The following is a 54699-nucleotide window of genomic DNA, read 5'->3' as shown; positions in this document are numbered from 1 at the left end:
CCCTTGAACGCCAGGTCGATCTCGCCGTCGCGCGTGACCATGCGCATGCGCGTCATCGCGTTGACGATGAGCCGCAGCCTGTCCATGCCTTTCAGGTCCTCGCTCCAGCGCACCGGCTTGTTGCCGTAGAGGCGCGACAGGAAGGCGCGGTGGTGCGGGCCGGACAGCTCGGCCTCGACCTCGGCCGCCAGCCGCATCGCCTTGCCTATGCTCCAGTCGGGCAACAGCCCGGCGTGCACCATCGCCGCGCCCTCGGTGGCGATCATCAGCGGCTGGCAGCGCAGCCAGTCGAGCAGAAGCTTGCCGTCGGCGGCGTTGAGGATGTCGAGCAAGGTGTCGTCGGCGTGGACCTTGCCGAAGCCCTCGGCGACCGCCAACAGGTGCAGGTCGTGGTTGCCGAGCACCATCTCGACGCAGTCCTGGTGGCGGAACACCCAGCGCAGCACCTCGAGCGAGGCGGGGCCGCGGTTGACGAGGTCGCCGGTCAGCCACAGCGTGTCGCGCCCCGGCTGGAAGTCGATTTCGCGCAGCAGTTGCTGGAAGGGGCCGAAGCAGCCCTGGATGTCGCCGATCGCGTAAGTGGCCATAGTGCAGTGATCCTTGATGGGGCAAAGCGCGGGGCGTCGCCTTTGCGTGCGCCATGATACCCGAGCCGCATGCCGTCCCGCTCGCGCGCGTCCGGCGGACGCGCCGGCGGGTGTAAAATGGCCGCCCGCCTTGACGCATCACCGAAACGAGACCCGCCATGTCCCTGCCGCAACTGAATCCCCCGCAGCGCGCCGCCATCCAGCACCTCGACGGCCCCCTGCTGGTGCTGGCCGGCGCCGGCAGCGGCAAGACGCGCGTGATCACGCAGAAGATCGCCTACCTGATCCGCGAGGGCGGCATGAACGCGCGCAACATCGCCGCGATCACCTTCACCAACAAGGCCGCGCGCGAGATGATGGAGCGCGTCGGCAAGCTGTTGCCCGGCTCGGAACTGAAGGGCCTGACGGTGTCGACCTTCCACTCGCTGGGCATGCAGATCCTGCGCCAGGAGGCGCCGCACCTGGGCTACAAGATGCAGTTCTCGATCCTCGATGCCTACGACGCCGGCAAGATCGTCGCCGACCTGTTGAACACCACCAGCAAGGACGAGATCCGCAAGGTGCAGAACCAGATCTCGCTGTGGAAGAACGACCTCAGGGCGCCCGAGTCCTGCCTGACCGAATCGGCCAACGCCTTCGAGACGGTCTGCGCGCGCGTGTATCTGTCCTACCAGGACACCCTGCTCGCCTACCAGGCGGTCGACTTCGACGATTTGATCCGGCTGCCGGTGCAACTGTTCCAGACCCTGCCCGAGGTGCTCGACAAGTGGCAGAACAAGCTGCGCTACCTGTTGATCGACGAGTACCAGGACACCAACACCTGCCAGTACCAGATGGTGAAACTGCTCACCGGCGTGCGCGGCATGTTCACCGCGGTCGGCGACGACGACCAGTCGATCTACGCCTGGCGCGGCGCCAACATGGAAAACCTGCGCCTGTTGCAGCAGGATTTCCCGCGGCTCAAGATCATCAAGCTCGAGCAGAACTACCGCTCGACCGCGCGCATCCTGCGCGCCGCCAACTCGGTGATCTCGAACAACCCCAAGCTGTTCGAGAAGCAGCTATGGAGCGAGCTGGGGCTGGGCGAGCCGATCCACGTCGTGCAGTGCAAGGACGAGGAACACGAGGCCGAGGTGGTCGTGCAGCGCCTGCTCGCGCACAAGTTCGAGCACCGCACCCGCTTCGCCGACTACGCGATCCTCTACCGCGGCAACCACCAGGCGCGCATCTTCGAGCAGGCGCTCAGGAACGCCAAGATCCCCTACCTGATGTCGGGCGGCCAGAGCTTCTTCGACAAGGCCGAGATCAAGGACGTGCTGTCCTACCTGCGGCTGATCGCCAACCCGAACGACGACCCCGCCTTCATCCGCGCGCTGACCACGCCCAAGCGCGGCGTCGGCAACGTCACGCTCGAAAAGCTCGGCGCCTACGCCGGACAACGCCAGAAGAGCCTGTACGCGGCGGCGAGCGAGGAGGGTTTTCGCGGCCAGGTGCAGGCGGCGCAGTACGAGGCGCTCGCCGACTTCTGTGCGCTGATCGACAACCTCGAGACGCGCGCCTACCGCGAGCCGGCCGGCGAGCTGGTGACGGAACTCTTGCAGCACATCGGCTACGAGACCTGGCTGTTGGATAGCGAGGACAGCCCGCGCATCGCCGAGAGCAAGTGGAAGAACGTGCTCGAGCTGGTCGACTGGCTGGCGAAGAAGGGCGAGGCCGACGGCAAGAACCTCGTCGAGCTGACGCAGCTGATCGCGCTGATCACCATGCTCGAGGGCCGCGACGAGGGCGAGGTCGACGCGGTCAAGATGTCGACGCTGCACGCGTCCAAGGGTCTCGAATACCCGCACGTGTTCCTGATCGGCTGCGAGGAAGGCATCCTGCCGCACAGCGAATCGGTCGACAACGACATGGTCGAGGAAGAACGGCGGCTGATGTACGTCGGCATCACGCGCGCGCAGCGCACGCTGACGCTGACCCACTGCGTGAAGCGCAAGCGCGCCGGCGAATGGCAGTTCGTCGACCCGTCGCGCTTCATCGCCGAAATCGACGCCAACGACGTCAAGCTGTTCGGCCGCCCCGGCGCCGAGCCGCTGGTCTCGAAAACCGAGGGGCGCGCCAAGCTCTCGTCGCTGTTGTCGTCGCTCGACGCGATGAAGGGCAAGGGCGACAACGGCTGAGACCGGGCTCGGCCAACGTTGGCCGAGCGTCGCCGGCGCGGCGGGCATGAAAAAAGCGCCTCGCGAAGGAGGCGCTTTTTGATTGGAACCGCGCGGCTTACTTGGCCGAGTTGGTCAGATAGACGACGGCCGCTTTGAATTCCTCGTCGCTGCCGCTGAAGCCGCCCTTGGGCGGCATCGCGTTGAGACCCTTCTTGGCGATCTCGTAAGCCGCGTCGACGCCGTCCTTCAAGCGCGGCGCCCAGGCGGCCTTGTCGCCGAACTTCGGCGCACCGGCGGCGCCGGAGGCGTGGCAGGCCACGCAGATGCTGTCGTAGATCTTCTTGCCGACGACGTCCGGGTCGGCCGCCGCGGCCGCACCGCCCTCGGCGCCGCCGACCGCCGGCTCGGTAAACTTGGCACCCGCCGCGTTGGCCATGTAGGCGACCGCGCGCTTGACTTCGTCGTCCGACAGATCGGGCGAGCCGCCCTTGGCCGGCATCGCGTTGAAGCCCTGCAGCGCGTGGGTCGACAGCGTCTCGAAGCCCTTGCCGATGCGCGCGCCCCAGGCGCCGGCGTCGCCGAACTTCGGCGAGCCCGCCAGGCCGTCGGCGTGACAGGACATGCACACCGCCTTGTAGACCTGCTCGCCGGTACGCTGCCCCGGCGGCGCGTCGCTGGCCAGCGAGCTGCCGACCGGCTTCAGACGAGCGGCCACCGCCTCCTTCGTCATCACCTGTGCATCCACCTGGAAACCGCTGGTCGCCAGCTTGGCCAACAGGTAGACGGCCACCGCCAGAAACACAATGATGCCGACCACCGCCTTCAAGGGCGCGCCTGCCGCCTGGTTTTCCTTACTCATCTGAGAGCCTCGCCTGAAAATGGAACCGTGAACTTATTCAAAATGCCGCAAATTATACGGAATCGGGGCAGGCAAGGCAAAAGCCGCACGCTGGACGCGGTCATGCGAATTGGCGTATGATGCACAGCATTACGCCGCGCATCCGTAGCTCAGTTGGATAGAGTGTCAGTTTCCGAAGCTGAAGGTCACAGGTTCGATCCCTGTCGGATGCGCCAATCGATTCAAGGGCTTGCGACGCCTCGTCGCAAGCCCTTTCCGTTTTTCCGCCGCCGCACCCGGTCCGGCCGGCAACGCCTCGGCGCCTTTCCCGCCCTCTTCGCCGTCGAACGCCTCCAGACCGGCCACGCCGCGGCATCGGCCGCGGACACAAACGGAAACACATCGGCTGAGCCTCCCCCTCGCCCCGCCCCCCCTTGACGCCCGCGCCGCCGCACTGCGGCGAGATCCGCTTGCGGCGAAACACGCGCATCGCGAACGAGGCGCAAAACGGAAAACAAGGCGTCGCACGACGGCCGCGCAGGCTCGGCCAACGTCCAAGCCCGCAGGCTGGCGTTTGACCGCGGCGCGCGTTCGCGCAGGCAAACCTCCGTTTGACCTTCAGCGCGGCGAATAAAAAAGGCAGGCTGCGGGGGCAGCCTGCCCAAAGGGATGAAGAGCAATGATGTTACCTGGTTGCGTTGCCGGGCAGCGCACCGGGGAAGCCGTCCGGTGCGCAAGATCGACATCGCCAGTCTAGCCGCTGGCGGCCTGGGCGCCTTGACCTGGGTCAAGCCTCAGCATGACATTGCGTTCAGAGCGCGTGGGCGTCGGCATCCACCGGATGACGCACCGCAGCGAGCGCGGCTTCGACGCGCGCGTTGTGCTCGCCCCAGTAGCCCAGGCGCGCCAGACAGTCGCAGGCGACGAGCGCGGCGTCGAGCATGAAACGCTCGGCGGCCAGCAGCCGCTCGACCTCGTCCAGCGGCAGCAGGCGGTATTCGGCGACCTCGCCGTCCTGGTTGACCGGCGCGACGCCGTCGGGCAGCCACAGGTCGTAGCCGTACAGCCATTCGCGGTGCAGGCCGCGCTGCACCGGGCGCTCGGCCAACAGCAGCGCCGCCGGCACCAGCGCCTCGAGCCTGTCGGCGCCGACGCCGGCCTCCTCCCAGCCTTCGCGCAGCAGCGCGTCGCGCAGGTTCTCGCCGGCGGCGACGCCGCCGCCGACCAGGTTGTCCATGCGGTTCGGATCGACCGCCTTGTCCGGGCTGCGCCGCCCGACCCACATCCTGACCTCGCCGTCGGCCAGCCGGCACAGGCCGTTCAGGTGAACGGCGCGGCTGCTCAGGCCCAGCGGTCGGAAGGCGGCGCGCTCGAGCTCGAACAGCGGCACGCCGTCGCGCCCGAAGGCGGTGAAGCGCTCGTCGCGCCAGCCGTTGAGCCAGCCGGCGTCCTGCCAGCGGCGCGCGGCGGCGTTCAGCTCGGCGGTGAGCCGGCCCGGGTCGGCCGGCAGGCGACAGACGATCGCGCCGTCGCGCGCCTCGAACAGCGCGGCTTCGAAGGCGAGCAGGCGACCGCTCCAGACGGCGTTGACGCAGCCCAGCTTCTGGCCGGCGACGATCAACGGGGTAAAAGCACCTCGGTCGTAGCGGGTGGCCCGACCGAGCAGAGACAGGATCTCTTCCACAAGCATGGTGGTAGCTCCATGGCTTATTCCGGAAAACTCGCCATCTTACGCGTTTTTTTCCGCCATGCGGCAAGAAAATAATGCCATTAGCAAGCCCGGCGGAGCCGGTCGGCGAGCCCGCTGTCGCGCGGCGCCGCGTTCGCCAGCGCCGCCGCCAGCCGCGCCGGGTCGGCGGCCAGCGCGAAGCGCCGGCGCGCGCGGGTGATCGCGGTGTAGACGAGCGCGCGCGACGCCCCCGCCCCGTCGCCGAGCGCGAGCCAGACCTCGTCGAACTCCGAGCCCTGGCTCTTGTGCACCGTCATCGCGAACACCGTCTCGTGCGCGGGCAGGCGGCCGGGCGCGAGCGCGCGGAAACCGCCGCCCGCCTCGGGGAACAGCACGCGCCGCCCCGCCGCGGTCTCGACGCACAGGCCGACGTCGCCGTTGAACAGGCCGACCGCGTAGTCGTTGACGCCTATCATCACCGCGCGCCCCGGGTACCAGTCGGCGCCCGGCGCCTTGAAGCCGGCCGCCTCGAGCCGCGCCTCGAGCCCCGCGTTGAGCGCGCCGACCTGGCGGCGCTCGGTGCACAGCAGCATGTGGCGCGCGAAGGCGGCGAACAGCGCGTCGGCCGACGCGCCCGCGCGCGCCAGCGCGAAATAGTCGGCGCGCGCGGCGAACAGCGCGTCGACCAGGCCGTCCGGCGACGCGAGCCAGCCGGCGTCGTCCCCACCCTCGTGGTCGAGCAGGCGCACGGCCGCCGCCGCGTCGCCGGCGTTGACCGCGCGCGCCAGCCGGCCGATCGCGCTCGTCGCGCCGAAGCGGTGGCTCTCGGTCAGCCTGACCACGCAGTCGGGCAACAGCGCGCCGCCGTCGGCCGGCGGCACCGCGCAGCCGGCCTCGGCCAACCAGGCGGCGGTGCCGGGCCGCCACGCCTCGCCGCGCGCGAGGTCGGCCAGCACGCTGCCGGCCTCGACCGACGCGAGCTGGTCGGGGTCGCCGAGCACGATCAGCCGCGCGCTCGCCGGCAGCGCGTCGGCGACGCGCGCCATCATCGCCAGGTCGACCATCGAGCCCTCGTCGATCACCAGCACGTCGAGCGGCAAGGGCGCGCCCCTGTGGTGGCGCGGCCGCGCCGCGCCCGGCGCGAGCCCCAGGAGCCGGTGCAGCGTCTGCGCGCACTCGGGCAGCAAGGCCCTGACCGCGTCGGATACCGGCAGCGCGTCGCGCGCCGCGCGCACCGACTCGGACAGCCGCGCCGCCGCCTTGCCGGTCGGCGCCGCCATCGCGATCACCGGCGCGCGCGCGCTCGCCTGCGCGATCAGCGCCAGCAGCCTGACCACCGTCGTCGTCTTGCCGGTACCCGGACCGCCGGCGATCAGCAAGAAGCGCTGGCGCAGCGCGAGCGCGGCGGCCAGGCGCTGGCGCGACGCGCCGCTGTGCTCGCCGAACAGCGCGTCCAGCGCCGCGCGCGCGGCGGCGGCGTCGGCCGCCAGCGGCTCGGCGGCCAGGCGCGCGAGCGTGTCGGCGAGCCGCGCCTCGTCGTGCCAGTGGCGCGCGAAGTAGAGCCGGCGCCGCGCGTCGAGGATCAGCGGTGCGTAGCCGCCGGCCGGTCCGACCGCCGGGTGGGCGGCGACGAGGCGTGCGTCGGCGCCGGACAGGCCGACGCAGACGTGGCCGGCGCCGTTGGCGGCGACCAGTCGCGCGAGCTGGCGCGCGAGCGCGCCGCCGACGGCGCCGGACGGCGCGGGGCCGAGGCGCTCGAACAGCGCGAGAAGCTGGCCGACGCGGGCGTCGGGCGGGGCGGCCGGCTCAGTCGGCCTGGTAGCGGGCGTAGATACGGGCAAGGGTTCCGTCCTGGCGTAGGGCGCGGATCGCGCGGTTCAGTTCGGGCAAGAGCTCGGCGCGGCTCGGGTGCAGCCGGAAGGTGACCGGCTCGCGGCCGATCTCGGCGCCGACGTCGCAGCGGTGGGCCGGCGACTCGGCGCGCCAGCGCCTGAGCGCCTGGCGCTTGACGATCATCACCGGGAAGCGGCGCGCGGCGAAGCGCTCGAGCATCGCCGCCTCGCTGACCGAGTCGTCGCGCCGCACGGTGCCGGCGGCGAACGCCGCCTCGAGGAAGGGGTAGCGGAAGCCGGCGACGCCGCCGACGGCAAGGCCCGCCAGGTCTTCGGCGCGCCTGACCGGGCGGCCGGTGCCCGGCTGGAAGCACAACAGGTCGACCGACTCGGCGAACGGCGCGCTGTAGACGCCGAGCGTGCCCGGCGGGAACCAGGCCGGCGCGACGCCCATGCGCGCGTCGAGCACGCCCTGCTGCGACAGCGCCTCGAGCCGGTGGCGCGGGTAGTAGCGGGCGACGAAACGCCAGCCGGTCTGGCGCGACAGCGCGTCCAGCAGGTCCGGGTAGACGCCGCGCCGCGTCGGCCCGTCGCCGATCACGAAGGGCGGCAGGCGTCCGTCGAACAGGCCGACGCTGACCTCGACCGGTGCCGCCGGCGCCGCGGCGGCGACGCCGGCCCACGCCGCGACGACTCCCCAGGTAAAACGCTTCATGCTCGATGCTCCTCTGCGACTTCATCTCTGCGGCGCGCCCGGTGCGCGCCTTTTTGTTTGACGTGAAGGTAACAGAGGGACTGCCGGCAAACCAAGGTGCCTCAGGCGTCCAGCCGCTCGGCAAGTGCATGGCATAGCGTTTCAAGCACTTTGATGCGGGCAAAGTACTTGTTGTTCGCCTCGACCAGGTGCCACGGCGCCTTGTCGGTGCTGGTGCGGTCTATCATGTCGCACACCGCGAGCTTGTAGTCCTGCCACTTGGCGCGGTTGCGCCAGTCCTCGTCGGTGATCTTGTAGCGCTTGAAGCCGGTCGCCTCGCGCGCCTTGAAGCGTTCGAGCTGCTCGTCCTCGCCGATCGCCAGCCAGAACTTCAGCACGATCGCGCCCTCCTCGACCAACTGGTGCTCGAAGTCGTTGATCTCGTAATAGGCGCGCATCCAGTCGCCCTCGTCGGCGAAGCCCTCGACGCGCTCGACCAGCACGCGGCCGTACCAGCTGCGGTCGAACAGCGTGATGCCGCCACGGCCCGGCACGTGGCGCCAGAAACGCCACAGCCACGGCTGCGCGGCCTCCTCGTCGGTCGGCGCGGCGACCGGCACGACGCGGTAGCGGCGCGCGTCGAGCGCCTGCGTGATGCGGCGGATGGTGCCGCCCTTGCCGGCCGCGTCGTTGCCCTCGAACACCAGCACCAGCGAATGGCCGGCGAACTTCGGGTGGCGCGTCAGGAGGCTGAGCCGGCCCTGCAGCTCGGCCAACCTTTTCTGGTAGACGTCCTTGTCGAGCTTCTGGTCTAGCGTCAGCGTGTCGAGCAGCAACCGGCCGTCGAGCGGCGGCGTCAGCGCCGGCACGTCAACGCGCGGCAGCAGCGCGCCCTCGGCGGCGAGCCGGTCGCGCAGCGCGGTCAGGATGGTCTGCGCGACCGTCAGGTTGCGGTAGTTCGCGTCGCCGCCCTCGACCACCACCCACGGCGAGAACGAGGTGTTGGTCAGCCGCAGCATGTGCTCGGCGACCTTGCGGATGCGGTCGTACTGCGCGTGGTTGGCCCAGTCGGCGTCGGACACGCGCCAGGCGGTCAGCGGGTCCTTCTCCAGCTCCTTGAGGCGCTTCTTCTGCGCGTCCTTCGACAGGTGGAACCAGAACTTGATCACCATCGCGCCGTCGGCGGCGAGCATGCGCTCGAAGCGCAGGCTGTCGAACAGGCGCCGGTCGCCGGCGTCGCGGTCGATGCGGCGCTCGACGCGGTCGAACAGGATGTCCGAGTAGTAGGAACCGAAGAACATGCCGATGCGGCCCTTGCCCGGCAGCGCCTTCCAGTAGCGCCACATCCACGGCCGCGCGCGCGCCTCGTCGTTCGGCGCGTCGAAGGCGACGGTGCGCACCAGGCGCGGGTCGAGCCACTCGTTGATCAGGTTCATCGTCTCGCCGCGGCCGGCGCCGTCGAAGCCGTGGATCAGGATCACGAGCGGGAAGTCGCCGCGCTCCTTCAGTTCGTACTGCGCGTCGAGCAAGGCTTCGCGCAGCCTGGGCGCCTGTTCGCGGTAGGTATCCTTGTCGATCGCGTGCCCGATCTCGGCCGATTCAAACATGCTGTCTCCTCAAGAAGAAAAAGGGGCTCACGCCGTGCCGGCGAGCCAGGCGTCGAGCGCGCGCACCAGCCGCGCCGACGGTTTGTCCCGCCACACGCCGCCGCCCTCGCCGTTCATGCCGCGCAGGAACAGGTAGCGCACCTCGGGCAAGCTTTGCTCGAAGCCGATGCCGCGCGAGCCCAGGTAGCGCGTCAGCGCGACGCAGTAGAACAGGTACTGCAGGTAGTAGTGCTCGCGCGCGATCGCCTCGGCCAACCTTGCCGGTGCGTAGTCCTCGTCGCGCGCGCCCAGGTGGTTGGACTTGTAGTCGATCAGGTAGAAGCGCCCGCCGGCCTCGACGACAAGGTCGATGAAGCCCTTCAGGTAGCCGCTCACCGCGCCGAAGTCGAGCGCGGCCGACGCGCGCCGCAAGGGTTCGGCGAGGCCGTTGTCCGGGTCGGCGAGGATGGCCTTGAGCTTCGCCAGCGACAGGCGGGCGATCGGCAGCGTGAACTCGAGCTCGACCAGCCGCTTCTTCGCCGCCACCCCGGCCAGCGTGACGCCCGGGTCGAGCGGCGCGGCCAGCGTGCGCGTCACCATGTCGAGCGCGGCGTCCTGCCAGTGTTCGGCGAAGCCGGCGCGCGCCAGCTCGGCCAGCACCGTTTCGCGGTGGGTCTCGGCCGGCGCGGTGAAGTCGATGCGCTCGAACACGCCGTGCAGGCAGACGCCGGCGCGCGCGCCGCGCGGGAAAGCGAAGCGGTCGCGCGCCGGCTCGGTCGCGTCGCCATCGGCGTCGACGGGCACGACGACGGGCGCCGCGTCGTGGTCGGGCCGCTCGGCGGCGAGCGCCGGCGGCGCCTCGCCCGCGACGTGGGCGAGCGCGGTGAAGCTCGTCACCCGCCACGGCGTGTAGACCGCGCGCGTCAGGCGTCGCGCCGCGACCCGCTCGCGCCGCTCGAGGCGCGCCGGCAGCCTGAGCGGCAGCTCGGACGGCGCGGCGAAGGCTTCGTCGGGCGCGCCGCGCGCGACATGCCCGGCCAGCGCCTGCTGCACCGCCGCCGGCTTGAACGCGTCCTCGGGCAGGTCGGCAAGGCCGGTCGCGCCGTCGGCGTGCAGGAGCCACGACAAGGCCGCCGTCTCCATGCCCGACACCGGCCCCCACACCACGTACTGGCGGTACTGCGCGCGCGTCAGCGCCACGTACAGGAGGCGCAATTTCTCGGACAGCGTCTCGGTCAGCGCCGCCTCGCGCGCCGCGCCGCTTTGCGGGTGGCCCGTCGCCGGCGTCAGCCGCGCGACGCCGTCCGTCTGGTGGCGCCAGAACGCGGTGCCCTTTCTTTCCAGCTGCCCGTCCCACAGGAAGGGGCAGAACACCACCGGGTATTGCAGGCCCTTGGCGGTGTGGATGGTGACGATCTTGACGAGTTCGGCGTCGCTCTCGAGCCGCATCAACGCCTCCTCGCCGGTCGGCGGCTCGGCCAACCTCGCCTCGAACCACGCCATCAAGGGCGCGATGCCCGACAGCCGGTCGCTCTCGCGCTGGATCAGTTCCGCCAGGTGCGCGAGGTTGGTCAGCCGCCGCTCGCCGTCGGGCAGCGGCAACAGCCGTTCGGCGACCGCCTCGCGCGCGAGGAAGCGCCGCCACAGCGCGATGAAACCGCGCTCGCGCCACAGCGCGTGGTCGTCGGCGAAGGCGGTCAGCCGCCCCTCCCACGCCGACTCATCGTCGATCAGCGCCGCGAGGTCGGCCGAGGTGAGGCCGACGAGTTCGGTCGCCAGCGCCTCCTTCAGCCGCCCCTCGTGGCCCGGCTCGGCCCAGGCGCGCATCAGCGCGGCCAGCTCGTGCGCCTCGCGGCTGGCGAACACGCTCTCCTGGCTCAGCGACACCGCCGGCACGCCGCGCTTGGCGAGCGCGTCGCGCATCGCGTCGCCCTGGCGGTGGGTGGCGACCAGCACGGCGATGTCGCCGCCGGCGAGCGGCGCGCCGTTTTCCTTCAGCGACAGCTCGCCGGCGCGCGCGGCGCTCAGGAGGCGCACGATCTCGTCGGCGCACAAGGCGGCCGCCGGCTCCTGCGCGCTCTCCTTCGACTGCGCCTTGCCGCCCTCGCGCGCCGGCAGCGCGAACCAGCGCCACGGCGCGCCGTCGTCGCCGGCGAGGCCGGCGGTGTCGCCGGCGCGCGCGTCGACCGGCCGGTAGTCGATGCCGGGCAGCACGAAGGGCGCGGCGCGCGCGAACAGGCGGTTGACGGTCTCGACCAGCCGGGCGTCGGAGCGGTAGTTGGTCGACAGCGTGTAATGGCGGCTCGCGCGCGAACGCGCCGCGAGGTAGGCGAAGATGTCGGCGCCGCGGAAGCTGTAGATCGCCTGCTTCGGGTCGCCGACGAGGAACACGGTGCGGCCGGTGTCGATGAAGCCCTTCTCGAAGATCGCGTACTGCACCGGGTCGGTGTCCTGGAACTCGTCGATCAGTGCGACGCGCCAGGTGCGCGCCATGTGCGCCGCCAGCAAGGGCCCGCGCGATTCGTCGTCGAGCGCGGCCGCGAGGTCGGTCAACAGGTCGTCGAAGCTGCGCTCGCGCACCTTCTGCCGCTCGGCGACGAGCGCCGCGTCGAGCCACGCGATCATCGCAAGCTTGAGCGCCGCGCGCTTGGCGTCGACCGCCGCGCGCCACGCGTCCTCGGCGGCCATCCAGTCGCCGACCGCGTCGAACAGCGGGTGCGCCGGCGGCGTCTGCCCGGCGGCGGTCTTGTCGGCCAGCGCCTCGGGCGACAGCCGCGCGACGTCGTCGCGCGTCTTGCCGGTGAGCGCTGGCAAGACGCCCGCCGCGATCAGCTCGGCCAACAGGAGGGCGACGCGCTCGCACACCCGGGCGGTGTAGCTGTGACGGTTGAGCGCCTTGCTGGTTTTCAACAGGGTCAGCCCCGCCTCGACCGTTTCGTCATCGAGGTCCGCGACGCGCCGCCACGCGGCCTCGCGCGCCGCGCGGGCGGCGGCCAGCGCCGTGTCGGGCGGCGCGTCGGGCACGAGATAGGGCTTGCCGACGAAGGCGCGCACCTCGGCCAACCACGCCTCGGGCGTGTCGCCCTCCTCGGCCAGCAGCGACGCGACCTCGGCGTCGCCGACGAGCTTCTGGCGCCAGAAATCGGCCGCGAGCGACGCCAGCCGCTCGCCGTCGTCGCTGACCAGCTCCGCCGAGAACGGCTGGCCCGATTCGAACGCCGCGTCGGTCAGCACGCGCTGGCAGAAGCCGTGGATGGTGTAGACGCTCGCCGCGTCGAAGCCGGTCAGCGCGGTCGCGATCCTGAGCCGCGCGCGCTCGCGCGCTTCGCCAGCGTGGCGCGCCAGCAGCGCGGCGAGAAAGCCGTCTTTGGACTCGCCCGCCTCGAAGGCGGCGAGCGCCTCGGCCAACCTGTCGCGCAGGCGCGCGCGCAGTTCAGCGGTGGCGGCCTTGGTGTAGGTGACGACGAGGATCTCGTCGACGCGCGGCGGCGGCGTCTCGCCGTCGGCTTCGAGCAGGAGCCGCAAATACAGCGCCGCGATGGTCCAGGTCTTGCCGGTGCCGGCGCTCGCCTCGATCAGGTTCACGCCGTCGAGCGCGCAGGCGAGCGGGTCGAGCTTGATGGGTTCGCTCACGATGCGTCGCCTCCGAGGTGTTGCAGCAAGGGCAGCAGGAGCGCGTCGGCCAGCTGCACGAAGTCGGGGTCGGCCAGCGGGTCGGTCGCGCGGAAGGCGAGCCGGACCTCGGCCTCCTCGCTTTGCGGCTGGCCGCCGTCGGCGACGTAGGCCGGCGCCCACTTGGCGCGCGCCGCGCCGAAGGCTTTGGCCAGGTCGTCCGGGTTCTTCGCGCGCGCCTCGGCGAAGGCCCAGCTCGTCCTCGGGAAGAACGGCAGCGGCGCGACGAGGCCGCGGTTGAAGTGGGCGAGCCAGGCGGCCAGATGCGCGCGCGCGGTGTCGGCCGGGATCGGCGCGAAGTCGTACAGCGCGTCGGCCGCGTACCAGCGGCTGACCGGCGTAACGCCCACGGGCCGCGCCGCGCACAGCGCGAGGTGCTCCAGCCACCAGGCGATGCGCTCGGCGGTGTGGCTGGCGCGCGCGAGCACGCCGATCCGGCCCGCCGCGCGCAGGCCGGACAGCTCGCCGCACAGCGTCTGTCCGTCCAGGTCGATCGCGAACGGCTCGGGCGGCAACTCCGGCTCGGCCAACGTCGCCGGCAGCCGCGCGGCGAAGGCGAGGCCGTCGTCGCGCTCGCGGTGCAGCCACGCATCGCCGAGCGCGCCGTCGGGCACCAGGCCGGCGCCGACCAGCCGCGAGGCGACCGGCGCGTTCGGCCGGCGCGTGAGGTAGGCGTCGAGCCAGGCCGCGCGCATCGCCTCGCGTTCGCGCGGGCTCAGGCCGAACGGTTCGGACTCGGGCAGCGCCTCGTCGCGGCGCGCCGGGCGGATGCCGAGCCGCTCGGCCAGCCAGAAGCGCGCCGGGTGGCGCCAGAAGCGCACCAGCGTCTCGAGCCGCACCAGCGCCGGGCGCGCGATCGGCAAGGGCGCGGCGAACGGCGTCGCCTCGCGCGGGCCCGCCGCGAGCGCCGCCGCGTAGCTCGGCTCGAAGCTCGCGCGCGCGTCGCGCTCGTCGTCCGGGTAGCACAAGGGCGAGAACGGCTGCAGCGGGTGTTCGACGCTCAGCGCGGCGCGCGCCGCGCCGCCCGTCATCGCGTCGAAGGCGTCGAACAGCTCGGACAGCAGCGGCGACGGCGGCAGGGGCTCGTTGCTGCGCGCGCTGCGGCCGACGTAGGAGAGGTACAGGACGTCGCGCGCCGACAAGAGCGCCTCGAGGAACAGGTAGCGGTCGTCGAAACGGCGCGAGCGGTCGCCGCGCGCCGGGTGGCGGGCGATCAGGTCGAAGCTGACCGGCCGCTCGTCGCGCGGGTAGGCGCCGTCGTTCATGCCGACAAGGCAGATCACGCGGAACGGCAGGCTGCGCATCGGCACCATCGCGCAGAAGGTGATCGCGCCGGCCAGAAAGCCGCCGCTCGAGGTCTCGGCCAACCTGCGCGACAGCCAGTCGCGCAGCACCGACTGGCCGACCGGCGCGGCGAAATCGGCCAGCGCGGCGTCCTCGGCCAGTTCGGCCGCCGCGTCGCGCCACAGCTGCAGCGCGGCCTCCTCGGCGTCGTCGCCGGCCTCGAACAGCGCGTCGGCCAGCGCGTTCATGCGCGCGGCCCAGTCGGCCGGCGCCGCCGGCGCCTGCCAGGCGTCGGCCCAGGACAGCAGCGCCTCGACGGCGGCGACGAAGCGCGACAGCGCGTCGGCCAGCTGGCCGTCGGCGCCGGCGGCCGGCAACAGGCCGGCAAAGCACGGGTCGGTGTCGACGCCGGCCAGCCCCTCGGGCAGCACGCTGCCCAAAAGCAAGCGGTCCAGCCCCCAGCGCCAAGAGAAGCGCGGCGCCCCGGGCGCGCCGCAGGCGGCCTTGTGCGCGGCGTCGCGCCCCCAGCGGATGCCGGCGCGGCGCACCCAGTCGCGGATCAGCGGCAGCTCGCCCTCGGCGAGCGCGAAGCGGCGCATCAGCGCCGGGCAGTCGAACAGCGCGAGCACCGCCTCGGCCTCGAAGCGCGAGTCGAACAGCGTCAACAGCTCGGCCAACGTCGTGACGAGCGGATGCTCGCGCAGCCGCTGGCGGTCGGCCAGCGTGTACGGCAGCGACGGCGCGTCGTCGCGGCGCGCGAACACCGCGTCGATATACGGCGCGTAGGCGTTGATGTCGGGGGTCAGCACGGCGACGTCGGCCGGCGTCAGCGTCGGGTCGGCCTCGAACATCGCCAAGAGCCGGTCCTTGAGCACCTCCAGCTCGCGCATCGGGCCGTGGGTGACGTGCAATTCGACCGAGCGGTCGGCCGGAGCCAGCGGCGCGACCGCCTCGCCCGGCGGCGTCAGCGTCAACAGGTCGCGCTGCAGGCGCGCCAGCAGCGTGTCGCCTTCGGGCGCGTCGAACACGTCGCTCAGCTCGTTCGCGCATTCGGCGAGCAGGAGGTCGAAGAAGTCGCGCCCCTGCTTGCCGAGCGAAGCCAAGAGCGGGTGGCCGGCGGCGCTCGCATCCTGCTCGTCGCCGAACAGCGCCAGTTGGCCGCGCGCGTCGACGATGTCGCCCCACGCCTCGGCGCAGGGGCTGAGCGCGAAGAAGCACACGTCGGTGAGCTCGGCCAACCTTTTGACCAGCGCGAGGTACATCGGCGCGAGGCTGGCGATGCCGAACAGCACGACGCGCTCGGGCAGGTGTTCCTTTTTCAGGCCGGAGAACAGCGCGTCGAGCATGCCGATCCGGTTGACGCCCGGCGTCTCGGCCGCGAGCCGGCGCCACAGCGCCGCCTGCCAGACCTCGTCGTCGGACAGGCCGAGCAATTGGCCGGCCTCCCAGCTCTTGAGCCAGGCGGGGCGGAACACCAGGTACTGGTCGAAGATGTCGGCGACCTTGCCCGCCAGCTCGAAGGCGGCGCGCTCGCCGCCGGCAAGATAGGTCAAGAGCGGCGCGAACTCGTCGCCTTCGAGCGTCGGGAACAGCGCCATCAACCGCCACTGCATCGGCGCCGGCGAGAACGGCGACTTGGCCGGCAGCTCGGGCAGCACCGCGCGCATCAGCCGCCACGCGTAAGCGGCCGGCAGCACGAAGTCGATATGCGCGGCGACGCCGTTCTCGCGCGCCAGCGTCTGCGTCAGCCAGCGGCCCATGCCGCGGCTTTGCACGATCACCGTCTCGGGCTCGAACGGGTCGGCCAAGGGCACCGCGCGCGTCAGTTGCGCGAAGAATTCGCCCAGTCGTTCGAGCCGGTTGGATTGGTAGAGATACAACATCTGTCGCGCGCGCACTCCCTGTTGGTCCGGCCGAGTTTATCATCGGCCGCATCGTCCCGACGGAGTCCGCCATGAGTATTTATGCAAGCGTCAAACACGCGCACGTCGCCCTCGCGGCGCTGACCGCCGGTCTGTTCCTCGCGCGCGGCTTCCTCGCCGCGGCCCGCCCGGCCGCGCTCGGCCAACGCTGGCTGCGCGTCGCGCCACACCTGGTCGACACCGCGCTGCTGGCCTGCGGCGCGACGCTGGCGTGGCTGGCGCCGTTCAACCCGGCGAGCTCGCCGTGGCTGGCGGCCAAGCTCGCCGCCGTGCTCGCCTTCATAGGACTGGGCGCCGTCGCGCTCAAGCCCTCCCGGCCGGCGCCGCTGCGCGCGGCGGCCTTCGCGTGCGCGCTGGCGACGCTCGGTTACATCGCGGCGGTCGCGGTCGGCAAGTCGCCGCTACCGTTCTGAGCGTGGCCGGCGGCCCCTTCCCGCGCCGCACCAACAAAAAGGGCGGCCCCTCAAGGGCCGCCCGTCGCGAGAGAAGGCCGGTCTCAGGCCGGCAGCTCGGCGCGGATGTCCGGATGGTCGGACAGCTTCTCGACGACGAAGTCGACGAAGGCGCGCGTGCGCGGCGCGATGTGGTCGCGGTGCGGGAAGCACAGGTAGATCGAGCGCTCGCGCGACACCTGGTCGGCGAGCGCGACCTCCAGTTCGCCGTTGCGGATATAGGGCATGACTTCGTGCCCGGCCAGCTGCGCGACGCCGAGGCCCAGACGCGCCATGTCGACCACGCCGCCGATGTCGTTCAAGGTGTAGGTGCCGTTGACCTCGAGCGGCAGCCGTTCGCCGTCCAGGTTGAACTCCCACTTGAACAGGCGGCCCGAGGTCGAGAACTGGTAATTGATGCAATCGTGCTCGGCCAGGTCCTCCGGCTTCTCCGGCTTGCCGTGCGCCGCCCAGTAGTCGGGCGAGGCGACCACGTAAAGCGGGATGTCCGACAGGTGGCGCGCGGCCAGCCGGCTGTCCGGCATCATGCCGACGCGCACGCCGACGTCGAAGCCGTCGTCGATCAGGTCGGTGAACTGGTCGTTCAGGCCGAGAAAGACCCTGATCTTCGGGTAGCGCGCGCAGAACTCGCCCATCAGCGGCAGTACGTACTGGCGGCCGAACGACGGCGGCAGGCTGATGCGCAGGTTGCCGGCCGGCTCGTCGCGGCTTTCCTTGAGCTGGTTGATCGCGGTGTCCAGGTGGTTCACCGGACCGCGGCACTGCGAATAGAAGCGCCGTCCGTCCTCGGTCAGCGTCAGCTGGCGCGTGGTGCGGTTGAACAGCCGCACCTCCAGCTCCTGCTCGAGCCGCGCGATGCTCTGGCTGATCGCCGCCGGCGACACGCCGAGCTTTCTGGCCGCTTCCGAGAAACTGCCGTTTTCTGCCGTGGTCATAAAGACCATCAGCGCCTTGAGTGTATCCATGGGCTCGCTTTCAACGCGCGATTCCTGAACGATGATCGCGCCGATTAGCAATCTTTCATTTAAAGATGATACGACAGTTCGCAATCCAGCTGCATCACCGATGTGTTAATCAAGTTTAAATAGAGCAACAAAATCTAATGTCATAAAACGGAGACGACCCGATGAAAATGCTGTCCACCCTGTTGATCGCCGCCCTCGCGCTGCCGCTGCCGGCGCTGGCCGCCGACGGCGTCCTGTTCAAGAACCCGCAGTGCGGCTGCTGCACCGCCTGGGCCGAGCATCTGGCCCAAAACGGCGTGAAGCTGAAAATCGAGGAGCGCCAGGACCTCGCCGCGCAGCGCGCGCGGCTGGGCGTGCCGGCCGAACTCGGCTCCTGCCACACGGCGAAGATCGGCGGCTACGTGTTCGAAGGCCATGTGCCTGCCGACCTGGTGAAGAAAGTCCTGAAGGAGAAGCCGGCGATCGCCGGGCTCGCGGTACCGGGCATGCCGCCGGGCAGCCCGGGCATGGAGGGGCCGACCAAGGTCGCCTATCAGGTGATCGCCTTCGACAAGCAGGGGCGCCGTAGCGTCTACGCGACGCGCTGACGGCCGCCCGGGGATGGGCGGCAACGGATGCGGCGCGCCTTGACGCGCGTCAAAGGTTGGCCGTGGCCGACGCGCCAGAATGGGCGCTTCGCACACCACCTGGCTTTCCCCATGCAACACGCCTTTCCCCCTCTCAAACTCGCCGGCCGCTCGCTGCTTCCCATCGTCCAGGGCGGCATGGGCGTCGGCATCTCGGCCAAGCGCCTGGCCGGCGCGGTCGCCGCCGCCGGCGGCGTCGGCACCATCGCCAGCGTCGACCTGCGCCACCTGCACGAGGACCTCGTCGCGCAATCGAAACCGCTGAAAGACCAGACCTCGCTCGACGCGCTGAACTTGATCGCGCTCGACCGCGAAGTGCGCGCCGCCCGCGCCGCCGCCGACGGCCGCGGCCTCGTCGCGGTCAACGTGATGAAGGCGGTCGACGCGCACGCGGCCTACGTGCGCCAGGCGTGCGAGTCGGGCGCCGACGCGATCGTGATGGGTGCCGGCCTGCCGCTGGACCTGCCCGAGATGGCCGCCGACCACCCGCAGGTCGCGCTGATCCCCATCCTGTCCGAATCGCGCGGCATCGGCATCGTGCTCAAGCGCTGGATGAAGAAGGGCCGCCTGCCCGACGCGATCGTCATCGAACACCCGAAGCACGCCGGCGGCCACCTCGGCGCGGCGAAGATCGCCGACCTTTCCGACGCGAAGTTCGACTTCCGGCGCGTGCTCGAGGAAACCTTCGAGCTGTTCAAGTCGCTCGGCCTGGAGCGCGAGGCCGTTCCGCTGATCGTCGCCGGCGGCGTCAACAGCCACGAGAAAGTCAGGACCTACCTCGCCGACTACGGCGCCAGCGCCGTGCAGGTCGGCACCGCCTTCGCCGTCACGCGCGAGGGCGACGCGCACGACAACTTCAAAGAGGTGCTCGCCAACGCGCGCCCCGAGGACATCGGCGAATTCATGAGCGTCGCCGGCCTGCCGGCGCGCGGCGTGCTGACGCCCTTCCTGAAGAGCTACCTCAAGCGCGAGGACAAGCTGCAGGCCAACGCCAAGGCCGACCCGGCGCGCTGCACGCAGGGGCTGAACTGCCTGACGGTGTGCGGCCTGCGCGACGGCCTCAACAAGGTCGGCCAGTTCTGCATCGACCTGAAGCTCGCCGCCGCCTTCCGCGGCGAGGTGTCCAAGGGCCTGTTCTTCCGCGGCGCCGAGCCCTTGCCGTTCGGCAACGCGATCCGGAGCGCGCGCGAGCTGATCGACTACCTGCTGACCGGCCGCATGCCGGCCGACCTGCACACGGCCTGAGTCGGCCAACCCTGCCGGGCCGCGCCGGATTTCGTTCGGCGCGGCCCGGCCAGACTTGCGACGCCGTCTTGCTTGCGGGCGACGCGGGAAGCCCCGGTGCTGAAGGCGCCGGGGCTTTTTGTTACAGTGACGCCATGACTGCCTTTACCAGCTGCAACCCCGCCACCGGCGAGGTGGTGTTCACCCGGCCGGCGTGGCCGGCCGACGAACTGCCGCGGCGTCTGGCCGCGCTCAAGGCCGCGCAACGCGGCTGGGCGCGGCTGGCGCCGCAAGCGCGCGCCGAGAAGCTGCTCGTGCTGGCCGACCGGCTCGAAGCCGCGCGCGAGGCGCTCGCCGAGCGCGTCACGCTCGAAGTCGGCAAGCGCACCGCCGAGTGCCTCGCCGAGATCGACAAGTCGGTGCAGCTGACGCGCTACTACGCGCAGCTCGCGCCCGAACTGTTGGCCGCCAAGTCGATCGCGACGCAGGCGAGCGCCAGCGAGGTCGCGTTCGAGCCGCTCGGCCTCGTGCTGGCGGTGATGCCGTGGAACTACCCGGTCTGGCAGGTGCTGCGCTTCGCGGTGCCGGCGCTGGCGTCCGGCAACGCCTGTCTCGTCAAGCCGGCGCCGTCGGTGCCGCTGTCGACCGGCCTGCTGCTCGAGGTGGTGCGCGACGCCGGGCTCGACGTGTTCGACGTCGCGTGGATCGACCACGAGGAGGTCGAGGACGCGGTGCGCGGCGCCGACGCGGTCGCCTTCACCGGCTCGACCGGCACCGGCCGCGTGATCGCCAGCCTCGCCGGCCGCCACATCAAGAAGACCGTGCTCGAACTCGGCGGCAGCAATCCCTTCATCGTGCTCGAAGACGCCGACCTCGACGCCGCCGCGCAGGAGGCCTGCCACTCGCGCTTTCGCGACGCGGGCCAGAGCTGCAACGCCGCCAAGCGCCTGATCGTGGTGCCCGAGATCGCCGACGCCTTCATCGAGCGCTTCGTCGCCGAGGCGAAGAAGATCCGGCTCGGCCAACCGACCGACCCGGCCGCCAGCCTCGGCCCGCTCGCGCGCGCCGACCTCAGGGAAAAACTGCACGCGCAGGTGCTCGACGCGCTCGACAACGGCGCCGAACGGCTCTTGGGCGGCGCGGTGCCGGACGGCCCCGGCTTCTTCTACCCGGCCACCGTGCTCGACCACGTGACGAGCGCCTGCCGCGTCTACCACGAGGAAGCCTTCGGCCCGGTCGCCAGCATCCTGCGCGCGCGCGACGAGGCGGACGCGGTGCGGCTCGCCAACGACACGCCGTTCGGCCTCGGCGCCGCGATCTACACCGGCGACGTCGAGCGCGGCTGGACGCTCGCGCGCCAGATCGAGGCCGGCAGCGTGTTCATCAACCGCCACACCAGCTCCGACCTGAGGCTGCCGTTCGGCGGCGTGAAGGCGTCCGGCTACGGCCGCGAGTTGTCCGAATTCGGCCTGTACGAATTCGTCAACGTGAAGACCTACTGGCAAAAGTGACCCCCGGGCCTCGGCCAACCCGCCCACGCGGGTGAAAGGTTGGCCGAGCCCTCCTGTAAGGACGCCCACGCATGAGCGACCTCCTGCCCCGCCTCGCCGCCATCGTCGGCGACAAGTATTTGCTGACCTCCCCGACCGACACCGCGACCTACTGCCTCGACTGGAGAAAGCGCTACCGGGGCCAACCCTTGGCCGTCGCGCGCCCCGGCTCGACCGCCGAGGTCTCGGCGCTGGTGAAGCTGTGCCGCGAAACCGGCACGCCCATCGTCCCGCAGGGCGGCAACACCGGGCTGGCCGGCGGCGCGACGCCGGATGCGTCCGGCACGGCGCTGGTGATCGCGCTGGGCCGGATGAACAAAGTGCGCGAAATCGACGCGGCCAACAACAGCCTGACCGTCGAGGCCGGCGCGACGCTGAAATCGGTGCAGGATGCGGCGGCCCAAGCCGGCCGGCTGTTTCCGCTGTCGCTCGCCTCGGAAGGGACCTGCCAGATCGGCGGCAACCTGTCGACTAACGCCGGCGGCCTCGCGGTGCTGCGCTACGGCACGATGCGCGATCTGGCGCTCGGGCTCGAGGTGGTGCTGCCGGACGGCCGCATCCTCGACGCGCTGTCGGGCCTGCGCAAAGACACCACCGGCTACGACGTGAAGCACTGGTTCATCGGCGCCGAGGGCACGCTGGGGCTGATCACCGCCGCGACCTTGAAGCTGTTCCCGCGCCCGAGTGCGGTCGCGACCGCCTTCGTCGGCGTCGCATCGGCCGACGAGGCGATCGCCTGGCTGGGCCGGCTGCGCGAGCGCTTTTCCGACCGGCTGACCACCTTCGAGATCGTCGCCGACGTGTGCCTGAAGCTGGTCGAGACGCACATCGGCGGCGCGCGCCGGCCGTTTGTCGCGCCGTGGAGCCTGCTGGTCGAGCTGACCGACGGCGGCGACGAGGCGCGGCTCGTCGACGACCTGGTCGAATGGTTGGCCGAGCAGGCCTTCGTCGACGCGGTGGTCGCGCAGAGCGAGAGCGAACGCCAGGCCTTGTGGACGCTGCGCGAGGCGATCTCCGAGGCGCAGGCCAAGGACGGCGTCAGCCTCAAGCACGACATCGCGCTGCCCTCCAGCGCGATCCCTGCCTTCCTGCGCGACGCCGACGCGGCGCTGGAAGCGGCCTTCCCCGGCGTGCGCATCGTCGCCTTCGGCCACGCCGGCGACGGCAACCTGCACTACAACCTGTCGTACACCCGGCCGGGCAACGCGAACCTCTACGACGACGAGGAAGCCGCCAACGCCATCGTCTACGACGCGGTCGCGCGCCACGGCGGGACGTTTGCCGCCGAACACGGCGTCGGCCAGCTGAAAACCCACTGGCTGGCCCGCTACAAGGACCCGGTCGCGCTGGAACTGATGAAAACGCTGAAGGCCGCGCTCGACCCGCAACAGCTGATGAACCCGGGCAAGGTGCTCGGCTGAGCGCGGCGGGGCTTTTCGCCACGAGATGGCGACGCCGGTGCGACAGAAAATGCCAATAGAATTTTTCTGTGCTAGCGTATACGCACTTTGCCGCGTCTGGTCGCGGCAAGCAGGCTTTCGCACATATCCGCCCGGCAAACAATAAGGAGACCCCGCCATGAAACCCATCCTGCTCGCCGCCTGCCTCGCGCTGCTGCCGACGCTCGGCCACGCCGAGGTCGGCGATCTGGCCGTCGGCGCCGGCGTCGGCACCACCGGCGTCGACCTCGCGCTGACCTACAAGGCCACCGACAACGTCAACGTGCGCGGCGTGCTCAGCGGCGTCGACTACGACAGGGACGACCGCTACGGCACCGACGTCGACTTCTCCGGCACCTTCGAACTCTTCCACGCCGGCGTGCTGGCCGACCTCTACCCGAGCTCGGGCAGCTTCCGCGTCACCGGCGGCATCGTCTACAACGGCACCAAGCTGGCACTCGACGGCAAGCCGCGCAGCGGCGGCAGCTACTCGATCGGCGGCCAGACCTACACCGCCGACCAGATCGGCAGCCTGAACGCCGAGGCGAAGTGGGACAAGCCCGGCCTCTACCTCGGCATCGGCTTCGGCGACCCGGTCAGGAGCAAGGGCCTGTCGTTCAGCGGCGACCTCGGCGTGATCTACACCGGCAGCCCGGACACCCACCTGCGCGCGCGCTGCGGCACGCTCGACGCAGCAGGCTGTGCGCAACTACAGCAGGACGCCGCCGTCGAGGAGCGCAAGCTGCGCGACGACGCCGACAAGATCAAGTACTGGCCGGTCGCCCGCATCATGGCCAACTACGCGTTCTGACGCGGCGCATCGCCGCGCGACCAGGCCCGCCATCCGGCGGGCTTTTTCGTTTCGGGGAGGAAATCGGACAAAAAAATCCCCTGAAGGGAATCCGTCAGGGGCCAACACGAGGAAGAAACACCCCGCTGGCAAAGCAGCGCGATGCTTCGAGGGGCTAACACCACAAAAACCTGTAAAGGTTTCAGTGCGTTCGGCAATTTAGCGCAAATGCTCTAGGCCGTCCAAACATTTCGCGCATTCAAACATCCGTTTGCGGTATTTTTTCACATCCGCAAAATCCGCCTTTCGTTTCTGCTCAGCGAGACACCGGCCGCTTGGCCAGCATGCGTTGCAATGTGCGCCGGTGCATGTTCAGCGCGCGCGCGGTCGCCGACACGTTGCCGCCGTGCTCGGCCAACACCCGCTGCACATGCTCCCAGGTCAGCCGCCTGACCGACATCGGCTGCGCCGGCGCGGCGTGCTCGACGTTCGGCTCGCGCGCGGCGAAGGCGGCGACGATCTCGGCCAAGGTCGCCGGTTTGGCGAGGTACTGCACCGCGCCGAGCTTGACCGCGTCGACCGCGCTGGCGATGCTGGCGTAGCCGGTCAGCACCAGCACCGCCACGCCCGGACAACGGCGTTTCAGTTCGGGCAGCAGCCGCAGGCCGCTCGCGCCGCCGAGGTTCAGGTCGAGCACGACGTGGGTCGTGTCGGGCGACAGCAGCGCCAGCGCCGTGTCCGCGTCGGCCGCGTGCCGCGCCGGCCGCCCCTGGCGCGCGAGGCTGCGGACCAGCACGCCGGCGAAGGCCTCGTCGTCGTCGACGACCAGCCAGTTCTCGTTCATGTCTCCTCCTCCCCGTTCCCGTCCAGCGGCAGCGTCACGCGCGCGAGCACGCCGCCGCCGGCGCGGTTTTCCAGCCTGACCGTACCGCCGAGCCGCGACAGCGTCGCGTGGCTGAGCATCACGCCGAGGCCGAGGCCGGCCGGCTTGTCGCTCGACAGCGGCGCCAGGCCGGCGCGCGCCAGCTGCGCGTCCGACAGCCGCCCCTTCGGGTTGACGATGTCGACCAGCAGCCGCGCGCCGTCGACGCGCACCGCGAGCGACACCGCGTCCGGGGCGGCCTCGGCGGCGTTGTTCAGCAGATTGAAAAAGGCCGGCCAGAACAGCGGCGGCAGCGCGAGCGGCGCGCCGCCCACCGGCAGCTCGGCCTCGAGCGCGACGCCGGGCTTGAGCGCGCGCCAGGCCTCGAGCCGGCGCGCGAAGGCGGCCCCGGGCGGCTCGGGCGGCGGCGCCGGCTCGACGCCGGCCTTCAATTCGGCCAGGGCCTCGCGGCAGCGCGCCAGCGCCGTCTCCATCGCGGCCCAGTCGGCGGCCAGCTCCGGGCGGTCGGCGGTTTCGCTGCGCAATTCGCCGGCGAGCAGCGTCAGCGTGTTCAGCGGCGTCGACAGCGCGTGCGCGGCGCCGGCCGCCTGCACGCCGAGCGCGACGAGCTGCTCGTCGGCCAGCTGCGCCTCGCGCGCCTTCGCCAGCGCCGCGTGCTGCTCGGCGAGCCGGCGCGACAGGCCGGCGACGAAGCCGGCGATCAACAGCGCCGACAGCGCGAAGGTCAGCCACATGCCGATCAGGTGCAGTTTGAAGGCGTAGGCCGCGTCGCCGCCGGCGAGCGGCCACGGCAGGTGGAAGCGGAACAGCAGGCCGTAGGCGAGCGCCGCGGCGAGCGCCAGCGCCCAGGCGAGGCGGCCGGGCGCGAGCAGCGCGCCGATCAGCACCACCGGCAGGTAGAGCGAGGCGAGCGGGTTGGCCGCGCCGCCGGTGAAGGCGAGCAGCTCGGTCAGCGCGACGAGGTCGGCGACGAGGCCGATGGCGAGCCAGCGTCGCGGCGCGCCGCCGCGCGCGAGCGCCGCGACGCCGAGCCGGTTGACGGCGAACAGCGTCGCAAGCGCCTGCGCGACCAGCCACCACGGCAGCACGACGCCGGAAAGCGCAAGCGCGGCGCAGCCGACGGCCGCGAGCGCGAGCATCGCGTCGCGCACGCGCGCGACGGCGAGGGCCGCGCGCGCGAGGGGGGCCGAGCCGGGCTCGGCGGGGGAGAACGGGGTCATCGATGCGATCAAGAAAATGCCCCGCGCGACGCGCGGGGCCCAACCTTGGAAGGCGCCGCCCGAGGGGACGACGCCGGCGATCAGTGTAGCGCCTCGGCCGTGGCGCGGGAATGCGGCAAGGTGTCGCAGCGCGCGAGCCTTGCCTCGAAACCGCCGTCGGGACGGTTGGCCAGCACAAGCTTCAGGCCGTGCAGCCGCGCGACGCGCTGCGCGATCGACAAGCCGAGCCCGCTGCCGCCGGCGCGCTGGCCGGGCGGGCGGAAGAAGCGCTCGCCGAGCCGCTGCATGTGTTCGCCGGCGACGCCCGGACCGTCGTCGCGCACCGTCACCGCGTCCGGCGCCACGGACAGCGTCACCCGCCCGCCGTCGCGGCCGCCGCAGCCGTAGCGCAGCGCGTTGTCGAGCAGGTTGCGCAAAAGCAGCGTCATCAGCACCGCGTCGCCGTGCGCGACCGGTCCGGCCGCGCCGGGCTCGACGTCGATCCGCGCGCCGCACTCGACCCGCTGCGGCTCGACCGCGTCGCGCGCGTCGCGCACGATCGCACCCCAGTCGAGCGGCGCGTCGCGCGGCAGGCCTTCGAGCGGGTCGAGCCGCGACAGCGCCAGCAGTTGCTCGGTCAGCCGCGTCGCGCGGTCGATGCCGACCATCAGTTGGCCGAGGGCGCGCGCGCGCGTTTCGGCATCGTCGGCCAGGCCGGCGACCTCGGCCTGCACCCTGAGCGCGGCCAGCGGCGTGCGCAACTCGTGCGCGGCGTCGGCGGTGAAGCGGCGCTCGCGCGCGAGCGTGTCGGCGACGCGCACGAACAGGCTCTCGAGCGCGTCGGTCAGCGGACGCGCCTCGTCGGGCACCGCCGAGGTCAGCGGCCCGCTGTCGTCCGGCCGGCGCCGGCCGAGTTCGTCGGCCAGCCCGGCCAGGGGCGCAAGGCCGCGCCGCACCGCGAACGCGATGCCGGCCAGCAGCAGCGGCAGCGCGAGCAGCCACGGCAGCGACTGGCTGGCGAGCACCTCCCACAACACCTCGTCGCGGAAGGACTGCGGTTGGCCGACGGCGACGGCGTGGCGGCCGTCGAGGCTGGCGAGGAAGAACAGCCGCCAGCGCGCGTCGCCGACGCGCTCGTCGGCGAAGCCGACCCGGCCGGCGGCCGGCGGGAAGGCGTGGCCCTCGCCGTCGGCGAGCAGCACGCGGCCGTCGCGGTCGCGCACGACGAAGCCGAGCGCGTCGTTCTCGTAGTCGCCGCCGTCGCCGTTCGCGAGCAGCGCGTCCAGCGGCGGCGGCGCGGCGGCGTCGCCGTCAAGGCTCGCGCCGACGGCGAGCAGCTGGCGGGCGAACAGCGCCTGTTCGGTGTCGAAGATCTCGGCGATCTCGTGGCGGGTTTGCTGATAGGTGGCCGTCAAGGCCAGCACCCAGGTCAGCGGCACCAGCACGAAGACCGGGCGCAGCAGCCGCGCGCGCAGGCTGGACGGGCTCACGCCGGCTCCCCCAGCGTGTAGCCGACGCCGCGCACCGTCCTGATGAAGGACGCGCCGAGCTTCTTGCGCAGGTGGTGGACGTGGACCTCGACCGCGTTGCTCTCGACGTCGCGGTCCCAGCCGTACAGTTTTTCCTCGATCAGGCGGCGCGGCAGCACGCGGCCCTTGTGGCTGAGCAGCAATTCGAGCAGCGCCAGCTCGCGCGCGGTCAACTCCAGCGGCGCGCCGGCGAGCGTCGCGACGCGCGCCGGCGGGTCGAACTCGAGCTCGCCGTGGTGGTAGCACGGCCGCGCTTCGCCGTGGCGGCGGCGGATCAACGCCCGAAGACGCGCGGCGACCTCGGCCAGCGCGAACGGCTTGACCAGGTAGTCGTCGGCGCCGGCGTCGAGGCCGCGCACGCGGTCGTCGACCGCGTCGCGTGCGGTCAGGATCAGCACCGGCAGCGCGTGGCCGGCACGGCGCCACACGCCGAGCACGTCGAGGCCGTCGACCGACGGCAGGCCGAGGTCGAGCACCGCCGCGTCGTAGGGGGCCGAAGCGGGCGCGGTCAGCGCCGCGCGGCCGCCGGCCAGCCAGTCGACGGTGAAACCGAGTTGGCCGAGGCCGACCTGCAGGCCGTCGCCGATCAGCGGGTCGTCTTCCACCAGCAAGATGCGCATAGGGGGTTCCGGTGTGCGGCGCATCACCGGGCGCGGCGGCGCTCCTTCACCCCGGTGACCATCGCCTTGACGAGAGGGGTCCGCTCGACACGGCTCATGACAAGCGCCGCCGCCGCGTGCAGACCGACCGACGCCAGCAGCAGGGTGGAGAGCGACTCGTGCAGCGCTTCGAGCCACTCCTCGCCCCAGAAGGCGTCGGTCCCCATCATATACCCGGTCGCGCCCAGCGACAGCACCAGGCCCATCAGCGCGAGCATCATGACGGCGCCCAGCGGGTTGTGGCCGGCGGTCGGCAGGTGGCGACCGGCGCGCAGCGCGCGCAGGTGGGCGGCGACGCGCGACGGCGTCGGAAAGAAGTCGGCGAAACGCGCGTGGCGGCTGCCGACGAAGCCCCAGACGACGCGCGCGGCGACCAGCGCCGCCGCCGCGTAGCCTGCCCAGCGGTGCGGCGTCTCGCCCTCCTCGAGCACGAACAGGTTCAGCGTCACGCAGGCGACGAGGCTCCAGTGGAAAAAGCGGACGAAGCGGTCCCACACCGCGACGCGCTCGACGGATTCGCTATGGGCCGGATGCGACATGGCACGCTCCCGGGCGCCCGGCGCCGCCGGCCGTGACGGCCGGCGGCGGGGCCCCCTCCAGGGGTGGGGACTCAGTCGTCGATCTCGCTCTTGACCGGCTTGCCGCTGACGGTGTCGAAGTAGATCTCGACCTTCTTGCCGTCCTTGTTCTTGCCGTAGAGCTCGTAGCAGTTGCCGTCGACCTTGAAGGTCTTGATCTGGTAGCCCTGCCCGGTCAACTGTTTCTTGAAGTCGGCCTCCTTGATCCACTTGTCTTTCGGATGGGCCTGGCAGCTGGCGCCGGCGAAGGCGGTGGCGGACGCGCCGGCGGCGATCAGGACGGCAACGAGGATGGGGGTTTTCATGGTGTGGCTCCTTTGCGTCGGGGGTGGTGAGGCGTATTGAAGCAGGCGCGGCTTAAGCCAGCCTTAGCGCGCGCTGACGATCACCTTAATGTCACGGCGCGCTCACCGCCTTGTCATGTCGCCGCCGCACGATGGCGCCGTCGCCCTCGCTTGGACGCCATCATGAACCGAGACTTCGCCCCGCCCCCGCGCTACCGCACGCTGTGGATTTCCGACGTCCACTTGGGCACGCGCGGCTGCCGCGCCGAGCAGTTGCTGGACTTTCTGCGCCACCACGACGCCGACACGCTCTACCTGGTCGGCGACATCGTCGACGGCTGGCAGTTGAAAAAGTCGTGGCAGTGGAAGCAAAGCCACAACGACGTGGTGCAGAAGGTGCTCAGGAAGGCGCGCAAGGGCACGCGCGTCGTCTACGTGCCCGGCAACCACGACGAGGCGGCGCGGCCGTACTGCGGGCTCGACTTCGGCGGCATCGCGATCCGCGCCGAGGCCGAGCACCGCACCGCCGACGGCCGCCGCCTGCTGGTCACGCACGGCGACGCCTTCGACGGCGTGATCCAGTACGCCAAGTGGCTCGCCTACCTCGGCGACAGCCTGTACACCGCCATCCTCGAGCTGAACCGCGGCTTCAACTGGTGCCGGATGAAGCTTGGCCTGCCGTACTGGTCGCTGTCGCAATACCTCAAGCACAAGGTCAAGAACGCCGCCAACTTCATCGGCCAGTTTGAGGCGGTGCTCGCCGACGAGGCGCGCCGGCGCGGCTTCGACGGCGTGGTGTGCGGCCACATCCACAAGGCCGAGATCCGCGACGTCGACGGCGTGCTGTACGCCAACTGCGGCGACTGGGTCGAGAGCCTGACCGCGCTGGCCGAGCACGCCGACGGCCGGCTCGAGATCCTCGCCTGGACCGCGCAGCCGGGCCGCGCGCCGCACGACAGCGACGAGGCCTTGCCGTTGGCCGAGCCGGTCGCCGCCAAAGGAAAAACCGCATGCGCATCCTGATCGTCACCGACGCCTGGCACCCGCAGGTCAACGGCGTGGTCCGCACGCTGACCGAAACCGCGCGCGAGCTCGTCGCCTTCGGCCACGAAGTCGAAATGCTCACCCCGCAGGACTTCGCCACGCTGCCCTGCCCGACCTACCCGGACATCCGGCTGTCGCTGTTCCCGGGCCGGCGCGTCGCCGAGCGCATCGAATCGTTCGCGCCGCACGCGATCCACATCGCCACCGAGGGGCCGCTCGGCATGGCGGCGCGCGGCTACTGCATGAAGAAGAAGCTGCCGTTCACCACCGCCTACCACACGCGCTTTCCCGAGTACGTGCACGCGCGCGTCAAGCTGCCGGTCAAGGTCAGCTACGCGTGGCTGCGGCGCTTTCACAACGCCGGCCGCGCGGTGATGGCCCCGACGCGCTCGATCTGCGACGAGCTGACGGCGCGCGGCTTTCGCAACGTCGCGCTGTGGAGCCGCGGCGTCGACACCGGCCTGTTCACGCCGGGCGAGCGCGACCGGCTGACCAGCGCGCCGCCGCGCTTCGTCTACATCGGCCGCGTCGCGGTCGAAAAGAATATCGAGGCCTTCCTCAAGCTCGACCTGCCCGGCAGCAAGTGGGTGGTCGGCGACGGCCCGCTGTTGCCGCGACTGAAGAAAGACTACCCGGACGTGCACTTCGCCGGCGTGTTCCCGCAGGCCGAGCTGGCGCGCTTTTACCGCGCCGCCGACGTGTTCGTGTTCCCCAGCCTGACCGACACCTTCGGCCTGGTGCTGCTCGAGGCGATGGCCTGCGGCACGCCGGTGGCGGCCTTCCCCGTCGCAGGCCCCTTGGACGTGGTCGGCGACAGCGGCGCCGGCGTGCTCGACCGGGACCTGAGAGCCGCCTGCATGAAGGCGCTGGAAATCGACCGCGAGCACGTGCGCCGCGTCGCCGAGCGCCACTCGTGGACCGCCGCCGCGCGCCAGTTCGAGGCCAACCTGCACCCGCGCACGCTGCCCGAGGCCGCGCTCGTCGCGCAGGGCTGAAGCCGGCCAGATCGCCGCTTAAGCGCCGCTTAAGCCCGCCCTGCTAGAATGGCCGGCATTCGATACGACGCCAGGGGCGGACAATGGAAAACACTCGACGCGGTCACCGACCGGAAGCGGCCACCCTCGCGGTGGCCGCTTTCTTGCTGCTGGCGGCCAACGCGACCTTCTGGCAGCGTCTGAGCGAGGTCGTCGGCGGCAGCGAACGCTGGCCGCTTATCGGTGCGGCCTTCGTGCTGTTGCTGGCGGTCTACACGCTGTGCCTGACGCCGCTGGCGGTGCGCTACGTGTTCAAGCCCGTCGCGACCGCCCTCTTGCTGCTGGCCGCCGGCCTCGCCTACTTCACCGCCCAGTACGGCGTGCTGATCGACACGACCATGGTGCAGAACGTCGCCGAGACCAACCCGGCCGAGGTGCGCGACCTTCTGACGCCCAAGCTCGCCGCCTACCTGTTCGGCCTCGGCGTGCTGCCGTCGTGGCTGCTGTGGAAAACGCCGATCGCCTACCGGCAGCCGGCACGCGAACTGCTGGCCAAAGTCGCCGTCGCGCTCGGCTGCTGCGTCACCGTCGCCGTGATCGCGCTCGGTTTCTACCAGGACCTCGCGTCGCTGGTGCGCAACCATCACGAGATCCGCTTCGTGCTGGCGCCGGCCAACGCGTTGCAGGCGAGCTACCGCTACCTGCGCCACCGCGGCGACACGCCGGTCGCCGTCGCCGCGCTCGGGCTCGACGCGCGCCGGCCGCACGCTGCGGGCGCGCGCCGCGCGCTGACCGTCATCGTCGTCGGCGAGACGGCACGGGCCGACCACTTCGCGCTCAACGGCTATCCGCGGCCGACCAACCCGCGCCTGATGCGCGAGGGCGGCGTGATCAGCCTCGGCCAGGTGCGCTCCTGCGGCACCGAAACGGCGGTGTCGGTGCCCTGCATGTTCTCCGGCCTGGGCCGCGAAAACTACAGCGACGGCGCGGCGAAAAGCCGCGAGAACCTGCTCGACGTGCTGCGCCACGCCGGGCTGACCGTCTGGTGGCGCGACAACCAGGCCGGCTGCAAGGGCGTCTGCGCGCGGGTGCCGACCATGACGGTGACGCCACAGACGGCGCCGGCGCACTGCGCCGACGGCGAGTGCCGCGACGAGGGCTTGCTCGCCGGCTTGCAGGACGAGATCGACCGGCTGCCCGGCGACGGCGTCGCCGTGCTGCACATGATGGGCAGCCACGGGCCGGCCTACTACAAGCGCTACCCGGCCGCCTTCGAACGCTTCACACCGGTCTGCCGCACCAGCGAACTCGGACGCTGCGAAGCCGGCCAGATCGTCAACGCCTACGACAACACCGTGCTCTACACCGACCATGTGTTGGCCGAGCTGATCGGGCTGCTGCGCCGCAACGCGGAGACGCTCGACAGCGCGATGATCTACCTGTCCGACCACGGCGAATCGCTCGGCGAAAACGGCCTCTACCTGCACGGCATGCCGTGGCTGTTCGCGCCCGACGCGCAAAAGCACGTCGCGTCGCTGCTGTGGCTGTCCGACGGCTTTGCCCGCGCCCGCCGCGTCGACACCGCCTGCCTCGCCGCGCGACGCGACGCGCCCTACTCGCACGACAACCTGTTCCACTCGGTGCTCGGCCTGCTCGACGTGCAGACCGCCGTCTACCAGCGCGAGCTCGACCTGTTCGCGCCGTGCCGGAGCCCGGCGTGAACGGCGCCACCCCGCTGCCGGGGGCCTTCTACGCGCGCCAGTTTGCCGGGCTGGCCCTCGCCGCCCTGCTGCTGTTGTGGCTCGACACCACCGGCGTCGACACCTGGTTCGCCCGGCTCGCCTTCGACGCGGCCCAGAGCCGCTTTCCGCTGCAGCACGACGCCACGATCGAATGGCTGAACCACCGGCTCGCCAAGTACGCGGTCTTCGCGACCGCCGCCGTCTGGCTGTGGCGCGGCGTCGCCGAACGCGACGCGCGGCGACTGGTCCAGCTTGGCGCGATGGCAGCCGGCACGCTCGTCGTCGCCGCGCTCAAGGCGCGCAGCGCGCACACCTGCCCCTGGGATCTGGCCGCCTACGGCGGCAGCGCCGACGCCTTCGCGCTGTTCGCGCCTGTGCCGGCCCACCCGGGCCCGGGCCACTGCTTTCCCGGCGGCCACGCCTCCGCCGGCTTCGCGCTGTTGGCCGCGTTCTTCTACCACGCACCGCGCGACGCCGCGCGGGCGCGACGCTGGCTCGCCGTCGCGCTGGCCGCCGGCCTCGCGATGGGGGCCGGCCAGATGCTGCGCGGCGCGCACTTCTTGTCGCACAACCTGTGGAGCGGCTGGCTCGTCTGGCTGGTGTCGGCCACCGTTTTCCTGTGCCACGACCTCGCGGCGACGGGCGGCAAAAAAAACCGGCGATCGTCAGGCGGATCGCCGGTGGCCCCTCCCGAGCGGCGCGAAACAGGGAGCCGTCCCGTGTGGGGGGAGGCGAAGTCTCAACGGTAGAAGTGGTAGTCGGCCTCGTAGGCGACCTGCTGGCGCGCGCCGCGGTTGGCCATGCCGCAGGCGGCGGCCGGCGCGACGCCGCCCTTGGTGTTCAGGCGCTGGATGTAGCTGACGCCGCTCATCGCGCCGCTGCCGGCGCCCGGCTCGGCCTTCACCAGTTGCAGCGGGATGTTGCCCGGCCCGGCCGGCGCGACCGCCAGCTGCTTGCCGCCGACCTTGCTGCCGTCGCTGGACTCCCAGGTCGGGCCGCCGTAGTACTTGCCGACCGGACGGCCGCCGCTGTACAGCGTCGCGACCGGTCCGGCGAACGCCCATTCGTAGCCATTGCCGTCGGCCCTGGCGCGGCATTCGTAGGTGATCTCGCCGACGCCGGTGGCGAGCATGAACCACTTCGCTTCGGCCGGCGGCCTGACCGCCTCGGGCGCAGCGGCGGCCTTCATGGCGGAAGACCCCATATCGGAGGCGCAGCCGATGACGAACAGCGGCAACGCGACAACGGCGAGCAGATGACGGCGCATGACGGATCCTTTCTGGTTCAGCGAACGCTGGAAATGGAAAAAGGGGAGCCGGCCAAGCCGGACTCCCCTCGTCATACGGCGGCGCGACACGAACGGATGCACGCGCGCGATGTTTTTTTCAGTCGGCCAGCGTGACCACCACCGGCGCGTGGTCGGACGGGCGCTCCCACTTGCGCGGCGCCTTGTCGATCACGCACCCGGTCGCGCGCGCGCTCAGCGGCGCCGACAGCAGGATGTGGTCGATCCTGAGCCCGAGGTTGCGGCGAAACATCGCCGCGCGGTAATCCCACCAGCTGTACTGCTTGTCGTCCTGGTTGAACAGCCGGAACGCGTCGGCGAGGCCCAGCCCCAACAGGCCCGCGAACGCGTCGCGCTCGGGCCTCGAGCACAGCACCTTGCCCTCCCAGGCGGCCGGGTCGTACACGTCGCGGTCGTCGGGTGCGATGTTGAAGTCGCCCATCAGCACGGTGTCCGGATGTTGGCCGAGCTCGGCGGCCAGGTAGTCGTGCAGCCGCGCGTACCATTCGAGCTTGTACGCGTACTTGTCCGACCCGACCGATTCGCCGTTCACGCAGTAGGCGCCGATCACGCGCACGCCGTTCACCGTCGCGGCGATCACGCGGCGCTGCGGGTCGTCGTAGCCGGGAATGCCGGCCACCGCGTCCTCGAGCGACAGCGGCGCGCGCGCCAGGAGCGCGACGCCGTTGTAGGTCTTCTGGCCGTACCACACCGCACGGTAGCCGGCCGCCTCGATCTCGGCCTGCGGGAACTTGTCCTGGTCGAGCTTCAGCTCCTGCAGCGCCAGCACGTCGACCGGGTTCTCGGCCAACCATTGCAGCACCTGCGGCAGACGCACGTTCAGCGAGTTCACATTCCAGGTTGCCAGGCGCATGTTCTTTCCCTCGTTCAGCGATCGCGCAAGGATAGCAAAGCCGCGCGGACGCCGCGCTTATTGCGCGCCCCTATCGCACCTATCACCGCGCAGAGGGTTCACTCATTCGTCATCGCTGTTATGATCGACCTCGAACCGCGGTCACGACGCTTTAGCACTTGTTCGTCCGTGTTCATCCATACCCATTCAACCGAGCCGGCAGATTCCCGCGGCTCGGCTTTTTCCGTTTCCGTACGATAAAGACAAAGACGACCCCCATGAGCCGACTGACCTCCCTCGACGACTTCCTCGCCCAGGTGCGCCTGCGCGACCCCGACCAGCCCGAATTCCACCAGGCGGTGCACGAGGTGATGAGCACGCTGTGGCCCTTCCTCGAACGCAACCCGCGCTACGCCGACGCCGGCCTCTTGGCGCGCCTGGTCGAACCCGAGCGCGTGATCCAGTTCCGCGTCTCGTGGGTCGACGACCGCGGCGAAGTGCGCGTCAACCGCGCCTGGCGCGTGCAGCACAACAGCGCGATCGGCCCGTACAAGGGCGGCATGCGCTTCCACCCGTCGGTGAACCTGTCGATCCTGAAGTTCCTCGGCTTCGAGCAGACCTTCAAGAACGCGCTGACCACGCTGCCGATGGGCGGCGGCAAGGGTGGCGCCGACTTCGACCCGAAGGGCAAGAGCCCGGGCGAGGTGATGCGCTTCTGTCAGGCGCTGATTTCGGAGCTGTTCCGCCACGTCGGCCCGGACACCGACGTGCCGGCCGGCGACATCGGCGTCGGCGCGCGCGAGGTCGGCTTCATGGCCGGCATGATGAAGAAGCTGTCGAACAACGCCGCCTGCGTGTTCACCGGCAAGGGCCTGTCGTTCGGCGGCAGCCTGCTGCGCCCCGAGGCGACCGGCTACGGCCTCGTCTACTTCACCGAGGCGATGCTGCGCCAGCACGGCTCGAGCTTCGACGGCCTGACCGTCGCCGTCTCCGGCGCCGGCAACGTCGCGCAGTTCGCGATCGAGAAGGCGATGAGCCTGGGCGCGCGCGTCGTCACCGCGTCCGACTCGGCCGGCACCGTCCACGACCCGGCAGGCTTCAGCGCCGAGAAGCTCGCGCTCTTGAAGGAGATCAAGAACGTGCGCTACGGCCGCGTCGAGGACTACGCGCGCGAGGCCGGCCTCGAATACCTCGCCGGCCGCAAGCCGTGGGAGATCAAGGTCGACGTCGCGCTGCCGTGCGCGACGCAGAACGAAGTCGACCGCGCCGACGCCGAAAGGCTGATCGCCAACGGCGTGAAGGCGGTCGCCGAGGGTGCCAACATGCCGTCGACCGCCGCCGCGATCGACGCCTTCCACGCCGCCGGCGTGCTGTTCGCGCCGGGCAAGGCCGCCAACGCCGGCGGCGTCGCGACCTCGGGCCTGGAAATGAGCCAGAACGCGATGCGCCTGGGCTGGGAAGCCGACGAAGTCGACGGCCGCCTGCTGAACATCATGCACGGCATCCACGAGGCCTGCGTGCGCTTCGGCGGCGAGGGCCGCGAGCGCGTGAACTACGTCGAAGGCGCCAACCTGGCCGGCTTCGTCAAGGTCGCCGACGCGATGCTGGCGCAAGGCGTGATCTGATCCGCGCCGCCTGACGCGCAAAAAAGCCTGGCCGAACCCTCGGGGTTCGGCCAGGCTTTTTGCCGTTCAGCGCCAGCAGCGGGGCGAGCGGACAAAAAAATCCCTCCGGGCCGCAACGCCCGGAGGGTGACACAGACTTTGCTTAACGCTCTTCCACACACACGAGGAAAATCCGCTGCGTCCAGCTCGCTTGCTGCTCGGGACGCGCACCGCACACATCGGCGCGCATCCCCCCTTTAGGGCAAGGGCCTTTGCGCGAAGTTCCGCGCGGCGTCAGCGAATTTCTGCGGCGACCATGCCGTTGTGGCGCAACAGCGCGTCGATTTGCGGGTCGCGGCCGCGGAAGGCGCGGAACGACTCGAGCGCCGGGCGCGAACCGCCGACGGCGAGGATCTCGTCCCAGAAACGCTTGCCGGTGGCCGGATTGGCGCCGCCGGCCTCCTCGAACGCGGCGTAGGCGTCGGCCGACAGCACCTCGGCCCACTTGTAGCTGTAATAGCCGGCCGCGTAGCCGCCGGCGAAGATGTGGCCGAAGCTGTTCGGGAAGCGGTTGTAGGCCGGCGGGAAGTTGACCGCCACCTCGGCGCGCACCTCGTCCAGCAGTTTCAGCCAGTCGCCGGCCGGGTCGAAGTCGCCGTACAGGCGCATGTCGAACAGCGCGAACTCGATCTGGCGCACCGTCTGCATGCCGCTCTGGAAATTCTTCGCCGCGAGCATCTTGTCGAACAGCGCGCGCGGCAGCGGCTCGTCGCTCTCGACGTGCGCGGTCATGCCCTGCAGCACGTCCCACTCCCAGCAGAAGTTCTCCATGAATTGGGACGGCAGCTCGACCGCGTCCCACTCGACGCCGTTGATGCCGGCCACGCCGAGCACGTCGACGCGCGTCAGCAGGTGGTGCAGGCCGTGGCCGAACTCGTGGAACAGCGTGATCACCTCGTCGTGCGTGAACAAGGCCGGGCTGGTACCGACCGGGCGGCTGAAGTTGCAGGTCAGGTACGCGACCGGCGTCTGCACCGCGCCGGCCTTCTTGCGCCGGCCGCGCGCGTCGTCCATCCACGCGCCGCCGCGCTTGCCTTCGCGCGCGTACAGGTCGAGGTAGAAGCCGCCGATCACGCCGCCGTCCTTCACCAGCTCGAAGTAGCGCACGTCCGGGTGCCACACCGGCGCGTCGGCCGGGCGCGCGCTGACGCCGTACAGCGTGTCGATCACGCCGAACAGACCGGCGAGCACCTTCGGTTCGGGGAAGTACTGCTTCACTTCCTGCTCGGAGAAGGCGTAGCGCGCGACGCGCAGCTTCTCGGCGACGTAGGCCAGGTCCCACGCTTCGAGCGTTTCCAGCCCCATCGTCTCGCGCGCGAAGGCTTCGAGCTCGGCGCGGTCGCGGGCCGCGAACGGCTTGGCGCGCGCGGCGAGGTCACGCAGGAAGGCGATCACCTCGGCCGGGCTCTCGGCCATCTTGGTCTCGAGCGACAGCGTCGCGAAGTCGGCGAAGCCCAACAACTGGGCCGACTCGCGCGCCAGCTTCAGCTTCTCGGCGATGATCGGCGTGTTGTCGAGCTCCGCCGGGCCGAACTCGGACGCGCGCTTGACGTAGGCGTCGTAGAGCTCGCGGCGCAGTGCGCGGTTGTCGGCGTACTGCAGCACCGGCAGGTAGAACGGCATCTGCAGCGTGATCTTGTAGCCCGGCTTGCCGTCGGCCTCGGCGGCGGACGCGAACAGCGCCAGCACGTCGTCGGGCAGGCCGGCCAGCTCGTCGGCGTTCTCGACGTACTTGGCGAAGGCATCGGTCGCGTCGAGCACGTTCTGCTCGAACTTGGCCGACAGCTCGGCCAACCTCGTCTCGATCTCGGCGAAGCGGCTCTTGGCCGGTTCGGCGAGGTCGGCACCGGCGAGCACGAAGTCGCGCAGGTCGTGGTCGAGCAGCGCCTGCTGCGCCGGGGTGAGCGCGTCGTACGCGCCCGCCTTCAGGTCCTTGAAGCGCGCGAACAGTTCGAGGTTCTGCCCCAGCTCGGTCCAGAACGCCGCCACTTTCGGCAGGTTGGCGTTGTAGGCGTCACGCAGCGCCGGCGTGTTGACCACCGCGTTCAGGTGGCCGACCACGCCCCAGGCGCGGCCGAGGCGTTCGGTGGCGTCGGTCAGCGGTTCGAGCACCGTCTCCCAGGTCGCCGGCGCGTCGCTCGCGGTGATCGCGGCGATCGCGGCGCGCGCGTCGGCCAGCAACTGGTCGATCGCCGGTGCGATGTGCTCGGGGGTGATGTCGGCGAAGCGCGGCAGGCCGGAGAAATCGAGCAGCGGGTTGGCACTCATGGGCATTCCTTTGGGTGGGTTCGGTCGCGCCCGCCGCGGGGAAACCCTCGCGGCCATGCCGCATCGGGGAGGCGGGCTCACGGTATCATCGTAGAAACCGTTTTGAGATGAGGACAAATCGATGAATCGCAATATCCGCTCCTTCGACGGCCGCCGCCCGGTGGTGCCCGAATCGGCTTATGTCGACCCGGCCGCGGTCGTGATCGGCGAGGTCAAACTCGGCGAGGCCGCGTCGGTGTGGCCGTGCGCGGTGGTGCGCGGCGACGTCAACCACATCGAGATCGGCGAGGCGAGCAATATCCAGGACTTCGCGATGCTGCACGTCAGCCACAAGCGCGACTCCGACCCCGCCGGCGCGCCGCTGATCATCGGAAACAGGGTCACCATCGGCCACCACGTGACCTTGCACGGCTGCACCATCCACGACGAGGTGCTGATCGGCATCGGCAGCACCGTGCTCGACCGCGCGGTGATCGAATCGCGCGTGCTGGTCGGCGCCGGCAGCCTGGTGCCGCCGGGCAAGCGCCTCGAATCGGGCTACCTGTACCTGGGCAACCCGGTCAAGCAGGTGCGGCCGCTGAACGAGGCCGAACTCGCCTTCTTCCGCTACTCGGCCGAGCACTACGTGCGGCTGGCCGCCAAGCACAAGGCCAGCCTCGCCGCCGACGAAGCCGGGGAGTGAGCGATGCGGCTGACCGAACTCTACGTCCACCCGATGAAATCCTCGCGCGGCAACGCGCTCGACGCCGCCGCCGTCACGCCGCGCGGCCTCGCGCACGACCGCGAATGGCTGCTGGTCGAGCCCGACGGCCGCTTCATCACCGGCCGCACCGCCCCCGGCCTGGTGCGCGTCGAGGTCGAGCCGACAGTGGACGGCGCGCGCTTTAGCACCCCCGGCCGCGCGCCGCTCGTCGTCGAACACGCCGCCTTCACCGCGCCGCACGACGCGACGGTGTGGAAGGACCGCTTCCCCGCCTGGCACGGCGACGCTACCGCCGACGCGTGGTTCAGCGCCTTCCTCGGCCACCCCTGCCGGCTGTTGTGGCTGGGGCGCGAATCGCAGCGCACGCAAAAAAGCGGCGACGGCGAGCTGTCGTTCGCCGACGGTTACCCCTACCTGCTGATCAACCGCGCCTCGCTCGCCGACCTCAACGCGCAGTTGGCCGAGCCGGTCGGCGCACGCCACTTCCGCGCCAACCTCGTCGTCGACGCCGACTTCGCGTGGCAGGAGGACGAGTGGCAGCGTATCCGCGTCGGCGAGGTCGAGTTCGAAATCACCAAGCCGTGCACGCGCTGCGTGTTCACCACCGTCGACCCCGAGCGCGGCGAACGGCGCGCCGACGGCGAACCGATGAAGACTCTGATCCGCACGCGGGCGCTGCCGGAGGGGATCTGCTTCGGGGTCAACATGCGAGCGCTGAACAGTGGGACGATCAGGATCGGCAACGGCGTGGAAGTGCTGGAGAGCAAATTCGAGTTTTGAGCGGGCGCTTGCCCGGCCCCGGCCGGCCTGCGACGCCCGCCCAGGCGCCGCGCGGCTCGGCCAACGTTGGCCGAGCCCATGAAAAAACCCCGCCGAGGCGGGGTTTTTTCATGCGGCCGTCCGGCGCGCCGGACAAGCGCGAATTACAGCGCGGCCAGCGCGGCTTCGTAGTTCGGCTCTTCGGTCACTTCGGACACCAGCTGGGTGTACTTGACGACGTTGTTCTCGTCGAGCACCAGCACGGCGCGGGCGGTCAGGCCGACCAGCGGGCCGGTGGCGAAGGCGACGCCGTAGGCCTGGGCGAAGTCGCCGTTGCGGAAGGTCGACGCGGACTTGACGTTGTCGAGGCCTTCGGCGCCGCAGAAGCGCGCCTGGGCGAACGGCAGGTCGGCCGAGATGCACAGCACGACGGTATCGGCGCGGCTGGAGGCGGCTTCGTTGAACTTGCGCACCGAGGCGGCGCACACCGGGGTGTCGACGCTCGGGAAAATGTTCAGCACTTTTTTCTTGCCGGCGAAGTCGGCCAGTTTCACGTCGCCCAGGTCGTTGCCGACCAGGGCGAATTCGGGGGCCTGGCTGCCGACGGCCGGCAGCTTGCCGGCGACTTCGATCGGGTTGCCCTTCAGGGTGATGGTGGCCATTTCAAGTCTCCTCTTGGTGGGTATGGAACGGACCTCAGTTTGAGGCATTCGGGCGACATTTCAACCCTTGCGCGAGCAGGGTCGGGGCTCAGCCTTCGAGCGGCGGCACCGCCAGGCCGAGCTCGTCGATGATCTCGCGCGCGACGCGGAAGGCCTCGACCGCCGCCGGCGCGCCGGCGTACAGCGCCGTGTGCAGCAGCACTTCGCGCACCTCGACCAGGCTGGCGCCGTTGTTGATCGCGCCGCGCACGTGGCCCTTCAGTTCGTGGCTGCGGCCGAGCGCGGCCAGCATCGCGCAGGTGACCAGGCTGCGCGTTTTCAGGTCGATGCCGTCGCGCCGCCAGGTGCTGCCCCAGGCGTGTTCGTTCAGCCAGTCCTGCAGCGGCGCGTTGAAACCGTCGACGCCGCCCATCGCGCGCGCGACGAAAGCCTCGCCCATCACCTCGGTGCGCCTGGCCATGCCGTTCTGCTTGTCCGCTTCGCTCATCGTGCTTCTCCTTTGTGACGTTTGTGCCGTTAGCGCCTCGCCGCGCGCGTCGCGAGCGCGACGCCGGCGAGGATCAGCCCGATGCCGGCCAGGTGGTAGGCGGCGATCGCCTCGCCGAGCCACAGCGTCGACAACAGCGCGCCGAAGGCGGGCATCAGGTGGATGAAGGTGCCGGCGCGCGCCGCGCCGACGCGCGCGACGCCGAAATTGTAGAAATAGTAGGCGGCCACCGAGGGCAGCGTGCCCATGTAGGCGAAGGTCGAGAGCGTCGCCGCGTCGAGGCGTACCGTCGCGCCGCGCGACCACTCCCACGCGCAGAACGGCGACAGCGCGATAAGACCCAGCGCGACCAAGAGCGTCAGCAGGTCGACGCGGTCGATCGCCGGCGGCACGGCGCGCAGCAACAGCGTGTAGAGCGCCCAGCACACCATCGCGGCGAACACCAGCGCGTCGCCGGGGTTGAGCTGCAAGGCCAACAGCCGCGCCGGCTCGCCGTGCGCGACGATGGTCACGACGCCGACGAAGGACACGGCGATCGCCAGCGCCTGGCGCACGCCGACCGTCAGGCCGAAGCCCAACGCGCCGAGCGCGACGATCAGGATGGGAATGAAGGAGTTGAGCAGCACGCCGTTGGTCGCGCTGGTGCTGTGCAGGCCGACGTAGACCAGCGAGTTGAAACCGGTGATGCCGAGCAACGCGAGCACGACGATGCGGCGCCAGTGCGGCCGCCACAGCGCGCGCTCGGCCAACATCGGTTTCAGCCCCAAGGGCAGCAGCACCAGGAGCGCGATGCCCCAGCGCGCGAAGGCGAGCGTGAACGGCGGAATGGCGGCGTGCATCGCGCGCGCGAGCACGAAGTTGCCCGACCAGAACAAGGCGGCGAGCACGAGCAGCAGGTAGGCGCTGCGATGCGAGGCGGCGGCGGGCGGAGCGAGCGTGGCGGCAGTCATCGTGCGACCTTGCCACGCGACCGCGCGCGCTGACAAGGGCGGCGCAGCGGGATGTTCGCCGCGCGCGCAAAACGAAACGCCCCGGCGAGGCGTCGCGCGGGGCGTTCAGGCTTGGCCTAGGGCCTTACTTGGCGAGCGGGTCGTAGGGCTTGGCCTCGACCGGCGCCTCGCCGCGCGCTTCGCGCTCGGCGGCACGGCGCGCGTCGAGGTAGTCCTTGATCGCGTAGGTCAGCTCGCGGGTGCCCTCGCCGGTCAGCGCCGAGATCACGAAGTGGCGTTTGGCCTCGGTATCGAAGGCGAAGCGGTCGTCCGGGTTCGTCAGCGGCCAGCCGAAGGCGGTCAGGAAGGACTCGACGACGGCCTGGCGCTCGTCCTCGGGCACCATGTCGAGCTTGTTGAGCACCAGCCAGCGCGGCTTGCGGTACAGCTCCTCGTCGTACTTCTTCAGCTCCTCGACGATCGCGTGCGCCTCGCGCACCGGGTCGACCTCGGGGTCGAACGGCGCGACGTCGACGAGATGCAGCAACAGGCCGGTGCGGCTCAAATGCTTGAGAAAACGGTGGCCGAGGCCGGCGCCTTCGGCGGCGCCCTCGATCAGGCCCGGGATGTCGGCGATCACGAAGCTCGAGGTGTCGTTCATGCGCACCACGCCGAGGTTCGGGTACAGCGTGGTGAACGGGTAGTCGGCGACCTTGGGCTTGGCGGCCGACACCGAGCGGATGAAGGTCGACTTGCCGGCGTTGGGCATGCCCAGCAGGCCGACGTCGGCCAGCACCTTCAGCTCGAGCTTCAGCGTGCGGCGCTCGCCGTCCTCGCCCGGCGTGCACTGGCGCGGCGCGCGGTTGGTCGACGACTTGAAGTGGATGTTGCCGAGGCCGCCCTTGCCGCCCCGGGCGAGGCAGACGCGCTGGCCGTGGTGGGTCAGGTCGGCGACCGTTTCTTCGGTGTCGACGTCGACGATCACCGTGCCGACCGGCATGTGCAGCTCGATGTCGTCGGCGCCCTTGCCGTAGCAGTCCGCGCCGTGGCCCTTCTCGCCGTTGTGCGCCTGGTAGCGCTTGACGAAGCGGTACTCGACCAGGGTGTTGACGTTCTCGTCGGCGACCGCGTACACGCTGCCGCCCTTGCCGCCGTCGCCGCCGTCCGGGCCGCCGAACGGCACGAACTTCTCGCGACGGAAGCTGGCGGCGCCGTTGCCGCCCTTGCCCGCGATCACTTCGATGCGGGCTTCGTCGATGAATTTCATGGTGCTCTCCTACTGCTGCGGGAGGAATCGGGCCTCAAGGTTGGCCGAGCCGCCCGAGCCGGCGCGATCGGCCAGCCTTCAGGACTGATTCCTCGGAAACGAAAAAAAGCCCTATCCCGAGGACAGGGCTTTTTTCACGTGCCGGAAACCGATTACTCGGCGTCGACGCCGGTGTACGGCACCACGTTCACGGTCTTGCGGTTCTGCGCACCCTTGGTGGTGAACTCGACGTAACCGTCAACCTTGGCGAACAGGGTGTGGTCCTTGCCGATGCCGACGTTGTCGCCAGCATGGAACTTGGTACCGCGCTGACGCACGATGATCGAACCGGCCGGGATCAGTTCGCTGCCGTAAACCTTCACGCCCAGGCGTTTGGCTTCGGAGTCGCGGCCGTTGCGGGAGCTACCGCCAGCTTTCTTGTGTGCCATGACTGATTCTCCTGATTACTTCGAAATCGCGTCGATGCGGATTTCGGTGAAGTTCTGACGATGACCCTGACGCTTCTGGTAGTGCTTGCGACGACGCATCTTGAAGATGCGGATCTTTTCGCCGCGACCGTGCGACACGACGGTCGCGGTCACGGTAGCACCGGCCACCAGCGGGGTACCCACAGCAAGGCTTTCACCGTCAGCGATCATCAGTACTTCGTTGAGCACGATCTGGCTGTCGACGTCTGCAGGTATCTGTTCTACTTTGAGTTTTTCGCCGACGGCAACCTTGTACTGTTTGCCACCGGTTTTTACGACCGCATACATTCGCATGAGCTCCTGAAAAAAGCATTACACCCGCGCACAAAACGCGGAGCCCGCAATAGTACGCAAGTCACTGAAACGCGTCAACTTTTTCGCCGCGCCCGCCCACGCCGCCCGCCGCATGCGGCCTTGCGGCCTTTTCTGGTATGATTTCGCGGTTTCAGGCCGCCAATCGAACGAACAACACCGTGTCCACCGCTCCGCTCTTCAAGTCGCTGATCGCCGACGACATGCAGACCGTCGACCGCGTCATCCGGTCGCGCCTCCACTCCGACGTGGTGCTGATCCGCCAGGTCGCCGAATACATCATCGGTGCCGGCGGCAAACGGCTGCGCCCGGCGCTGACGCTCTTGTCCGGCCGCGCGCTCGGCTACGACGGCGAGCACCTGCACGAGCTGGCGGCGATGGTCGAATTCATCCACACCGCGACGCTGCTGCACGACGACGTCGTCGACGAGTCCGACCTGCGCCGCGGCCGCGACACCGCCAACGCGCTGTTCGGCAACGCCGCCGCGGTGCTGGTCGGCGACTTCCTGTATACCCGCGCCTTCCAGATGATGGTCGCCACCCGGAACATGCGCATCCTCGAGGTGATGGCCGACGCGACCAACATCATCGCCGAGGGCGAGGTGCTGCAGCTGCTGAACATCGGCAACACCGACATCGACGAGGCGGCCTACCTGCAGGTGATCCAGTACAAGACCGCCAAGCTGTTCGAGGCCGCCACCCGCGTCGGCGCGCTGATCGCCGGCGCGACGCCCGAACAGGAGCAGGCGCTGGCCGACTACGGCATGCACCTGGGCACCGCGTTCCAGATCATCGACGACGTGCTCGACTACTCGGGCGACGCCGACACCATCGGCAAGAGCCTCGGCGACGACCTCGCCGAGGGCAAGCCGACGCTGCCCTTGATCCACGCGATGCGCCACGGCGACGCGCAGGCCGCCGCCACCGTGCGCCACGCGCTCGAACACGCAGACCGCGAGCATTTCCCGCAAGTGCTCGCTGCGGTACAATCGTGCGGCGCGCTCGACTACGCGCGCGGCGAGGCCGAAGCGGCCGCCCGCCGCGCCGCCGACGCGCTGGCCGCGCTGCCCGACACCCCGGTCCGCGCCGCCCTGGCCGAACTGGCGCTCGCGTCGGTCCGGCGCCAGGCCTGAGTTTTCCGGCTGTCTCCGTAGTTAAATGGATATAACGGCCCCCTCCTAAGGGGCAGTTACAGGTTCGATTCCTGTCGGGGGCGCCAAACCCGCTTCCCAAGCAGTCCGAAACAGTCCCACAAACCCGCACAGCGCAAGGCTCTGCGGGTTTTTTGTTGCCCTACACAGTCCCATCCATGCCCATGGAAGCCCGGCATTTCTGTTGGTACATTTGTTGGTATCTGATAAAAATGACAACGTAGATACCAACAGCGCGATACCAACATGCCCCTGACCGACAGCGCGATCAAGAACGCCAAGCCCCGCGAGGACGGGAAGCCAGACAAACTGGCGGACGGGCTCGGCCTGTTCCTATGGGTGATGGGCAATGGCTCGAAATACTGGCGCATGGCCTACCGGTTCGCCGGCAAGCAGAAAACCCTTGCGCTAGGGGTCTACCCGGAAACCTCGCTCAAAGAAGCCCGTGCGCGCCGCGACGATGCCCGCAAGCTGTTGGCCGAGGGTATCGACCCGTGCGAAAAGAAGAAGGCCGACAAGATCGCCGCCAAGGTCGCCGCAGCCAACACCTTCGAGGCGCTCGCCCGCGAGTGGCACGGCGTGATGACGGCCGAGTGGTCGGCAGCCCACGCCGGCCGCGTGCTCGCCTCGCTGGAAAGCCACCTGTTCCCCACGCTGGGCAAGCGCCCCATCACCGAAATTCAGCCGCTTGAGCTGCTCGACGTGCTCCGCAAGGTCGAGCGCGCCGGCAAGATCGACACCGCCAACCGCCTGCGCGAACGCTGCTCGGCCATCTTCCGCCTCGCCGTCCTGACCGGCCGCGCGACCGTCGATCCGGCCGCCACGCTGTCCGGTGCACTCAAGACGGCGGTTGCCAAACCGCGCAAGGCGCTGGGCCGGGACGAATTGCCCGGCTTCCTCTCGCGCTTGGAAGCCTTCGGCGGCACGCGGCAAACCTATCTGCTGTTCCGGCTGATGCTGCTGTGCTTCACCCGCATCGGCGAGATGGTGCGGGCCGAATGGGCGCATGTGGACTGGGACAAGGCGCTGTGGAGCGTCCCACCGGAGAACCGCAAGCTGCAGGAGAAATACAAGGCCACCGCCGCACCGCACATGGTGCCCCTGTCCCGGCAGGCTGCGGACGTGCTGCGCGAGCTGCAGGCGATCAGCGGCGGCCGGCAATTCCTGTTTCCGAACCGCAACCGGCCGGACAGCCCGATGAGCCCCGAGACGCTGCGCCGCGCGCTGCACCGCATGGGCTACAAGGGCAAGGCCGACGTGCACGGCTTCCGCTCGACCGCCTCGACGATCCTGAACGAAAGCGGTTTCAACCCCGACGCCATCGAGCGCCAGTTGAGCCACGCCGATCACAACAAGGTACGGGCCGCCTACAACCGGGCGGAGTACCTCGACGAACGCCGCAGGATACTGCAATGGTGGGCGGACTACATCGACGCCCAGGCGGAAGGCGGCAAGGTGATCCCTTTCCCTGATCGGGCGGCATGATAGGGGCCGCCTGCTCGTCCCGCCCGCAGGCTGCTGAAATTTTTTTTTATTCCCATGCAAGCCAATATCTATGCGGGTTTGCGTTATGCGTTGACGCGCACCGCTGAATAATTTATGCTTTTTTACAGCAGGACGAATTGCGTCCAGAAAATGCCGAAACAACTTAGAGCCGCTAACAAAACCTACTTTCCCCGCGAGCCGGTGCATGCCGGATCAAGACCTTACGGTTGCTCGATTGAGGTTTTGTTAGCGGCTCTTAATCCCGCGATCCACGTGTAGATACCTGCCTTGCGGCGGGTTTTGCACGCCCAGAAGATGCCAAAGCCCGAGAGCCTGACCGCCTCGGGCTTTTGCTTTTTCAGCACGTAGCCGGTACGCCGGCATTGCATCAACAAACCCGCCTTGAGCGGGTTTTTTCATTTGGAGAACCCAGAATGCAACTCATCGACGCTGCGCGCGCGCTTGGTCAGCAGGTATTGAGCACCAATGCGGCCGCGCAAATCCTCGGCATGAAACCACAATCGTTGCGCGCATGGGCTTGCAAAAGTCGGCCCGGACCGATTCGGCCGGTGAAGATTGGCGGCCGCCTTGGCTGGCGCGTGGATGACGTGGCCCGACTGGTCGGGGAGGGGGAATAATGGCCGCAAATGCCCCCCGCTACTCCATCATCCGTCGCAAACAGCTAGAGGCCAAAATCGGCCTGTCGCGCACAGCGATTTACGACCGCCTGAACCCCAACTCACCGCGCCACGACCCGACCTTTCCGACGCCGATCAGCTTGGGTGCTGGCGCGGTCGGCTGGGTCGAGTCCGAGGTCAATGCGTGGATCGAATCGCGCATTGCCGCCAGCCGGCAAGCGGCTTAAGGGAGGGCGAGCGATGAAACGAAAAAACGCCCGCCCCGCCAACGCGGAAACGAGCGCCCACACCAGCGCCAAGCATAGCACCGCCACGCCGCCGGCTGTCGGCGGCCCATGCGCCGAGGCCATGCCGCTGGTCCGTCTGGCCGGCGGCCAAGCGCGCACCGATTCCCTGACCATCGCCCGCGTGTTCGGCAAGCGGCACAAAAACGTGCTGCGCGACATCGAGAAACTAGGCGCGAATGAGGCGCTGCGCGATGTTCCACATGCCGCCCGGCAAGGTGCCCGAGGGCTTCCGCGACACGCTGACCGGGCTGCAGCTTGCCCACCTCACGACCGCCGAAACCGCCACCGTGCGCGCGCTGCAAGACGGCATGGCGGCCGGCGAGCCGTACAAGGCGGTGTTCCAACTGGCGAAAGCGCGGTGCGAGCGCTTCGCGGCGCTGATCGGCAAGAGCGTGCCGGGCGTCGCCCTGATCGCCGCCAACGACCACGGGAGGCTATCGGCATGACGCTAGACGAACGACAAGTAAGCTCGTACGCCGGTCAACACCCCGGCGAAATCCTCGGCCGACATGGACGGGGACAGGTACTCCCGCCCGTTGCGGGTTTTCCGGTGGAACTTGTCCAGTCGCTCGAACGCGACCGTGTAGAGCATGTCGCACTTCGCCCAGACTTGGACGGGCTGGGTTTCCAGAGGGTTCGGGTTCCGTTGCAACGGGTAATGCCACGGCATGACCGGATCGGGGGCCGTCGTGGACAGCGGGATGACCGTGCACAGCTTCCGGCCATGCGTGGCGGACGGCGAAATCACCACCACCGGGCGGCGCTTGAGCATTTCCGGGGCGACAAAGCCGCGCGAAAAATCGCACAGCAGCACATGGCCGCGCTTGGGGTAGAACTGGGGATGAAGGGGCATGACGGGGTTCTTCAGGCAAAAGAAAAGCCGCTCGAAAGCGGCTCTGTCATCCAACGCCCCGGAGAACTTGCGTTCGTCCTTTCGGGGCGACTGGTTCAACCCGAGGGGAACCAGATTCCAACCGGCAATGCCGGAAACGGTTTCATTGTCGGCATTCGGCGTTGCGGTGTCAAACCGTACCGTGGCGCGCCAAGCCATACCGCATCAGTCCGAAGCCCATCGCGGGAGGCCAAGCGCATGAAACCCGCATCCATGCTCGTCCCAACGAAATTTGTCGCTTTGGCCGGCGCTTCGGCCAAGCTTTGCGGCGCGATGGCCTGCCGCGTCACGGTGTGTCATGGCATGACGCCGCAGCTTGACCCGAACGGCATCGGCCGGTATCGTGCCCCGGTCGCGGTCAGTCCCGCGACCGGGTTTAGCAGCCCGAATCAATCCCCGCGAAGCAGCGTCCATGCTGTCTTTGCGGCCTTGGTGCGCCTTCAGTGGGCGGCCTTGGTGGGGAGGGCTTCGGCCCTGCCGGTAAGGGATTGCCGGTCTGCTAACCCTGCCTTGCGCCGCCCCACCCGATTAGCAGCGGGAAGCGGCAATTCGAACGCTAATCCTGAAGGCACCATGACCCACATCATCCCGCGCGCCCTGTCGCGCCTGTTCCCCGTTTTCGCCGTCCCCGTTACCACCCTGCCGACCTTGGCCGAGGCGCGCGCGCTCGCCGCGCTGCTGGTGTCGCGTGGCAAGCGGGTGTCCATCGCCCCGGCCGCCCACGGCTACACCGTCGCGGAGGTGGCCCGATGAGCGTCGTCTATTTCCTCACCTACGCCGCGCCGCGCCCGTTCCTGATCGACGGCACGCCGCGCCACCTGCTGCACGCCCGCGTGAGCGGCATCGCGCACCGGGACGAACGCGCCGCCCGCCGCGAGCTGGCGGCGCTGTCCGCCCGCCACGCCGAACCGCTCGGCATCAGCCGCGTCGAGACCTTCGGCGACGAGCGCGCGCCGCGTACCCGCCGCCGGGCCGCCTCGCTGCACAAGGAGGCCGCGCGATGAACTACGCCATCTACGCCCAGTTCGCCGGCCGCCAGCACGAGACGCTGGAAGGGGCCGAGTGCCTCGGCTGGTACGACACCGAAGCCGAGGCCGAGATCGTCGCCAGCCGGGCGCGCGCGTCGCTCGATTGCGCGGTCGCCATCGTGGTGCCGAAAGCCTGCCTGTACCCGGCCTTGATCCGCGTGGCGTGGGTGACGGACTGCCTGCTCAACGCCCGCCCGGTTGACGCGGACGCCGAATGGCGCGCGATCATCGCCGCGCACGGCTGCTGGCCGTTCTCGCTGGCGCTGGTGCTGATGCTGCCCGTGGTGGAGGCCACCCTGTCCGCCCGCGCCGCCATCCGGGAGGCCGCATCATGCTGAACCCCAACGCCCTGCATCTGGCCGAGCGCGACGGCCAATTGGCGGCGCTGCGCGCGCTCTACGCGCTGCGCTGGCACCTCGACGCCCACGACACCGGCGACGACGCCCAGCGGGCCGCCACGGCCTTTTGCGAGGGCTTCGCCGACGTGTTCGCGCCGCTGTTGGCCGAAGCACGCGAGGCGGACGGCCACCCCGCCGCCGCGCTGTTCCGCCTGATCGCCGCACGCGCCCCCGAGCTGATCGTCAGCCTAGAGCGCTGACCCACCCCGACAATCTGAGCAAGGCGTGAGGACGCGACCCCCGCACGGTGCCAGCACCGGGCGCGGCCCGCCTCACGCCCGAAAGGACACCCCATGTCCCGAATCGACCTGCAACACGTCCGCCGCGAAGCCTTCGGCCGCTGGCCGGACATCCTGACCGCCTTGGGCATCCCCGCCGAGGTATTCCGCCATCGTCGCAATCAGCCTTGCCCGTGCTGCGGCGGCACCGACCGTTTCCAGTTCATCGACAAGGGCACCGGCCGTTTCGTCTGCCGGGGGCTGGACAGACTGGGCGGCGACGGCTTCGCGCTGGCGATGCACTGGCTCGGGGCCGACTTCAAGGCCGCGCTACGGGCCGTAGCCGGCGTGCTGGGCTTGGCCGAGGGGGCCACCCCCACCGCCGCCGCGCCGCGCGCGCCTGCCCCCGCCAGCGTCCCGGCAACGCGCGACGACGCCGCCAAGCTGGAACGGCTGTGGCGCGAGGCCGCCCCGCTGCACCGCGACGACCCGGCCGCGCGCTACCTGACCGGGCGCGGGCTGCTGCTGAACGTCTACCCGGCGGCGCTGCGCTGCCACCCGGCCTTGCCGTACTGGTGCGAGGTGGATGGCCGCCCCGTGCACCTTGGCGACTTCCCGGCGCTGTTGGCCGAGCTGACCGCCCCGGACGGCTCGCGCGCCGGCCTGCATCGCATTTACCTGACCCCGGACGGCCGCAAGGCGCGGCCGCTGCACCCGGCGAGCGGCGCGGCGCTGGACTGCAAGAAGCTGCTGACCGCCCACGAGGGCGCGAGCAAGGGCGCGGCGGTGCGGCTGTTCGAACCGGAGGGCGGCGCGCTGGCGCTGGCCGAGGGCATCGAAACGGCGCTGGCGGTGCGCTTGGGTTCCGGCCTGCCGTGCTGGGCCGGCGTGTCGGCCGGCGGGCTGGAACGGCTGGAGCTGCCCGAGACCGTGGCCGACGTGCACATCATGGCCGACCACGACGAAAGCGGCACCGGCCAGCAGGCCGCCGAACGGCTCGCCCACCGCCTGCTGGGCGAAGCGCGCCGCGTCCGCATCCACACCCCGAGCGCGCCGGGCGACTGGCTCGACGTGTACCAATCCCGACAGGAGGCCGCCGCATGAGCGCCCGCGACGATCTGCAACGACTGCAACAGGCGGCCGACGCGCCGCTGTACGAACCGAAACCGCGCTTCGAGGTAAACGATTCCGGCGTGTACTTCATCGACGTGAAGCACGACGACGCTTCCGGGCAGGCGCTGGAAAAGCCCCCGGTGCGGCTGTGCGACCGGCTCGACCTGATCGGGCGCGGCGAGGACGAGGCTGGCAACCAATACCGCATCCTGCAATGGCGCAGCCGGGGCAGCCACGCCGTGCGCCGCATGGCCTTCCCGCTGGGGCTGGCCGGCGAGCGCGAGGGCTGGGTCAACCTGCGCAACAAGGGCTTGGCGATTGCCACCCAGCGCGGCCTGCAAGACAAGCTCGCCAAGTACCTGCAGGAGGAAGGGAGCGACGCGATGCACCACATCGCCGAACGGGGCGGCTGGACGCATGGCGCGTACATCGTGCCCGGCGGCGACGTGCTCGGCACGCCGCGCGAGCCGATCTTCTACCGGGGCGACATCAAGGACGCGAGCGCCTACGCGCCGTGCGGCACGCTGGCGGGCTGGCGCGACGGCGTGGCGCGGCTGGCGCGCGGACACTCGCGCGTCATGCTGGCGCTCGGCTGCGCGTTCGCCGCGCCGCTGCTCGATCTGGTGGAGATGGAGGCCGGCGGCTTTCACCTGTACGGCGACTCGACCGATGGCAAGACCACGGCGGGGCGGGCCGGCGCATCGGTCTGGGGCCACCACGACAAAACCAAGCTCGCGTGGGACGGCACGGCGCTGGGGCTGGCGAACGCCGCCGCCGCGCGCAACGACTGCCTGTTGTTCCTCGATGAGGTGGGGCAAGGCGACCCGAACGCGGTCAGCCTGCTGGCCTACCGGCTGTTCAACGGCGTGGGCAAGGCGCAGGGGGCCAGAGAGGGCGGCAACCGCGAGCAACCGCGCTGGCGGGTGCTGGTGTTCTCGACCGGCGAGCACCCGGTCAGCGAGGTGCTGAAAGCCGGCAGCGGCCGTATCAAGGCCGGACAAAGCGTGCGCCTGCCCAGCATCGCCGCCGACGCCGGGAAGGGCTACGGCGTGTTCGAGACGCTGCACGGCTACCCGTCCGCCAAGGCGCTGGCGGACGACCTCAAGCGCCAATGCGGCGAGCACTACGGCACGGCGGGGCGGGCCTTCATCGAGTACGTCGCGCCGCGCCGCGAGGAGCTGGCCGAGCTGATCCGCGAACAGGTCGGGGCATGGTGCGCCGCCCTGCCGCCGTCGGCCTCGCAAGCCGCCCGCGTCGTGAGCCGCTTCGCCGTGGTGGCGCTGGCGCTGGAGCTGGCGACGCGCGCCGGTATCACCGGCTGGGCGGAAGGCGAGGCACACGAGGCGATCCACGCGCTGATGCGCGCATGGCTGCAACGCAACGGCACCGGCAAGCACGAGGACCGCGCCATCGTCGAGCAGGCGGAAGCCTTCCTCGCCCTGCACGGCTACAGCCGCTTCGTCCTGCTGCCGATGGCCGACAACGAGCCGCGCGTCGCCAACATGGCCGGCTACAAGCGCTACGACACGGACGGCAACCCGGAGTACATCGTCTTCCCGCCGGTGTTCGAGGCGGAGGTGATCGCCGGCCACGACCTCGCCAAGGCGCAAAAGGTGCTCGCCGATCACGGCCTGTTGAAGCGGGCCGGCGACGGCCGGCTGAAGACCATGGTCCGCACACCGTGCAAGCCCAGCGGGGGGCGCTTCTATCTGCTGGTCAGCGCCGGCGACGAGGACGGCGACGCCTTCTGAACTTCATTACGCGAGAAACATGGTGGAAACAGTGGAAACATGGAAACAAACCTCTGTAAGCCTTATGGGGCAAGGGTTTGCGTGTTTCCATCCTGTTTCCAGTCGCCCGCCGGAGTGGAAACAAGAACCGCCGTCAGAAGGGGAGGTGGAAACAAAACCGCCCGATTGGAAACGGGATGGAAACGCGCAAAGCCAATAACGGCGCGGGTTTCAGCGTTCTGTTTCCATGTTTCCACTGTTTCCGCACCCTTCTGCAGGGAATGGAGGTGGCGACGCGACCTGAGCACTACACGCGCGTAGAAAAACAACGGGAACAACGGGAACACGGGAACAACACCTCTGTAAGCCTTACTGGATAAGGGTTTGCGCTGTTCCCGTCCCGTTCCCGTCATTCGAGCCGGCGGGAACAGAACACCCCGCCCCGACAGGGGGAACGGGAACAAAACCCCGATTCGGGAACAAGGACGGGAACGCGCAAAGCCAATAACGGCGCGGGTTTCAGCGGTTTGTTCCCGTGTTCCCGTTGTTCCCGCCCGCTTTTGCCTTACATGGAGAATCCCGAGACATGAACCCCGCGAACGACCCACGACACCCGATGACCCGAGCCGAGGCCGTCCGGCTGCTCGATGAGGCCGCCGCGCGGCTCAAGCGCGACCACCGGAACGCCAACGGCGGAAGCTGGCAGGCCGGCAGCGCATGAGCAACGTGATCGACTTCGCCCCGCCGCCCTGCCCCGTCTGCGAGCGGGAGGACGGCACGCATAGCCCGCTGTCCCGCCGCAACGGCTGCTGCAAGCTGCACGGCGGGGCCAGCACCGGGCCGCGCACCGCCGAGGGCAAGGCGCGCGTCACGGCCAACCTAGGCGACTTTGCGAAAACCACCCCATGAATGCCTAAGCCCTGAGGGAACGCCCCATGAGGCGGGCTTTGCTGGGCGCATTATGTATCGCATTGCTATACGTATAGCGTAGCGATACAATCAACCCATGATCGTTTCCTTCGCACACAAGGGGCTGGAAGCCTTCTACCGCAACGGGAGCAAGGCCGGCATCCAACCCGAGCACGCCGCCAAGCTGGCGCGACTGCTGGCCCGGCTCGACAGCGCCCGCGCCCCGCAAGACATGAACTTGCCCGGCTGGAAGCTGCATCCCCTCAAGGGCGATCTGCAAGGGCACTGGGCCGTATGGGTGAATGGGAATTGGCGTCTGACCTTCACCTTTCGCGGCACGGATGCCGAGATCGTCGATTATCAGGACTACCACTAGGAGCCATGGACATGACCCGCATGTACAACCCGCCCCACCCCGGCGAGACGCTGCGTGACGACGTGTTGCCGGCGCTCGGCCTGTCGATTGCCGAGGCGGCCCGACAGCTTGGCGTGTCGCGCGTGGCGCTGTCGCGCGTGGCGAACGGCAAGGCCGCCGTTTCGCCCGACATGGCGCTTCGGCTGGAAAGCTGGCTGGGCGGCCCCGATGCCGGCCCCAGCGCCGAAAGCTGGTTGCACCAACAGACGGCCTACGACCTGTGGCAACTGGAACAGCGCGGCGCACCCAAGGTCGCCCCGGCTGCCGCCAAGACCGCCTAAGCCGACCACCCGACCGCCCCGCCCGAGAGGCGGGTTTCCCATGCCCCACAACGGGGCACCGAGGGCGGGGGCGGTCGAAAGGTTGGCGAGGCCGGCCCCCTAGACCGCCCGTTCCCCCACGCGCGGAAAATTTCCCCGCTGGGCGATTTGTTAAAGGCGGCGATCCGCCCGCATCCCTGTGCCGGCGCGGCTTGGCGCGTGTTAACGCCCGCCCCGGTGTTAAGAGTCGCTAACAAAACCTACTTGATGCCGGCAGTGTGAAGCCCCATCTGGCCGGCATGAAGCGAAGTGTCGTCAGCCAGAAGCTCTGGAAATCG

Annotated in this window: 54 protein-coding genes and 2 tRNA genes (1 of these 56 only partly in view); 31 read left to right on the top strand and 25 right to left on the bottom strand. The window is 70.0% G+C overall.

What is annotated here, in order from left to right; genetic code table 11:
* Nucleotides 1-587, bottom strand: partial view of a symmetrical bis(5'-nucleosyl)-tetraphosphatase gene (locus tag EV683_RS10660; RefSeq protein WP_131862774.1) — the 5' portion only. 232 nt of this gene lie to the left of the window's left edge; the window shows 587 of its 819 coding nt (coding positions 1-587); its start codon is at nt 585-587; the stop codon falls past the left edge of the window.
* Between the two features lie 158 nt (nt 588-745).
* On the opposite strand from EV683_RS10660, the gene EV683_RS10655 reads away from it, so the two are divergent.
* Nucleotides 746-2764: a UvrD-helicase domain-containing protein gene (locus EV683_RS10655; RefSeq protein WP_131862773.1), complete on the top strand. Its 2019-nt coding sequence runs from the start codon at nt 746-748 to the stop codon at nt 2762-2764.
* A gap of 97 nt (nt 2765-2861) precedes the next feature.
* On the opposite strand, the gene EV683_RS10650 is transcribed toward EV683_RS10655, so the two are convergent.
* Nucleotides 2862-3605 carry a c-type cytochrome gene (locus tag EV683_RS10650; protein WP_066610717.1) on the bottom strand — a complete coding sequence of 248 codons (744 nt, stop codon included), beginning with the start codon at nt 3603-3605 and terminating at the stop codon, nt 2862-2864.
* Nucleotides 3606-3743: 138 nt separating this feature from the next.
* Between EV683_RS10650 and EV683_RS10645 the strand changes: the two genes are divergently transcribed.
* A tRNA-Arg gene (locus EV683_RS10645) sits at nt 3744-3820 on the top strand.
* A gap of 575 nt (nt 3821-4395) precedes the next feature.
* Here the strand turns inward: EV683_RS10645 and EV683_RS10640 are convergent.
* From EV683_RS10640 to recC, 6 genes are all read right to left on the bottom strand, one after another.
* Entirely contained in the window at nt 4396-5274 is an 879-nt protein-coding gene (locus tag EV683_RS10640; RefSeq protein WP_131862772.1) for an NUDIX hydrolase, read from the bottom strand.
* An 80-nt stretch (nt 5275-5354) separates the two neighbouring features.
* The gene (gene recD / locus EV683_RS10635; RefSeq protein WP_131862771.1) at nt 5355-7094 is read right to left on the bottom strand and encodes an exodeoxyribonuclease V subunit alpha; all 1740 of its coding nucleotides are present in this window, start codon (nt 7092-7094) and stop codon (nt 5355-5357) included.
* Nucleotides 7060-7800: a substrate-binding periplasmic protein gene (locus tag EV683_RS10630; RefSeq protein WP_131862770.1), complete on the bottom strand. Its 741-nt coding sequence runs from the start codon at nt 7798-7800 to the stop codon at nt 7060-7062. Before EV683_RS10630 ends, recD begins: the two co-directional genes overlap by 35 nt.
* 101 nt (nt 7801-7901) lie before the next feature.
* Entirely contained in the window at nt 7902-9386 is a 1485-nt protein-coding gene (pap, locus tag EV683_RS10625; protein WP_131862769.1) for a polyphosphate:AMP phosphotransferase, read from the bottom strand.
* A 27-nt stretch (nt 9387-9413) separates the two neighbouring features.
* Nucleotides 9414-12998, bottom strand: a complete 3585-nt coding sequence (recB, locus tag EV683_RS10620; RefSeq protein WP_243694750.1) for an exodeoxyribonuclease V subunit beta — start codon at nt 12996-12998, stop codon at nt 9414-9416.
* Nucleotides 12995-16204, bottom strand: a complete 3210-nt coding sequence (gene recC, locus EV683_RS10615) for an exodeoxyribonuclease V subunit gamma (RefSeq protein ID WP_131862768.1) — start codon at nt 16202-16204, stop codon at nt 12995-12997. Before recC ends, recB begins: the two co-directional genes overlap by 4 nt.
* Before the next feature lie 71 nt (nt 16205-16275).
* Between recC and EV683_RS10610 the strand changes: the two genes are divergently transcribed.
* Complete coding sequence (locus tag EV683_RS10610; protein ID WP_131862767.1) at nt 16276-16656, top strand: SirB2 family protein; 381 nt, start codon at nt 16276-16278, stop codon at nt 16654-16656.
* 83 nt (nt 16657-16739) lie between these two features.
* On the opposite strand, the gene EV683_RS10605 is transcribed toward EV683_RS10610, so the two are convergent.
* Nucleotides 16740-17660: a LysR family transcriptional regulator gene (locus EV683_RS10605; RefSeq protein WP_066610733.1), complete on the bottom strand. Its 921-nt coding sequence runs from the start codon at nt 17658-17660 to the stop codon at nt 16740-16742.
* Nucleotides 17661-17821: 161 nt separating this feature from the next.
* Here EV683_RS10605 and EV683_RS10600 point away from each other — a divergent pair, with 161 nt between their 5' ends.
* The 5 genes from EV683_RS10600 to EV683_RS10580 all read left to right on the top strand — a co-directional run bounded on the left by EV683_RS10600 (nt 17822) and on the right by EV683_RS10580 (nt 23310).
* The gene (locus EV683_RS10600) at nt 17822-18247 is read left to right on the top strand and encodes a DUF411 domain-containing protein (RefSeq protein WP_131862766.1); all 426 of its coding nucleotides are present in this window, start codon (nt 17822-17824) and stop codon (nt 18245-18247) included.
* Between the two features lie 111 nt (nt 18248-18358).
* The gene (locus tag EV683_RS10595; protein ID WP_131862765.1) at nt 18359-19531 is read left to right on the top strand and encodes an NAD(P)H-dependent flavin oxidoreductase; all 1173 of its coding nucleotides are present in this window, start codon (nt 18359-18361) and stop codon (nt 19529-19531) included.
* 134 nt (nt 19532-19665) lie between these two features.
* Entirely contained in the window at nt 19666-21021 is a 1356-nt protein-coding gene (locus tag EV683_RS10590) for an aldehyde dehydrogenase family protein (protein ID WP_066610736.1), read from the top strand.
* Between the two features lie 71 nt (nt 21022-21092).
* A complete protein-coding gene (locus EV683_RS10585; RefSeq protein WP_131862764.1) occupies nt 21093-22481 on the top strand; it encodes an FAD-binding oxidoreductase in 1389 nt (462 codons plus the stop codon).
* A gap of 157 nt (nt 22482-22638) precedes the next feature.
* Nucleotides 22639-23310, top strand: coding sequence for a hypothetical protein (locus EV683_RS10580; RefSeq protein WP_131862763.1), 672 nt, complete (start codon nt 22639-22641; stop codon nt 23308-23310).
* Between the two features lie 295 nt (nt 23311-23605).
* On the opposite strand, the gene EV683_RS14725 is transcribed toward EV683_RS10580, so the two are convergent.
* The 6 genes from EV683_RS14725 to EV683_RS10550 form a co-directional block, all read right to left on the bottom strand.
* Nucleotides 23606-24133, bottom strand: coding sequence for a response regulator transcription factor (locus tag EV683_RS14725; RefSeq protein ID WP_066610742.1), 528 nt, complete (start codon nt 24131-24133; stop codon nt 23606-23608).
* On the bottom strand, nt 24130-25392 hold the full coding sequence (locus tag EV683_RS10570) for an ATP-binding protein (protein WP_131862762.1): 1263 nt from the start codon (nt 25390-25392) through the stop codon (nt 24130-24132). Before EV683_RS10570 ends, EV683_RS14725 begins: the two co-directional genes overlap by 4 nt.
* Before the next feature lie 80 nt (nt 25393-25472).
* Complete coding sequence (locus EV683_RS10565) at nt 25473-26861, bottom strand: ATP-binding protein (RefSeq protein WP_243694749.1); 1389 nt, start codon at nt 26859-26861, stop codon at nt 25473-25475.
* Nucleotides 26858-27520, bottom strand: a complete 663-nt coding sequence (locus EV683_RS10560; RefSeq protein ID WP_131862761.1) for a response regulator — start codon at nt 27518-27520, stop codon at nt 26858-26860. The genes EV683_RS10565 and EV683_RS10560 overlap by 4 nt, the downstream gene beginning before the upstream one ends.
* Nucleotides 27521-27543: 23 nt before the next feature.
* The gene (locus EV683_RS10555; protein WP_066610750.1) at nt 27544-28098 is read right to left on the bottom strand and encodes a cytochrome b/b6 domain-containing protein; all 555 of its coding nucleotides are present in this window, start codon (nt 28096-28098) and stop codon (nt 27544-27546) included.
* A 71-nt stretch (nt 28099-28169) separates the two neighbouring features.
* Complete coding sequence (locus tag EV683_RS10550; RefSeq protein ID WP_066610752.1) at nt 28170-28442, bottom strand: PepSY domain-containing protein; 273 nt, start codon at nt 28440-28442, stop codon at nt 28170-28172.
* Nucleotides 28443-28604: 162 nt separating this feature from the next.
* Here EV683_RS10550 and EV683_RS10545 point away from each other — a divergent pair, with 162 nt between their 5' ends.
* The 4 genes from EV683_RS10545 (at nt 28605) to EV683_RS10530 (ending at nt 32930) form a co-directional block, all read left to right on the top strand.
* The gene (locus EV683_RS10545; RefSeq protein WP_066610754.1) at nt 28605-29444 is read left to right on the top strand and encodes a UDP-2,3-diacylglucosamine diphosphatase; all 840 of its coding nucleotides are present in this window, start codon (nt 28605-28607) and stop codon (nt 29442-29444) included.
* The gene (locus EV683_RS10540) at nt 29432-30460 is read left to right on the top strand and encodes a glycosyltransferase family 4 protein (RefSeq protein ID WP_131862760.1); all 1029 of its coding nucleotides are present in this window, start codon (nt 29432-29434) and stop codon (nt 30458-30460) included. Before EV683_RS10545 ends, EV683_RS10540 begins: the two co-directional genes overlap by 13 nt.
* An 83-nt stretch (nt 30461-30543) precedes the next feature.
* On the top strand, nt 30544-32160 hold the full coding sequence (locus tag EV683_RS10535) for a phosphoethanolamine transferase (protein WP_131862759.1): 1617 nt from the start codon (nt 30544-30546) through the stop codon (nt 32158-32160).
* The gene (locus EV683_RS10530) at nt 32157-32930 is read left to right on the top strand and encodes a phosphatase PAP2 family protein (RefSeq protein WP_131862758.1); all 774 of its coding nucleotides are present in this window, start codon (nt 32157-32159) and stop codon (nt 32928-32930) included. The genes EV683_RS10535 and EV683_RS10530 overlap by 4 nt, the downstream gene beginning before the upstream one ends.
* Here EV683_RS10530 and EV683_RS10525 read toward each other — a convergent pair.
* Complete coding sequence (locus tag EV683_RS10525) at nt 32921-33448, bottom strand: DUF3455 domain-containing protein (protein WP_131862757.1); 528 nt, start codon at nt 33446-33448, stop codon at nt 32921-32923. The genes EV683_RS10530 and EV683_RS10525 overlap by 10 nt on opposite strands.
* A 118-nt stretch (nt 33449-33566) precedes the next feature.
* Complete coding sequence (gene xth / locus EV683_RS10520; RefSeq protein WP_131862756.1) at nt 33567-34340, bottom strand: exodeoxyribonuclease III; 774 nt, start codon at nt 34338-34340, stop codon at nt 33567-33569.
* A gap of 257 nt (nt 34341-34597) precedes the next feature.
* On the opposite strand from xth, the gene gdhA reads away from it, so the two are divergent.
* Nucleotides 34598-35944 (top strand): NADP-specific glutamate dehydrogenase, encoded by a 1347-nt coding sequence (gene gdhA / locus EV683_RS10515; protein ID WP_131862755.1) that lies wholly within the window; start codon nt 34598-34600, stop codon nt 35942-35944.
* A gap of 273 nt (nt 35945-36217) precedes the next feature.
* Here gdhA and EV683_RS10510 read toward each other — a convergent pair whose 3' ends face one another.
* Nucleotides 36218-38251 (bottom strand): M3 family metallopeptidase, encoded by a 2034-nt coding sequence (locus EV683_RS10510; RefSeq protein ID WP_131862754.1) that lies wholly within the window; start codon nt 38249-38251, stop codon nt 36218-36220.
* Nucleotides 38252-38372: 121 nt separating this feature from the next.
* On the opposite strand from EV683_RS10510, the gene EV683_RS10505 reads away from it, so the two are divergent.
* A complete protein-coding gene (locus tag EV683_RS10505) occupies nt 38373-38933 on the top strand; it encodes a gamma carbonic anhydrase family protein (protein ID WP_131862753.1) in 561 nt (186 codons plus the stop codon).
* A 3-nt stretch (nt 38934-38936) separates the two neighbouring features.
* Entirely contained in the window at nt 38937-39734 is a 798-nt protein-coding gene (locus EV683_RS10500) for an MOSC domain-containing protein (RefSeq protein ID WP_131862752.1), read from the top strand.
* Between the two features lie 143 nt (nt 39735-39877).
* Here the strand turns inward: EV683_RS10500 and tpx are convergent, their stop codons facing one another.
* The 6 genes from tpx to rplU all read right to left on the bottom strand — a co-directional run bounded on the left by tpx (nt 39878) and on the right by rplU (nt 43813).
* Complete coding sequence (gene tpx, locus EV683_RS10495; protein ID WP_131862751.1) at nt 39878-40375, bottom strand: thiol peroxidase; 498 nt, start codon at nt 40373-40375, stop codon at nt 39878-39880.
* Between the two features lie 88 nt (nt 40376-40463).
* A complete protein-coding gene (locus EV683_RS10490) occupies nt 40464-40862 on the bottom strand; it encodes a carboxymuconolactone decarboxylase family protein (RefSeq protein ID WP_066610781.1) in 399 nt (132 codons plus the stop codon).
* Nucleotides 40863-40891: 29 nt separating this feature from the next.
* Nucleotides 40892-41812 (bottom strand): DMT family transporter, encoded by a 921-nt coding sequence (locus EV683_RS10485; protein WP_131862750.1) that lies wholly within the window; start codon nt 41810-41812, stop codon nt 40892-40894.
* Nucleotides 41813-41936: 124 nt separating this feature from the next.
* On the bottom strand, nt 41937-43058 hold the full coding sequence (obgE, locus tag EV683_RS10480) for a GTPase ObgE (RefSeq protein WP_066610785.1): 1122 nt from the start codon (nt 43056-43058) through the stop codon (nt 41937-41939).
* Nucleotides 43059-43210: 152 nt separating this feature from the next.
* Entirely contained in the window at nt 43211-43486 is a 276-nt protein-coding gene (gene rpmA, locus EV683_RS10475; RefSeq protein WP_066610787.1) for a 50S ribosomal protein L27, read from the bottom strand.
* 15 nt (nt 43487-43501) lie between these two features.
* Complete coding sequence (gene rplU, locus EV683_RS10470; protein ID WP_066610789.1) at nt 43502-43813, bottom strand: 50S ribosomal protein L21; 312 nt, start codon at nt 43811-43813, stop codon at nt 43502-43504.
* Nucleotides 43814-43956: 143 nt separating this feature from the next.
* Between rplU and ispB the strand changes: the two genes are divergently transcribed.
* The 6 genes from ispB (at nt 43957) to EV683_RS10440 (ending at nt 47844) form a co-directional block, all read left to right on the top strand.
* Nucleotides 43957-44970: an octaprenyl diphosphate synthase gene (gene ispB, locus EV683_RS10465; RefSeq protein ID WP_131862749.1), complete on the top strand. Its 1014-nt coding sequence runs from the start codon at nt 43957-43959 to the stop codon at nt 44968-44970.
* 11 nt (nt 44971-44981) lie between these two features.
* Nucleotides 44982-45056 (top strand) — tRNA-Arg (locus EV683_RS10460).
* Between the two features lie 178 nt (nt 45057-45234).
* The gene (locus EV683_RS10455) at nt 45235-46473 is read left to right on the top strand and encodes a tyrosine-type recombinase/integrase (RefSeq protein WP_131862748.1); all 1239 of its coding nucleotides are present in this window, start codon (nt 45235-45237) and stop codon (nt 46471-46473) included.
* A gap of 434 nt (nt 46474-46907) precedes the next feature.
* Nucleotides 46908-47111 (top strand): MerR family transcriptional regulator, encoded by a 204-nt coding sequence (locus EV683_RS10450; protein ID WP_131862747.1) that lies wholly within the window; start codon nt 46908-46910, stop codon nt 47109-47111.
* Nucleotides 47111-47338, top strand: coding sequence for a helix-turn-helix transcriptional regulator (locus EV683_RS10445; RefSeq protein ID WP_131862746.1), 228 nt, complete (start codon nt 47111-47113; stop codon nt 47336-47338). Before EV683_RS10450 ends, EV683_RS10445 begins: the two co-directional genes overlap by 1 nt.
* Nucleotides 47339-47589: 251 nt before the next feature.
* Nucleotides 47590-47844: a hypothetical protein gene (locus tag EV683_RS10440; protein ID WP_131862745.1), complete on the top strand. Its 255-nt coding sequence runs from the start codon at nt 47590-47592 to the stop codon at nt 47842-47844.
* 2 nt (nt 47845-47846) lie between these two features.
* On the opposite strand, the gene EV683_RS10435 is transcribed toward EV683_RS10440, so the two are convergent.
* A complete protein-coding gene (locus tag EV683_RS10435) occupies nt 47847-48449 on the bottom strand; it encodes a type II toxin-antitoxin system PemK/MazF family toxin (protein ID WP_207910446.1) in 603 nt (200 codons plus the stop codon).
* A gap of 39 nt (nt 48450-48488) precedes the next feature.
* On the opposite strand from EV683_RS10435, the gene EV683_RS14600 reads away from it, so the two are divergent.
* From EV683_RS14600 to EV683_RS10390, 10 genes are all read left to right on the top strand, one after another.
* Nucleotides 48489-49043 carry a hypothetical protein gene (locus EV683_RS14600; RefSeq protein ID WP_243694747.1) on the top strand — a complete coding sequence of 185 codons (555 nt, stop codon included), beginning with the start codon at nt 48489-48491 and terminating at the stop codon, nt 49041-49043.
* The gene (locus EV683_RS10425; protein WP_131862744.1) at nt 49040-49294 is read left to right on the top strand and encodes a hypothetical protein; all 255 of its coding nucleotides are present in this window, start codon (nt 49040-49042) and stop codon (nt 49292-49294) included. The genes EV683_RS14600 and EV683_RS10425 overlap by 4 nt, the downstream gene beginning before the upstream one ends.
* Complete coding sequence (locus EV683_RS10420; protein ID WP_131862743.1) at nt 49291-49656, top strand: hypothetical protein; 366 nt, start codon at nt 49291-49293, stop codon at nt 49654-49656. The genes EV683_RS10425 and EV683_RS10420 overlap by 4 nt, the downstream gene beginning before the upstream one ends.
* A complete protein-coding gene (locus tag EV683_RS10415) occupies nt 49650-49916 on the top strand; it encodes a hypothetical protein (RefSeq protein ID WP_131862742.1) in 267 nt (88 codons plus the stop codon). The genes EV683_RS10420 and EV683_RS10415 overlap by 7 nt, the downstream gene beginning before the upstream one ends.
* A gap of 93 nt (nt 49917-50009) precedes the next feature.
* Entirely contained in the window at nt 50010-51038 is a 1029-nt protein-coding gene (locus EV683_RS10410) for a DUF7146 domain-containing protein (RefSeq protein ID WP_131862741.1), read from the top strand.
* The gene (locus EV683_RS10405; RefSeq protein ID WP_131862740.1) at nt 51035-52798 is read left to right on the top strand and encodes a DUF927 domain-containing protein; all 1764 of its coding nucleotides are present in this window, start codon (nt 51035-51037) and stop codon (nt 52796-52798) included. Before EV683_RS10410 ends, EV683_RS10405 begins: the two co-directional genes overlap by 4 nt.
* A 565-nt stretch (nt 52799-53363) precedes the next feature.
* Nucleotides 53364-53498 carry a hypothetical protein gene (locus EV683_RS14720; protein ID WP_279432281.1) on the top strand — a complete coding sequence of 45 codons (135 nt, stop codon included), beginning with the start codon at nt 53364-53366 and terminating at the stop codon, nt 53496-53498.
* Nucleotides 53495-53686, top strand: a complete 192-nt coding sequence (locus EV683_RS10400; protein ID WP_131862739.1) for an HGGxSTG domain-containing protein — start codon at nt 53495-53497, stop codon at nt 53684-53686. The genes EV683_RS14720 and EV683_RS10400 overlap by 4 nt, the downstream gene beginning before the upstream one ends.
* A gap of 97 nt (nt 53687-53783) precedes the next feature.
* A complete protein-coding gene (locus EV683_RS10395; protein ID WP_131862738.1) occupies nt 53784-54062 on the top strand; it encodes a type II toxin-antitoxin system RelE/ParE family toxin in 279 nt (92 codons plus the stop codon).
* A gap of 11 nt (nt 54063-54073) precedes the next feature.
* A complete protein-coding gene (locus EV683_RS10390) occupies nt 54074-54382 on the top strand; it encodes a HigA family addiction module antitoxin (RefSeq protein WP_131862737.1) in 309 nt (102 codons plus the stop codon).
* Nucleotides 54383-54699 lie beyond the last annotated feature (317 nt).

Origin of the sequence: Crenobacter luteus, assembly GCF_004345725.1 — a bacterium.
GTDB classification, from domain to species: domain Bacteria; phylum Pseudomonadota; class Gammaproteobacteria; order Burkholderiales; family Chromobacteriaceae; genus Crenobacter; species Crenobacter luteus.
Note: the sequence above shows the minus strand (reverse complement) of the source record. Positions and strands in the feature narration are given on the sequence as shown.

Bases quoted from the DNA above. Each gene is read 5' to 3' on its own strand.
- EV683_RS10505 (WP_131862753.1), top strand. From the start codon at position 38,373: ATGAATCGCAATATCCGCTCCTTCGACGGCCGCCGCCCGGTGGTGCCC.
- EV683_RS14720 (WP_279432281.1), top strand. From the start codon at position 53,364: ATGAACCCCGCGAACGACCCACGACACCCGATGACCCGAGCCGAGGCC.
- EV683_RS10500 (WP_131862752.1), top strand. From the start codon at position 38,937: ATGCGGCTGACCGAACTCTACGTCCACCCGATGAAATCCTCGCGCGGC.
- EV683_RS10540 (WP_131862760.1), top strand. From the start codon at position 29,432: ATGCGCATCCTGATCGTCACCGACGCCTGGCACCCGCAGGTCAACGGC.
- EV683_RS10610 (WP_131862767.1), top strand. From the start codon at position 16,276: ATGAGTATTTATGCAAGCGTCAAACACGCGCACGTCGCCCTCGCGGCG.
- obgE (WP_066610785.1), bottom strand. From the start codon at position 43,058: ATGAAATTCATCGACGAAGCCCGCATCGAAGTGATCGCGGGCAAGGGC.
- EV683_RS10420 (WP_131862743.1), top strand. From the start codon at position 49,291: ATGAACTACGCCATCTACGCCCAGTTCGCCGGCCGCCAGCACGAGACG.
- EV683_RS10545 (WP_066610754.1), top strand. From the start codon at position 28,605: ATGAACCGAGACTTCGCCCCGCCCCCGCGCTACCGCACGCTGTGGATT.
- EV683_RS10455 (WP_131862748.1), top strand. From the start codon at position 45,235: ATGCCCCTGACCGACAGCGCGATCAAGAACGCCAAGCCCCGCGAGGAC.
- EV683_RS10450 (WP_131862747.1), top strand. From the start codon at position 46,908: ATGCAACTCATCGACGCTGCGCGCGCGCTTGGTCAGCAGGTATTGAGC.
- rpmA (WP_066610787.1), bottom strand. From the start codon at position 43,486: ATGGCACACAAGAAAGCTGGCGGTAGCTCCCGCAACGGCCGCGACTCC.
- EV683_RS10570 (WP_131862762.1), bottom strand. From the start codon at position 25,392: ATGACCCCGTTCTCCCCCGCCGAGCCCGGCTCGGCCCCCCTCGCGCGC.
- EV683_RS10510 (WP_131862754.1), bottom strand. From the start codon at position 38,251: ATGAGTGCCAACCCGCTGCTCGATTTCTCCGGCCTGCCGCGCTTCGCC.
- rplU (WP_066610789.1), bottom strand. From the start codon at position 43,813: ATGTATGCGGTCGTAAAAACCGGTGGCAAACAGTACAAGGTTGCCGTC.
- EV683_RS10650 (WP_066610717.1), bottom strand. From the start codon at position 3,605: ATGAGTAAGGAAAACCAGGCGGCAGGCGCGCCCTTGAAGGCGGTGGTC.
- EV683_RS10490 (WP_066610781.1), bottom strand. From the start codon at position 40,862: ATGAGCGAAGCGGACAAGCAGAACGGCATGGCCAGGCGCACCGAGGTG.
- EV683_RS10640 (WP_131862772.1), bottom strand. From the start codon at position 5,274: ATGCTTGTGGAAGAGATCCTGTCTCTGCTCGGTCGGGCCACCCGCTAC.
- EV683_RS10590 (WP_066610736.1), top strand. From the start codon at position 19,666: ATGACTGCCTTTACCAGCTGCAACCCCGCCACCGGCGAGGTGGTGTTC.
- EV683_RS10535 (WP_131862759.1), top strand. From the start codon at position 30,544: ATGGAAAACACTCGACGCGGTCACCGACCGGAAGCGGCCACCCTCGCG.
- ispB (WP_131862749.1), top strand. From the start codon at position 43,957: ATGATTTCGCGGTTTCAGGCCGCCAATCGAACGAACAACACCGTGTCC.
- EV683_RS14600 (WP_243694747.1), top strand. From the start codon at position 48,489: ATGAAACCCGCATCCATGCTCGTCCCAACGAAATTTGTCGCTTTGGCC.
- EV683_RS10415 (WP_131862742.1), top strand. From the start codon at position 49,650: ATGCTGAACCCCAACGCCCTGCATCTGGCCGAGCGCGACGGCCAATTG.
- EV683_RS10580 (WP_131862763.1), top strand. From the start codon at position 22,639: ATGAAACCCATCCTGCTCGCCGCCTGCCTCGCGCTGCTGCCGACGCTC.
- tpx (WP_131862751.1), bottom strand. From the start codon at position 40,375: ATGGCCACCATCACCCTGAAGGGCAACCCGATCGAAGTCGCCGGCAAG.
- EV683_RS10485 (WP_131862750.1), bottom strand. From the start codon at position 41,812: ATGACTGCCGCCACGCTCGCTCCGCCCGCCGCCGCCTCGCATCGCAGC.
- EV683_RS10585 (WP_131862764.1), top strand. From the start codon at position 21,093: ATGAGCGACCTCCTGCCCCGCCTCGCCGCCATCGTCGGCGACAAGTAT.
- EV683_RS10395 (WP_131862738.1), top strand. From the start codon at position 53,784: ATGATCGTTTCCTTCGCACACAAGGGGCTGGAAGCCTTCTACCGCAAC.
- EV683_RS10600 (WP_131862766.1), top strand. From the start codon at position 17,822: ATGAAAATGCTGTCCACCCTGTTGATCGCCGCCCTCGCGCTGCCGCTG.
- EV683_RS10630 (WP_131862770.1), bottom strand. From the start codon at position 7,800: ATGAAGCGTTTTACCTGGGGAGTCGTCGCGGCGTGGGCCGGCGTCGCC.
- xth (WP_131862756.1), bottom strand. From the start codon at position 34,340: ATGCGCCTGGCAACCTGGAATGTGAACTCGCTGAACGTGCGTCTGCCG.
- EV683_RS10435 (WP_207910446.1), bottom strand. From the start codon at position 48,449: ATGGCTTGGCGCGCCACGGTACGGTTTGACACCGCAACGCCGAATGCC.
- EV683_RS10525 (WP_131862757.1), bottom strand. From the start codon at position 33,448: ATGCGCCGTCATCTGCTCGCCGTTGTCGCGTTGCCGCTGTTCGTCATC.
- EV683_RS10595 (WP_131862765.1), top strand. From the start codon at position 18,359: ATGCAACACGCCTTTCCCCCTCTCAAACTCGCCGGCCGCTCGCTGCTT.
- EV683_RS10410 (WP_131862741.1), top strand. From the start codon at position 50,010: ATGTCCCGAATCGACCTGCAACACGTCCGCCGCGAAGCCTTCGGCCGC.
- EV683_RS10655 (WP_131862773.1), top strand. From the start codon at position 746: ATGTCCCTGCCGCAACTGAATCCCCCGCAGCGCGCCGCCATCCAGCAC.
- EV683_RS10425 (WP_131862744.1), top strand. From the start codon at position 49,040: ATGAGCGTCGTCTATTTCCTCACCTACGCCGCGCCGCGCCCGTTCCTG.
- EV683_RS10440 (WP_131862745.1), top strand. From the start codon at position 47,590: ATGTTCCACATGCCGCCCGGCAAGGTGCCCGAGGGCTTCCGCGACACG.
- recC (WP_131862768.1), bottom strand. From the start codon at position 16,204: ATGTTGTATCTCTACCAATCCAACCGGCTCGAACGACTGGGCGAATTC.
- EV683_RS10605 (WP_066610733.1), bottom strand. From the start codon at position 17,660: ATGGATACACTCAAGGCGCTGATGGTCTTTATGACCACGGCAGAAAAC.
- EV683_RS10400 (WP_131862739.1), top strand. From the start codon at position 53,495: ATGAGCAACGTGATCGACTTCGCCCCGCCGCCCTGCCCCGTCTGCGAG.
- pap (WP_131862769.1), bottom strand. From the start codon at position 9,386: ATGTTTGAATCGGCCGAGATCGGGCACGCGATCGACAAGGATACCTAC.
- EV683_RS14725 (WP_066610742.1), bottom strand. From the start codon at position 24,133: ATGAACGAGAACTGGCTGGTCGTCGACGACGACGAGGCCTTCGCCGGC.
- EV683_RS10555 (WP_066610750.1), bottom strand. From the start codon at position 28,098: ATGTCGCATCCGGCCCATAGCGAATCCGTCGAGCGCGTCGCGGTGTGG.
- EV683_RS10445 (WP_131862746.1), top strand. From the start codon at position 47,111: ATGGCCGCAAATGCCCCCCGCTACTCCATCATCCGTCGCAAACAGCTA.
- EV683_RS10560 (WP_131862761.1), bottom strand. From the start codon at position 27,520: ATGCGCATCTTGCTGGTGGAAGACGACCCGCTGATCGGCGACGGCCTG.
- EV683_RS10405 (WP_131862740.1), top strand. From the start codon at position 51,035: ATGAGCGCCCGCGACGATCTGCAACGACTGCAACAGGCGGCCGACGCG.
- EV683_RS10550 (WP_066610752.1), bottom strand. From the start codon at position 28,442: ATGAAAACCCCCATCCTCGTTGCCGTCCTGATCGCCGCCGGCGCGTCC.
- gdhA (WP_131862755.1), top strand. From the start codon at position 34,598: ATGAGCCGACTGACCTCCCTCGACGACTTCCTCGCCCAGGTGCGCCTG.
- EV683_RS10390 (WP_131862737.1), top strand. From the start codon at position 54,074: ATGACCCGCATGTACAACCCGCCCCACCCCGGCGAGACGCTGCGTGAC.